Below are 57,671 nucleotides of genomic sequence, written 5' to 3'. Positions count from 1 at the left end.
AGGGTTGCCCAGCAATTGCAGCTTCCTTCGTTCTTCCTTGCAGCACAAGCTGATCATAGGCAAGCCGATCTTCGGTTTCGAGCCCCCCTCGTCTGCGCAACAGTGCACGGACTCTTGCGAGTAATTCCGGTACTCCGAATGGCTTCGTCATATAATCGTCCGCACCTGAATCCAGTCCCTTTACCATATCTTCCACGCTATCTCTTGCCGTGAGGAACAAGATGGGCGTCAGAACCTGCTTAGCCCGCAAGCTATGCACAATCTTGACACCATCCATCCTAGGCAGCATCCGATCAAGCACGACCAAATCGTAGATGCCTTGCTCCGCCAAATAGCAGCCCTCTTCACCGCAGTCTGTCGCATCTACTTGGTAGCCTTCTTCCTCCAGCAAGGTTCGAATCGTTTGCAGTAAAGGCAACTCGTCTTCTACAACGAGTATTTTCATCGATTTTCCTCCCCATTGTTGCACCGCAACCACTCTATTGGCTTCAGTATAAAGGGATGAGATGAACGCTAGCTTAAAATAAGCTTAGGCTAGTCTGTAAATATGAACCAATCCAGTTCTTTGGTTGCGATTAATTTTTTCTGCCCATTTTGAAACTGGTGGTAGACATTCAATTGATACGTCTTCATATCACTGATTTGATAAATTTTATCTTTGTTCGTGTACGTGATCGTGGCATCATGGAAGCCCACTTGAAGTGATTTGATTGGATCGCTCCCATCAAGCTCATACGTTTGGCTCATGATGAGTTCTTTGCCACTCTGGTTCAAGTCATCTTTCAGCTCAACAATGAGCGAATGATCCTTCATATTGGTTTCCACCAGTGTGTTTCTTTTCAATTCATAATCGAAATCAAGCAAGACCGTTCCTTGTGCAAAATTAATCTGTGTCCCGATATGACTTAACGTAACCGTATACGGATACACGTCCAGTTCGGAAAAGCCACTCTCCGGCTCTTCGATTTCGACTGGTAGTTGGAAGGAAGCGGCGTTGACGTAGCCCTCCTCTGACGAGCTCCCTCCTTTATCCGAAGCTGCACCTGAGAAGGTTACCGCATCGCCAAGAATAAGCTGCAAATCTGCTGTCTTATACCCCTTTGGAACGGTTGCATACACATAAATAAGTGCCTTGCCACCCGGAATGACCTTATTGTTGAGCGATGTCATATGAGCAGGGAAAACCGTCCCGTCTTCCGCCTTAAATTGTGCAACCTGCTTTCGGAGATCCGTGAATCGCTTTTCTAGGTTTTCGACACTCAACTGAACCGCAAATAAATCAGCACCTTCGCCTTGGAACGTTTGGGTGGATCGCACAGAATATGCAGCGCTTTGCCCAATATCAGCAAGCTTTCTTGTCTCATTGGCGGGAATCACCTTCATCCCCATGAGCTCTTTATTATGATGAAACGTGAGCAGATCACTCACCTGGTTATCCGAAGCTTTCTCTTGCAAAACGAGATTCAAGTCCTTGAAATCGCTCGTATACGGTATTTTCCCCGCTAGCTGCAGATTGATCTCTTTGCCCGGCTGAAGGCTAATAACACGGTCTGTCTGAATTAAGCTAGCCTCGACAGTAACCGCATCATCAAGCTCAAAATAACCTTTCAGATCCGGAATAGGCAGCGCCTGACTCCCCTTATTCGTTAACGTGATGTTCGCTGCCAAGATGTCTTGATCCTCCCACGGCAATCGCTGCAAGGATGTCAAACGTGCGGTATAGGTACCTGACTTGTTGGAGAATTCGTAGTCGTTACCCAGCGAAACCTCAACTTCCACAGCTTCCGGCACTTCGAAAAAAACGACCGGCAGCTTCAAGCTGCTTTTGCCGTCGCTTCCAGTCATCGTTTCCGTGATAACAAGCTGCCAACCCTCTGCTCCCGCTTCCCTAGGGATGGACCCGGTGAGCAACCCTTCTTTTTCAGTCAAAGGTTGCAGCTCTGTACTTTTAACCAATTTAGTCGCTTGCAGCGGATACATGTGCCCTTGGGCGGTGCGAATGAAATAGCTCAGATCTGGCAGTTTGATGCTGCCTGTCCCCTTATTTTCCATTTCAAAATAGATCGACGGCAAATAGTTATCATCATTTCTACTAATGGACGTACGTTGGATGTTCGCGTAGATTGGCGTACCGTCGATACGAACCGAACGTTTCGCTCCCACTGGCGTCAGCACACTGTAATCATCAGAAGGAGACACCTGGCCCACCGCGCGCTCAAAGCCAGCGACTGAAAAATCCAGCTGAACTAGCTTAATGACGATGTCCTGAAGCTCGGTTGTTGCGTTCACTTTTGCATAAAAGCTATATGATTCACTTGTACCTGGTGCGATCCGATTCGTATCGCTGCTCTGCGCTAACTGGTTGACTGTAAAGGTACTGCCAGCCTCGGACTGCAGACGTACCCAATAATTCTTAAAAGACAGCTCGCTCACACCGCCGTTATACACACTTACCGTGAAAGTGACCATCCCGTCCTGATCGCCAGGCAGCAGCATGACATCTTTGACTTCCATGTAGCTAGCTTCGCCGATAGTGGCTTTCCCTAGCGATGTAGAGCCTATTACCCGCTCCTCGGCAGGCTCTGCAGCAGCAGACGAAGCAACCCCAGCATCGGCTGAAGCCGAAACGGGGGAAGCCACGCTGCTTAGGAGGAGGAACAGAAGCAAAAACAACATTTTATGGTGACGAATCGTCATGATGCATACATCCTCCTTGGATGAAGAGCAATTTTGTTACTACATTAGTTACTCTTGTAAATACGTGCTGACCTTATTTTGAATCACTTTCACAACTTCCTCAGCGGACTTCTGCCCTTGGAAAAATGGCGCCGATTCTTCTGCAACGATGTTGGTAATTTTCAGATCGCTTTCCCCGTACACGCTAATATTGTTTAGCACTTTCTCCATAGCGGCAACATCCTGCTCCGTGGCAGGCTGAACAGTCGTTGCTTTGCCATTGATGTTAAGCTTCATTGTTTTGCCGCCGCCTTCGCCGCCTGTTCCCAACGTTTTCAAGAAGTCGATTTGCGCTTTAGCTCCAGTCTTGTTAACCGCAATTCCCGTCAACTCTCTAGCCGATTGCATCTCATCAGACAGCAAGTACTTCACGAATTCCCAAGCTGCCTTCTTGTTGGCTGATTTGCTATTGATCGCAAGTGGCAACGATGAGGTGAACTGGGTTCCTTTGGCTTCGCTATCGGAAGGCAGGTTGTAGTACCCTCCCTTACCTTCGAAATTCATCTTCGGCATTGTATACATATCCATGTACATCAGTACGTTCCCTCTAGGTTGGAAAACAACATTGTTAGGGTCCGAGTTGTCCGCGAGAATCAATTTGTCGTCATACATGGATTTCGCCAGCTTAAGCAGGTTAATGAAATCCGGGGAATCGAACTTCGCTTTCTTCGCGCCCACATCGACGAATTTAGAGAAGCTGCTGTTGAGCATCGAGGTGATCAGCTCGGCAGGCTCTATTTTGCCCATTGGATACGTGTCTGGCTTACCGTCATTATTTTTATCCGCGACCAAAGCGCTGGCTTTTTTCTTAAAATCTGCCCAAGTCCACTTGCTGTCGTCGATCTGCTGACTACTCAATACAGCTTGATTGCCGAGCCACATATTCAACCCCACTTTAATAGGGACCGCATATAAGGAACCGTTATATTTCATAGCATCGAAAATACCTGCGTAATAGTTATCCTTTTTGAACGAAGCATCTTTACTCATCAGGTCACTGATATTCTCTAGCAGCTTCTTGTCCGCATATTTCTGATAAGGCAGCCCGCTCGTCACGATGATATCCGAAGCTTTACCACTCATGAGCTCAGCCCCCACTGAACTGGCATATTTCTCCGTGTTTTTCGGATCCGGCTTCTGCATGATCATCATCTGCTGCCCTTGCCCTTGTCCTTGCCCAGTCGCCGTTTGAGGTGCCGCTGCATACTCCTTGATGTTAATTTTGGTATCGGGATGAGCTGCTTCATACTTCTGTTTGGCTAACTCCAAGAAGCGATCGGATGTCATGACGGACAGTGTGACCGTTTTGTTTCCTGTAGCAGGTGTTGTCGTACTTCCAGCGTCACCTGTCGTAGTCGTATTAGTACTCGATGAACAAGCCGTAAGAGATAACATAGAAACGAGCGAACAAGCAATAACCGATTGTTTAACTGTGATTTTGCGCATAAGAAAATTCCACTCCTTCAGATGGTTTAAAATGAATAATTGCAACGGTGCATAGCGCACCTACTACCGCATAATCCAGCGGCTCGATCTGGTAAGACAATCCCGCCCACTCCGCTATGGCAAAAGTGATAACAGCTGCAACTGGCACATAGGTGAACACGCGCTGCAGTTGGGCATACACGGGTACTCCTTCCAGTACCCATAACCGAATGCCAAGCAGAATTAGCGGCAAGCCGAACAGCATGCCTGCGAAGAATAACCTGGCTGAAAGCCGATTGGCGGCATCCATCAATAACTCCTGCGGCGATGGGACGTATCCAATTTGTGCCGCTTCCTGTTGCCATAGGCTGCGCAGCTTTTCCATATAAAATGAAACATCAATAATTTGCTCCGGAACCCATTCCAGCGGAATGTAGAGGTGAAACCGGATGCCCATCCATAGGGCAATGATGCAGGCCGTCATACCGAGCACAGCGAGTGTGTTTATTAGCAGCGGTGATCGCTCGTGAATCAGCGCATCGGTCCAGTTATCTCTAGCTAATCTTCTTGTTAGTACACCTTGAATGACTGAGCTTTGTCGCATCACTAACCGCACGAGCATGTAGATCGCGAGCATACCGAATATAAACAATTGAATGAATCGCCACTGCGCCATTCGCGTATGAGCAAGCTCGTGGTTGACGATTTTGAATTGCGATGGATTGTGACCGATTGCTCTGAGGGCTTCCTTTACTTGACTTTCTCCACCAGCAACTGCGCTAGGTTTACCTGCCATTTGAATAGTATTGATACTCACATCTGGCTGGACATCGAACAGGGTCGTGACGGGAATCAGCACCTTCGGTATGCCATCGTCGGCCATCTGCCGCAGCAATGAGCCCTCATCCTCGCTAACCCCGATGACGGTAAAATTCACACCGAACAGCTCAATCGTTTTTCCTACGACTTGATTGGCGTGGAATAGCTGCTGAGCAACCGTCGCGCTAACTACAGCGACTCGGCTGTGCTCATCCACCGAGCTTTGTGCGAACGAAGTACCCGCCTTCAGCTTGATTTCGTTAAAATCTGAATAGGCATCGTTCACACCGAACACATCGGTATTCAGCTTTGCAGCACCATAGACCGCTCGCGTTTCCTCTCGCGCTGCATAAGCGATCGGCAGTGCCCACTTTTTCGTCAACAGTTCTGCATCTTTTAAGGACAAGCCTGCTGGGCTTGCCCGCGCTGCCGATGGATCCACGTTCACCGTTAACTGCTGCATCCCATAGGCGCCGTTCGTCTCCTTCCACTCGCTTACAACGGAAGCGACTAATCCACTGCTGGCCAGCAGCAACAGCACACCAGCAAATACCATCCACGCGGCCAATCGGGAACGCTGCATAACCTGCCCTCCTCTCTTTTATTGATTCGCTCGGACGCGGTCCCCGTCCGCAGTCGATTTCGAGCTAGAAACGATTACTTTATCGAGCGGCGTAATGCCATTCTCGATGGATGTTTTCGTATCATCCGCATCTCCGAGCTGGACATTTGCCCGTTGTGCCACGTATTCCGTGCCTAGCGGACCTTTCTTTTCTTTAAGGAGCAGCACATACGTCCCTTGATCATCCTCCCGCACAGCATCGTTAGGCAGGAGTGAGCGGAACGAGGCTGTTTTTTTAACAATATCGAATTCCCCAGTTTCTCCGCCTTTTAATCGATCATCCTTCAGCGTGAAGGTGATTTCCTTGCCCTTTTGACTGGACTGATTGGACTGACCAGAACCGGAAGAGCTCACCGCATCCCGAATATCGGTGATTTGCGCAGGAATCCTAGCATTGTTAAGCGTGGCAAAAATGAGCTCCGTCTTATCTCCCACGGCGACATATGGAGCTTTCGCATCGTCAATGGTAGCCTTCATCTGCTGACCCTTAGACAAATCCGCAATGCTCACGGCAGCTTTCCCACTCTGAACCGGTGCCCCCTTCACGGCATTCACAGCCGTTACAATCCCGCTAACAGGTGCAGTCAATCGAGAGGATTCCGCAAGCTGGCGCTGTTGGTTTGCCATTTGCCGCTCCAAGATTTGCATGTCAAGCTGCGTACTCTCGATATCACGGGCCATGCTGCGCATTTGCTTCTCATCATTGCTGCGGAAGGTTTCCTGATAGTTTTCCTGGAGCTTTTCCAAGCTCAACTGCTTCTGGGCATATCGCGCCTGATTGTCTTTCAGCGAATCTTCTGTCTCTCTTGTTTTAAAAACCACCAGCTCTTGGCCAGCCTTCACCTTATCCCCGACCTTCACCTCGACCTCGCTTGCGACCCAATTAGTCTCCACATAGACATCTGCGGTTTCGGCAGACTCCACGGTTCCAGAGCCTGTCACCTCATGTGACAAGGTCCCTGCCGAGGCCTTCTCCACGGTAACTTCTGCAAGCGATATCCCTAGCAAGGTATTGGAGAAAAACGTCAAAGCGACCATGGCGAGAATAAAAGCAACGATGGCCTTTCTAATTCCTTTCTTCTTGGCGCGTTCGCCGCCTTCCGCAGCCATTAATGCATCCATACAACGTTCCTCCTATGTAAAATCCATTCATCCTCACCCTTTAATTCCAGACAGCTGGATGCCCTCGACCAAATACTTCTCTGCATACAGTGCCACCAGGAGAGGCGGCAGCATATACACCACCGAAGCGGCGAAAGCAATGCCTCGCTCCTCGTCACCAATGACGGCTAAGTACACAGATAACGGCTGTTTGATCGCATCATTCAGAAAGATCAGCGGCTGCTCCACCATATTCCAGTTATCTATGAAAACTAGGATCGATAGTGCCGCTATGCCTGTGCCGCACATCGGCAGAACAATTCTTGTCCATATGTAAAAGTGACTCGCGCCATCCACACGTGCCGCTTCGATATAACTGGCAGGCACGACCATCATGAACTGCCGCAGCAAGAACACACCAAAGGCGCTGAAGATGCCAGGGTAAATAATCGACCCATACGAACCTAGCAGCCCAAGCTTATCTGCGACAATGAAGTTTGGCACCAGCGTGACCTGAAAGGGCATCAGCATCGTGACAATGTACAGGAAGAAGAGCGGCTCGCGAAAGCGAAAACGCAAGTGGGCAAAGGCATACGCCGCGAGCGAAGCCACAACAAGTTGACCCGCGATGATCGGCACTGTCATTTTCACCGAATTCCAGAACATGAATAGAAACTGCGGTCTGCCAACCAATACGGCGTAGAATTGGGATAAGGTTACACGATCAGGTATCCATTTCATGTTGATGAATTGGCCATCATCCGTATCTCCCGAAAGGGCAGCATAGTTGCTCGAAATCTCTGTTTCCGCCATGAACGAGTTCGCAATGGTCAGCGCCATCGGGAACAGAAATCCTGCCATCAGCACGATGAGCACGGTAATCAGCACGAATCGCGATGTCTTGCGTCCCATACGAACGACAAGCGGCTTTAAGCGGCTTTCTTGCATGAATGGTTCTCCTTTCCAGCACCAATCCTCCGTTATCCGATTGATTTGCTGATGCGCCTTTCTACCACGAATAGCGTCAAGACGAGTACTACGATCACCAGAGCCATTAGAAAAGCGGCAGAGGTTAGCTTCTGATAATCCAGTGATTTGAACATGTTGTTCATATAATGCTGAAGCATATAAATGTTTTCATCCGGGTAATTTCCGGCAATTAAGTATGTCTCTCGGAACATTTTGAAAGAGTTAATAATGGACATGATGAAAACGAAGAAAGCCGTCGGCGTCAAATAGACTAACGTTATGGTTCGCCACTGCCGAAACTTGCCCGCTCCGTCCATCGACGCTGCCTCGTAATAATCGTTTGGAATATTCTGAAGTCCCGCTAGGAAGAGGATCATATTGTAGCCAATGTTTTTCCACAGGTAGACAATAATCAGCACATACAAGGAAGCTTCGCTTTCCATCCAGTCGTGCGGACGTATCCCCCAGCTCGCAAGCCATGCATTGATCGTCCCATGCAGGTCGAATAAGGCATTCCACACCAGCACCACGGAAGCCACCGGTACAACAAGAGGGCTCAAGAACGAAATCCGGAACGTTTGGCGCATCGGCAGCTTTCGATTAAGAAGCATAGCCAGCCCCAACGCAACTAGCATGTTCAGCGGCACACATATGGCCATAAAAAGACTTGTATTCACGGATGCCCGCCGAAAAATGGGGTTTCCCAGCAGCTCGCGATAATTTGCTATCCCCACAAATGAGCCATCCACAGGGCTGTCCATGAGTGAATAATAAAACCCCATCCCAAAAGGTATCAAGAAAAACACTGCAAATCCTGCCAGGCTCGGCAATAGAAATAGAAGTGCTGTAAGACCCTCGTTGTTGCGTAACCACCTCAGCACAAATGCGTTCCTCCTTCCCTCAGAACACATTCTCTCATTCGTAAATTAGAAATGGATTAGAAGGAGATGCAGATCGAGTTCAAGGGATTACGCACGACAAAAAAGCCCATGACGGATGTCATGGACTTACTTACTTTCTCTCTACATCGTTGGTCCGCTGCTCCCGCTCGCGGGATTTCTTCCCCCGCGTTAAGTTGCGCAACCTGGTTCCGTTAGAACGCTGAAATACCCACTAAAGAGCCACTTTTGCGCTCTGACGTGAATTTAGTGATGTTTTTCATCACTACAGTATAACTTTCGGCGGATTCGTCTCGTTCCACCACCTGTAAGCTTGTTTTTCATCACTAAAGAGCCACTTTTGCGCTATAACTCGAATTTAGTGATGTTTTTCATCACTATTAAATGACTTTCGGCGGATTCATCTCGTCGGTGGAGGGAAGTCAGCTTGAAAATGAGGAGCGTAACCAAACTTCCCCAGAGTCAGAGCGTCAGGACGTATTTCGAGGCTCAATCACTCCTTTCCAAGCTGGAGTTACACCTGCTAAACCATCAGTCGCTCACGGAACCATATTCCGTTTCCCTTTCTTGATCTAACTCTACCCGCCCTGACGAATCGTAAATCGCATCCGATCCGCCTCGCCCGGCACATACAAATAAACAAGCTCCAAATACCCCTCGCGCGTGACGATCGTCGGCTCCGGCGCTTCCGCTTCTACGGAGAGCACAATCCCCGGCTGCTTCCATAAAGTTGGTGCCAAGCCTGCGGCATCCAGCCCTGATCCCCTGAACTCGAATAGCAATTCAATCGGCTGCTCCGCCGTAAAATGCACATCAATTCGCAGTCCATCCTGGTCTGCCTGAGCATTGTATCTGATCCCTCTCATATGCTTACTCCAGTGACCGCCCACCTCACGCCGTACAAGCCGTACCGAGTAGACTTGGCCGTCTCCTCCATGCCAATGAATGGTAGCTGGATGCAACTGACCACTTGTGTTCTCACTTCCCGACAGTCCACCCATCATGTAGTTCTCAGCAATCCAAGCCGTAGCCGTACAAAGCGGCGTATTCTCTCCAGGCTTGTTTCGCTCACACAACTCGCGGAATTGCTTCGTCACTTGTCTAGGTTCGCGGTGCTGAACGAGCAGCGGCTTCACACCATCTGGCACTCGCCCACCTACATAAATGAGCAGCGGATCAAGCTCCTCATCATCACCATGTTCAACCATGTGCTCATAACCCGCTCCCAGCGCAAGATACAGATGCGCACCCAACGAGCTGTGATGCAGCATTTCCATTTCATAGGCGCGTGTATATGGACCAGATAGATTTGCGAGATTTGGGTTATAAAACAACGCAATATTTTCCCATAACCCTTGCAGCACTTGGTTACCCACTTCATGAATAGCAGCCGATTTGCCGAAGGCAAGCCACAAGCCCAACGCCGTCAAATCCACCGCATAATAGGTCGCTGAATTAAACTCCGCAAAGGAGCCGAACTCACTAAAATGCGCCTGAAATTTAAGGACTTCCTTTTGCGCATGCTGGGTCCAAACTGCATTCCCGAATCGATGCCCAAAGAAATCAACGATGAATATATGCATCAGCTCAATATTCGTATTCATCGGAATAGCATCAGACAGACGCCGAGCGATCGAAGCACTTACCGTTTTGCCCATCGCCTCATCCATCGTTGCTACAAGCTCAGGAGACAGCTTCTCCTCGAACAGCGCCAGAATCGCCGCAAACGAACATGCAATGAACTCACGCCAGTTCGGATCATAGCTTGCCCAGACCCGAGGGAGCACGCGATCCACCGCATTCCGAAATTGCTCTTGTACGCCATCCTGGCCCATTGTCTTCTCCAGCTCAGCACCAATACGCGTCAACGTCTCTTCCAGGTAAAATGCAAAGCCCGGCGTGTCCATCTGTTGCCAAGGATAATTCCCCTTCGGTGGATCCAAGTCTTTATCTGTGCGACGGAAGGTGCCATGGTAAATTTCCTCTGGCGCATCTAATTGCAGGCGAATGATGCTGCGAATGAGGTCACTTGCTCGCTCCACATCGCCTAGTTCATCCCGCAGCAGAAGTCCAAACGCATAATGCGAGCTTGCGCGAGTGTCATATCTATGACTTAAATTGCGAAGCAATTTCGTTTCCCCGTCATAGCGAGCGTCACACCCTTTTAGATAATGCCGCAGTGCGAACTTCTGTTTCTCATTCAATTGGATCTGTTCCATCCTTCCTCCAACTCCTTCTATGTACGACTATCCTTTGTTGTCGATTATACCTTGTATGTACACATTGTTGGAGTACGAAAATACGCCAAATGCAAAAAGCCCTCAACCGCCAGCATCATGCCAGCATTAAGGACTTCCTGCTATTTTCACGATCTAATATCGTACGGCGTCTTGCCGACTTAAGCATCATTCCTGTATACTTTGGCTGTATCGAGCGCCTATTATCCCATGCCTTGGAGAGGAAGTGACTCTGATGTCCTATGTTCAAAACATCGGCTTGAACGTTATCCCGCTCTATTTTACCTATCAGCGACAAACCATCGGAACCGAACAGTATCAGGGCACATTCCACGCCCATCAAGGCATTGAAATCTTAATCGTTCACGAAGGACATGGCACACTCATTGTCGATCAGAAGAGCTATGAAGTGACCTCCGGTATGCTCTGTGTCTTCCAGCCCTATCAGTTGCACCATATTCAAATGGACCCAGAGAAGCCATTCGTGCGCTCTATTGTTCACTTTGAGCCATCCTTATATGAAGCCTACTTCGAGCATTGGCCGAGATTATTGGCTTTTTTTAAGCATATTCATACAAGCAACCTGCAAGCTCCTTGCCTTTACGAGCTAGAAAAGGCGGACCAGTTTCATCCGCTTTTCGAAAGCTTGCATAGGAAACTGCCTTCCTTAGGCAAACAAGATGAGCTAGAAGAGTATTCCCTCTTTCTAATCGCTTTCTTCCGCAGCTTCATGCCTTTGTGGGAGCAGCGCGAAGGCCAGATCCATTCCGGCACAACACGCAAATCTCATCAAGCCGAGCGTATTCTCAGCTGGTTGGAGGAGCATTACACCGAACCGCTGCGCTTGGAGACGATGTCTGCTGAGCTGCATCTCTCTCCTTACCACTTGTCCCATCTGTTCTCCGAGTGCACCGGCACCAGTATTTCCGACTATGTGACCGCACGGCGGCTGCAGCAAGCTGTGAAGCTGCTAACGTCGACAGATCAGACGGTGGCTCGCATTGGCGAGGCGATTGGTGTGACGAATTGCTCTTACTTTTGCAAAATGTTCAAAAGCCAAATCGGCGTGACGCCGCATCAATATCGCAAGCAACGGCAAAAGGGGCATAACATAGCCATTACTCGGCTGTCGTAATCATCATCGCATCGCGCTGTGCGATCAGGCACAGCTCCGCTGCTTTAAAGGTATGCTCCTGTGTCATCGCGACTTCCGTACGATTCAAGCAATCTAAGATCAACTGGCCAAAGTAAGGGTAACCGACTTGACCGCTGACGGCGAAATGCTGTTCCCCATCCTTGTTCACGAGGTACACATGATTACTCGTCTGTTCTCTGGCGATATCGACATATTTGCGAAGCTCAATATACCCATCACTCCCCAGAATCGTCATGCGGCCGTCGCCCCATGTACTTAAGCCGTCCGGCGTCATCCAATCCACGCGGAAATAGCCGGTTGCGCCATTATCTCCGACCAAAGTAGCATCTCCAAAATCCTCAAAACTTGGATACTGCGGATAATTGTAGTTCGCTACTTTACTATGTACAACCTTCGCATCTTTTGCCCCCGTAAAATATAGGAACTGCTCAATCTGATGACTTCCAATATCGCACAGAATGCCACCGAATTTCTCCTTCTCAAAAAACCATTCCGGTCTACTCGACAAATTAATTCGATGCGGCCCTAATCCAATCACTTGATGAACGCGACCGATAGCACCTTGTTCGATTAATTGGCCCGCATAAATTGCGCTTTCCACGTGCAGACGCTCGCTGTAATAGACCGCGTACTTCTGCCCTGTCTCTGCTACCTTCGCACGAGCTGCTTCCAATTGGTCTAGCGTTGTGAAAGGAGCCTTGTCTGTGAAATAATCCTTCCCGCTGTCCATCACTCGCAGTCCGAGAGGACCACGATCGCAAGGGATCGCCGCAGCCGCAACGAGCTTCACTTCTGCATCCTCCAAAATCTGCTCCAACGAACTTGCCACACGTACCTCAGGGTATTTGGTCAGGAATTTATCCACTTTGGCTGGATCCGGATCATACACCCATTTCAATTCCCCGCCAGCTTCCCGCAGCCCATTGCACATCCCATAAATATGCCCATGATCCAATGCAGCCGCTGCGAAAATAAACTCCCCTGGCTGACATACCGTTTGAAAGTTCCCTTGTGGAGCGTAATTCATGCCATCACTTTTTTGCATCATCGTCAGTCTCCTCTATATGTTATTTAAATGAACTTCCCGTTGTAATCGTCTGTGGCGCGAAATTTTCGATGGATGTGTTCTTCTCATAAAAATGGGTCGCATTCGCCTGCACGCCGCTTCTCGTATAGAACGCATCTTCTGCGCCAAGTGGGAATTTCACAAGCTCGCCTGTGCTCGCTGATTTGTAAATCCCCGTGATGAGCTCCAACGTTTGACGGCCGCTAATCCCATCGATTAGCACGGAAGCGCCAGTTTCAATCGCGGTTAACACATTATCGACTTGACCGATATGTCCCTCATACTTCACTTCCGGCAAGCTGTTGTACAACGTCTCTAGCTGTTCCTCCAGCTCCTTGTTCGGCTCTGGAAAGCCATTCGACGTCGAGTTCGACGCCTTCACCTTCCATGGCGCAGACACACGTGCTTTCGCACCTTGGAAAATCAACTGCTGCTCCTCGCCATGATGAACAACCGAGCTCGTTATTTGCCCTAGGGAGCCGTTGGCGAAGCGTAGCATTCCGATCGAGAGATCCTCAACCTCTGCGTTATCATGCGACACATTGCTCATAAATGCTTGCACTTCCGTCGGGCTGCCCATCATCCAGAGCAAGGCATCGATATGATGCACCGCATGGTTCAGCGTCGGGCCTCCGCCTTCTTTTTCCCACGTTCCGCGCCACCAGAGATCATAGTAGCAATGACCGCGCCACCAGAAGGAATCGACTTGGACGTGAACAACTTTGCCCATGAGGCCGCTTTCCAGCACAGATTTCATTTTCATCATTGGCGTCTTAAAACGGTTCTGCGCCACAACGGACAGGAGCTTACCCGTCCTCTCAGCAGCTGCGTTCATCAAATCGCATTCTTCGAGCGAGGACGCCATCGGCTTCTCCACCATGACATGCGCGCCGGCTTCCAGAAACTCAACCGTAAGTGAAGCATGTGTATACGGCGGCGTGCAGATCGAAACAAGATCGATATCTTCTTGCAGCAGTTCCTTATAGTCCTTCACCGCTCTCGCATCATTCAGCTGAAAATGATCAATACGTTCCTGCGCTTTATCCTCATAAATGTCACTAATCGCTACGATTGTACAACGCTCCGGAAATTGTAAATACGCTTCAATATGCGCCTTTGAGATCGCGCCAGCACCAATAATTGCTACCTTCAGCATCCATGTCATCTCCCTGCAATTTGTTGCTCCAAGCATACCAAGAATGCGGTTACAAATGTGACGTTATCTTGTGCAAAAATACCGTTACTTTGCGGTTTAAGTTATTGAAGTAAAATCCACCACCCCCACCTCCATCTAAGCAAATACGAACACCACTACCGGCGATCCCCGAGCTATTAAGCAAATTTAACTGGATTTCATGTAGCTAATTTTGCTGTTTATCCCTCGAAAGCAAAAATAACTGGATTTCCTACTGGTAATTTCCGCAAAAATCCTCCGTATCGCTAATATGGCTCATATTAACTGTACCTTTTCCATCTATTCACTCGATTCCCTCAAAAACGGCAAAATTAGCTGTAGCTTTTCCATTTAGTTAAAGGCCAGCTACTCAACTGAACGCGACTTCTACTATAGCTGCTCCTGATTCATCCCCTCTATCCTTACTCCTACTCTCACTCTTACTCTCCCCCACTCCTGCTCCTAACTCCCGCTCCTTCTTCGCTTCTGATATTCGGTATATCTACTCCCTAACATAAAAAACCAGCTCAGGGGAGCTGGTTTACCTTTCTATTTGACAAACCCCTTTACTTCAGGCTATTCTACGAATCCATCAGTCCATATTTCCGTTTAATCCGCTCCAGCTTCTCAATCATCGGACCCGAGATCACGAACAAAAAAAACACCGTCGCAATCGCATGCACAAGATCGAACCAGAAGCCAGAGATGTATACCGCAAGCAAAGCCCCCCAAGAAAAACTGGGGGTAGACATCAGCAAAGAACCTAAATTAATAATGCCACCGTAGATCAGCAGCGTCGCTACTCCTCCATACACACACAGGGAAAGTTTGCTCTTCTTCAGCAGCCCCTTCTTAAATAAAAGTCCTGCCACGAAGCCAATCAGGCCAAAACAAAACATTTGCCACGGTGTCCATGGCCCCTGACCAAAGAAGAAATTGGAGACGAAGCCTGCGGTCGCTCCAACGAGGAATCCCGCTTCTGCCCCAAAGCAGACGCCGGCTATAATCACAATCGCAACGACTGGCTTGAACTGCGGCAGCATGAAGAAGGCTCCACGCCCAGCCACAGCTATGGCGGCCAAAACAGCAATTACAATGAGCTCCCGCGCTTGTGGCTTGCGATTTTCGAACACCATAGCAAATGGGATCATCGTATAGAGCACGATCAGCAGACTGATGAAATAATATTTGCGATCATCAAGCAAGTAAATCCCCAGCATGATCGTCGCAGGAATAACGATGAGAATGAATACGGCGGCTATGATCGTTCGTCGACTTAAACGTTTACTAGCTGCGGGCTTCTCAGGCAACAATCGATCACATCCTCTATCGTTACTGCGTCAGGCCAAATATGACGCGCCATGCGGTTCGCTGCCGTTGTATAGAAGCTATTCCCTGCGAAGAACTGGTGTGCGGAGTTACTCGTTATGATGCTGCCATCGAAAAACATCGCACAGATCTCACCATACACAGCGCAAAATTCAATATCATGCGACACCATGATAATCGTGACACCCTCGCTTTGAAGCTTCTTAAGGAATAAGCCGAGCTTTTCTTTAAAAAAGCCATCCAATCCCTTCGTCGGCTCATCGAGCAGAAGGATTTTCGGCTCCAATAGCAGCACTTTAGCAAGCGCTGCCCGCTGCTGTTCCCCTCCGCTGAGGTCATAGGGATGCATATGCCGTAAGCCTTCTAACTCCGCGAAGTGAACAACTGCTTCCACTTTCAACTTTTTTTCTTCCAGCGTCAGCTTGGTATCTGACAGCATTTCATACAAATCCAACTCAACCGTTTTCGCCACAAATAGCGATGATGGATTTTGCGGGAGGACGCCTAATTGATGGACGAAGAGTTGTTTGTCTTTCATTTTAGAAGGAGAATGACCATGGACCTGGACCTTTCCCCGATACGGCTGCATAATCCCATTCATAAGCGATAAGGTGGTCGTTTTCCCTGTCCCGTTGCCTCCAACCAGGCAGTAAAACTGCCCCTCATGCACTTCAAAAGAAAGATCCTTGATGATATCTGTCCCCTGCCGTTCATGGCTGAACCAGACATCTTTAAACGAAACAACAACCGGATGCTGGTGAGCTGCAGCACTTTTTTTTTCAGGAACGACCGACGCAACTTCTCTTCCCACCAGAAACGAATTGAGCCACTGCCGTCCTTCTTTGACGGTCACAGGAGAGACCTCCCCCTCTCCAACACCAGCATAAATCTGCATCGGCGATGGCATGGCGGCAAACATCGGGTGCTTCATCGCACGTAACGCTTCCCCGACCTTGGCGGGATGATCATCGGCGATCACAGATCCTTGATCCAGCACGATGAGCCGATCCGAAAGCGGCAACACCTCCTCCAATCGATGCTCCGTCATGATGATCGTCGTGCCTAGCTCGCGATTGATTTTGCTCACGGTTTCCAAGAAGTCCGCTGCTGCGATCGGATCGAGCTGGGAAGTCGGCTCATCCAGAATGAGCACAGAGGGATGCATCGCCATAATCGAAGCCAGATTCAGCAGCTGCTTTTGCCCGCCTGAGAGCTTCGTCACACTTTGGTGAAACCAAGTCTGAATTCCAAAAAAGCTCGCCATCTCCGCCACACGCAACCGAATCGTGGATTGATCATAGCCCAAGCTCTCTAATCCAAAAGCCAGCTCATGCCACACCTTATCCGTTACAATTTGATTATCAGGACTTTGCAGCACGAATCCGATCTCTGAGGCTTGCGTCCGCTGATCCACTTCTCCTAGTACGGAGCCACGAAAATGAACAACCCCACTGCGCTCGCCATGAGGCGCCAGCACGGTCTTAAGGTGCCTAAGCAGCGTGCTCTTCCCACAGCCGGATTTGCCGCATATCGTTATGAATTCTCCACTTTGTATCGTCAAATTTATCCCAGAGAGCGCCTCTTTCTCCTGTAGCGGAAAAGCAAAACTCAGATTCTTGATGTCATATATCGCCATTTGATCTCCTCCACGATCTGAATGAACACAGGCAGCAAGCATAGCGAGCCATAGGCGATGTACACAATCACACTAAGTGGCGATATGTCTTGTACGTGAATCGAGGGGAAGAAATCCATCGTATTATGCCCCCTCCAGGCGCCTGCGCCGACAATGACGATGAGCCCCGCCATGATCAAACTCGTCCTTCCATCCCGCCCATCGAATCGATAGAGGGAGAAGCTCGTACGCCCCTGCAACCCGTATCCTCTCGATTTCATCGAGTCTGCGGTTTCAATTGCATTTTCCAATGCCCATGTCGTCATGATCGAAAGAATTCGAATCCCATTCCGCGCCCTATTCACAATGTTACCTTGTGTCACATCTCGCCCGATGCATTTCTGAGCATTTGAGATCACTTTCAGCTGCGCCAAATATCTAGGAACAAAACGAAGAGCCATAGAGAGAACCAGCGACAAGGCCGGTATCATTTTGCCAAAAATATAAATAAATTTATCCGATGTCATTACTGCGTTATAGCAGGAAAACCACAAAATAACTGTTACATACATACACGCGGCGGCAATCCCGTATAGGATCGATTCCAAAGTGATCGGGTTCCCATTGTGTAAATAAAACAGAATCGTCACGCCCGCATGACTAAAAAGGGGATTCACAACCGCCATAATGACAAGCAGCGGAATCAGATACAGCAGATTGAACTTGGCTGCTCGCTTCCCTTTTAACATAACGGAATAGAGCGCACTACTCACTAGGGCAATAGCTTGGAAAACCGGATGCATGAAAACCATACTACACACGAAAACTGCGACGAAGTAAGCAAAATTGACCCAAGGGTGAAATGTGGAGAAGGAATCTCGCATCATTTTTTCCCTCCCGCTGCCTTCGCATCTCCACCTACATCGCGCCCTAAATCACAGGTATACACCCAATCGATGACATCGCCATCTTTGAGCATATAGCGACTTGCCCCATAATTCGGGAACCAGCCATTCACCTTATACATCCAGCCGCTTAGCTCCCCGCAATCAAATTCATAGAGATTATGAATGCCTTCAATATAGTTGCTGTTATAAATCGGGGTCATCGAAAACTCCATATGAATCTTATTCTTCTTCATCTCTCTCAGCAGGACGTCAAACACCGATTCTCCCTCATAAAAAGTGACCGTCTGCGCCTTATAAATTTCACCATCGGCTGGCAGCACCTCGAGCTTATCTTTATTAAAGCTGCCCATATGGTTCAAAATCGTCTTGCACGTCACGGATAAAGTAGCCGTTAACGTTTTTTTCTTGTTGATCGTGACATCCTGCCACTCAACAGGCTTCGGTTTCCCCTCAGGTACAGGCTCGGTTTGAAATTTGTCCTTTGTCGGTTCTAACGCTGGTGTTGGCGTTGCTGGTTGAACAGATGGTTCAGGACTAGCCGTTTCCACCACGGGTTTTTTGGTGACTTCTGTAGGTGTAGGCTCAGCTGGGGCAGACTTTGTATCTGCAACTACATTAGGCTTGTCGGCTTTTGCAGTGGTGGCTTCTGAATCCTTAACATCATTAACCGCTTCTTGTAGCGGTTGCGAAGATGCCGTTGCCTGTGGGGCAACCGTCGGCACTGCAAGTGGCGTAGCCTGAGCTTCGGTACTGCTTAACTCGGGCTCAATTGAGCTTTTCGAGCTGTTCCCGCCCCAGAAGAACGCGATGGCTAGCACGCCAACAATTCCCAAGACGACAAGCCATTTCTTCATCGACATGCGTTTATTCACATCCTTAACTAACAAAGCAAGGGCATCGATATGCCCCTGCTCGTCACTTCCTATTTCCGTCTATTTTACATCCGTCATATCGTATAAACGGGTTTGCCCTTTGAGAAGTCGGTCATACGCGACCAATGCATACATCGCCTGATCGGTGGCCATCGGATCCACTTCTCCTGGCTTGCCGCCGCCGTTATCGACACCGTCCGATTTCACATGGTAGAATCCGCCGTTGGTAGCTGAAAAGCTTAACAAAGCATCCAACGTTGATTTGCCGTTTTTAACAAAACGTGCATCCGTATGCGGATTTATTCCAAGGCCAGTCAGCGCCACGATCACTTGAGCGTTGCTTTCTGAGTTAGTAGACTCATAGCTCGCGAAGCCACCATCCGCTGTTTGAGCTTTGGATAACCAAATCAGTGCGCGATCTACGGCCGCTTGAACTTGCTGATTCGTTTTCACATAGGGAGCCAAGCTTTGGATGGCCATAGCCGTGATGTCCACGTCCGGTTCGGATGATTTCTCGCCCAATGCCCAGCCGCCGCCTGTGATCTCCCTTTTCAAAATAAAATCAATTAACAACTCTCTCGTTGTCTGTTTCTTAACCCCATTAACAATCGGGATGGCATAGGCTTTGCTATCTAGTGCAATGAGGGCGAAGATCGGGCCATTGATTCCCTGTTTAATCAGTGTATCGTAATCGGCGAGCCATTCTTTCAAATTGTAACCAGATACTTGATCAACACTGCGGCCAATCGAAGTTAATCCCAAAATAACTCGGTCATACTCCGTATACTTTATTGCATGCAGCTTGCCTGACTTTTCCTTCAAAATCTTTTCCACATTCGCATAATATTTGGCGTAATAGGCATCAGGAACTGGAACGCCGGAGCGCGCCAGTCCTACAATCGTCCAATCCCCACCAATCGAATCAACCGTCGGATCCGTAATCGTGTGCTGCAAGAACGCCGCTGTTTGATTGATTTGCTTCTCAACCACAGCTTTTTTAACTACATCAGGCTGTTGCGTTTCCGGTTTATTTTCAAGCTTATACTGGTAAGCTCTCATCGCAACAACCGTTGCCATTTCTCTCGTTACTTGATCCGCCGGTTGGAAACGGTTATTCCAACCTGACATCAGTTCTTGGGAAATAATCGTTTGCACAGCCGCTTTGGCCCAAGCCGATACCTGCCCTAAATCTTCGATAGCTGGCGTCTGTTCAGCAGTTGAAAGGTTAAGTGCATGAACAATAATGACCGCCATTTGCTCTCGCGTCAGCTTCTCGTTTGGACTAAACTGGTCATCGCTCGTTCCTGTAATGAACCCAGCTTTATACGCAGCGTTCACGTAAGGATAGAACCAGTCCCCTTGAGCAACGTCCTTAAAGTTAATGGTCTTATCTGTTTGCACATCTAACCCAAGAACGCCTACTAGCATTTTGGTGAATTCAGCTCGTGTCACCGTCGTTTGAGGACTAAATTTACCAGAGCTGCCCTCGACAAAATCATTCTGAGTAGCCTTGCTGATTGCGTCAACAGCCCAAGGGGAGATCGTGCCCGCGTCTGTGTACAGCTTATTTAAATCAAAAGCCACTGCTGTTTCTTCGCTACTTGCATACGAAACAAAGCTCGTGAAATGATTCGTTTTAATGATCAAATCATTGTCTTTCACAAACGCGTACGTGATTTTTTCCTTACCCTTTGTAGCCTCAGTTCCTTCCGCCTCTGTCGCATAAATCTCGATCGGCGTAAACGTATTGCCTTCGATAAATCCAACTTGCTGCCCTTTCGCACCTGTAAGCACGATGGTTACTGGTCTATCGAATAGAACCGATTCGTTCGGGTTCCCCATAGTAAAAGCTTGATTCAGCTTGAGTTGCTTCGCAGTCTCTTCACTTAAACCACTCTTCACCAAATCCTGAAGTGTTGTATCCTTCGTATCTAATGCCGTGAGTAGCTCGACACTTGCATTCCCCGATTTCAGAATCGTTCCCTTATCGATGGAAAGTGAAGTGTCGCCTTTCACAGCGGTAATCATAGGAATGCTGTCTTTCACTTCTGCTAGGTTGAGGATAACTTTGGAGGTCACCTTAGGAATGTTGATGGTAATTAATTCTTTGTCTTTCATGTCTTTCGTGATGTTTACTGGGTAATCTTCTTTACTGTCTGCAGGAACATCGATGATTGACTTTTTATCGTTAGGATTGATGTTTGTGCCTGGTTTTGTTCCCCCAGGTGGTATTTTTTCCCCTAAGTCTTCTCCATAGTCTGTTGTATAACGCCATTGGATAGAGTCGCCATTCTTAGGGAAGTATGTATCCGCTCCATGGTCAGGATAGGTGCCATTTACGTTGTACATCCAGCCGCTTCCAACACCATATCCATCAGTATCTATTTCTTTATATCCTGCAATGGCTTGTACATAAACACTGTTCCATTTGGTACTCCACATGTATAAATAATTAACTCCACGATCATCTAGTACTCTCTTGAGTATACTCCATACCGTATCCCCACTTTGAAGCTCAACACTTACTTCTGGAACGATATATCCTTTATTTACGGTTAGCACATCTACAGATAATGTTACACGATTGGAAGCTGGAGGCGTACCACCACCACCACCTGGAGTTTGTACCACACTAGACGTGTAAGCAATAAAGTCCGTAAAATGCTTGGTTTTAACAATAAGATCATTACCGCTATCGTAGGCATACTCATTTAAACCGCTAGCTATGCCTGCTGGATCATCGGAAAATCTCTGTATCGTACTCGGCGATCCATTCTGGATATAGGCCGCTTCTTTCCCTTTCATGCCAGCAAAGGTTAACGTAATAAACTGATTAAACTCAACTCGAGTACTGCCGCCAAGCGTAATGGCTTGGTTCACCATATCAAGCTTTTTACCGCTTTGAACAAGTGTATTCACTTTATCTTTTAAACCAGAATCATCTGGATTATTAGATGTAATTAGCTCAAGTGCCGATGTATCATCGCTAGTTACTTGTGCACCCTTTGGAATAACAACAGAAATATTCCCTTTTTTCGCTTCAATTTTCGGAAGGATAGTTCTGGAAGGCAAATTAACACGAATCTTTGAGTTGTTCTCACTTGGAATGACGACAGTTATCTCTTTGTTTTCATCCGCATTCGTGATAGGAATGATGTAGTCCAAATTATCCGATGGGATATCAATAGTAGGCTGATTCCCGCTTGGCAACTGAATTTCAGTCTCACCTGTTGCAGGTGTATCTCCAATTACATCCGTCATATCATAAAGTCGTTTACTGCCATTGATGAATCGGTCGTAAGCCACAAGCGCGTAAGTGCCTTGATCGGTCGCTAGCGCATTTACGCCGCCCGTCCTAAGATGCTTAAATCCACCATCTGCTCCTGCAAAAGAAAGCAACCCATCTATGGCTGATTTGCCTCTCTTGATAAATCTGGAATCGGTACTCGGATCGATGCCTAGTGCTGTTAATGCCGTAACGACTTGTGCGACGCTTTCGCTGCTTGATCCAAAGCCGCCTTCATTGTCTTGTTTGCTAGACAACCAAGCAACTGCCCGATCACCGGCGCTTTTCACGTCAGGTTTCGTCTGATAATAGGGAGCAAGAGCTTGAAGTGCCATCGAGGTTAGATCGTAATCGACAGTACTCCCGAACCCCCATCCTCCTGCGTTAACTGTATCCTTTTTTATTTCTTTGCTTAACAGATATTCAACTAAGTTAGCTCTGGTTGCTTGTTTTTTCCCTGCCTCAACAGTAGGAATTTGATAATTCCTGGCATCAAGGGCTAATAGCGCAAAGGTGGGACCATTTATCCCTTGTTTAATGACATAATCGTAATCGGAGAGCGCAGACGTAAGGTCATAGCCCTCCACTTTTGTTGGATCTTTGCCAATAGAAGCAAGTCCTAGTATCGCTCTGGAATGCTCAGTACCCTTTGTTTTATCCAGTACACCACTATTTAATGTCATTAAGCGAGTAACTTCGGTGACTACGTTATTGTAATACGATTGGTAATACCCTTCAGGTACCGTGTAGTTACCTCTTGCCAAGGAAAGGACAGACCATTCTCCACCCAACGTGCCAAAAGCAGGTTTGTCTACCGTTCGTAATAGATAAGCTAGGCTTTTATTCAGGTGATCTTTTGCTGCTTTTTTAATGTCGATTTTATAAGTAATGACAAATGTTTGCTCATTGGTATTGCCGGATGAGTCCGTTGCTTTCACAACTACCGTGTTGGCTCCCAAATTAAGTACAAGGGCATAGAGTCCGTCTGTTTTAGAAATAACTGTTCCGTTCAACTTTACTTCCGATGTAATACCCTCAGGGGTATTATCCGTCACAACTACACCAAAACTTAAATTCGCCTCAGATACTTCTTGGTTATTCGATATACCTGATACCGTAACGCTTGGCTTCTCCGTATCTTTTTCAAATGACTTATTCAGACTGGCGAGCGCGCTGTCAACACTTGCTTGCGTACTCTCTAGCTTTGAAAGCACCGTATACGCTTGCTCATAGGCGGATCGAACAGCTGTATCCGCTAAAATAGTTACTTTATTCGGATCGCTATTAATTCCTGCTACTCTAGTAAGCAAAGCATCTTTATCCGCTGGGTTGGGCAGATAGCGCCATTCGTTGGCTCCAAGATCAGCTCCCCACCCATAAAGAGAAAACTCAATTCGAAAGACATCTCCATCATGGGGGATATACTGAGATGCACCCACATCAGGCATTATATTATTTACAACATACATCCAACCTGACATGGACGTATAGTCAAATTGACTGAGCCAATGCTCGTCCAGCTTCAAACCAATATGATCGCTATTTAAGTTGATTTGATCTTGAATAAAAGTAGGTACCTGTATAGCCTTCGTACTATCCTTTACTTTAGATAAATAGAAGGAATCTTCAATACTGCCATAGTTTTGATAGTTACCTTCACCCAATACACGAGCGATTACAGCTGCGCCATTATCACCTTCGTATAAGGGAACATGGATAGGTTCCTGATAAAAACCCTGTCCTATCGTAAATTTCTCAACAGAAGCCGTTACATGGCCGATGGGGGTTGGCTCTGGCTTAGCTTCCACGATGAATGGCTGCGTACCTCTGACTACGCCAGGGGCTCCATCGGAACGATAATTGGTAACTTCCACGGTATAATTTCCAGCGGCTACACCTTGGTCAAACACAGCTACACCACTAGCATTCGTAAACTTTTCGGCAGCACCGACTTTTACCTTCAACCCCTCAGCTGCAGAGTCTATAAACCCTGTGTTACTCCAATCATAGGTTGTTTTCGTAACCGTTACGGAAAAGGGGGCGTTCGCACTAACGGGGGTTGACGAAATGGTGATCGACTTCAATAGTTGTGTACTGAGATCACCGTAATAGACAATTACTTGATCATTGCTTTCCAAGGCATACTGGTCTATACCTACATCAGGAATGATCCACTGACCTTGGCGTTTAATGGCATAGTTCCATCCATCATTAACACTGTATGATGCAGCTTGTATCCCATTAATCGCGGTCACATAGGAACCGAAGGATTTATTCGCGACAGTAGTGTTAATATCAGTTTGAGCTACTAAAGCCTCTAAAGCAGTTGAGCCCTCGGCTATTCCCTCTTTGATAGGACCCTGCGGCCCCTCCACTCGAAGTGAAACGGATACTGGATTTTCACTCGCGGCGAAAACTTGATTAGCTGGTGCTATGGCAGTAAATAAGACAGATAGTACCATTAGCGTAGCTAAGATAGACGACATCATTTTGCGTTGTAACTTCGTAAACATACTCTCCACTTCTCTCCCTTACTTCGCTAAGATTTATCGCACGCCAAAACAAAAAAAGACCAACCCTCAGGCGGGGTGGCCTTCTTAATTCATGAGTAAACAAACATACGTGCGCCATACTGGCTACAGAACGCTAACTGGATTCCCACCCCCCGGAGAATCAGAGCAACAACGAAATAAGGCAGGTATCCTGGCTCATGCATCATCGTAAACTTTTCGCCTTCCCATCCCCGAAGGGGACAGTGGCCTGATAGAAAAGTAACTCCGCATTTACAGTGGCGGGACCGCGCAGGTTTTACACCTGACTTCCCTTTTAAGCACCTTCGACAGAAACATCAAAGCGTGCACCTTACTCGCAATTTATGTAGTTATATGGCTTCATACTAGCGGGTAATCCTATATTTGTCTAGTAGTTTAATAGGATCGTACTTTGCCGCAAACAAAAAAGGCAACCCCACCAAGACCCTAGGCCCCGTGGGATTACCTTCCTTTTTACCCGTGACATCCGTAAATTAATATTTACAAATACTACGAGTAATGATTACTAACAAAATGAAAAGTACAAGGATACTTGCGGCCGAATTGTTTTTCGGAGGACAAGCAACCGCTTGCGTGTGAACTGGTTTCGGGAAAACAAATTCGGTTTGTTGGTAGGACGCGTGCAGGTGGATATTATTGTGCATCGGTTGCTGCATGATTGGCGCAGGAGCTGGTAGCGGTGTAGGCATTGGCATTGGCATCGGGGTTGGCATAGGCATTGGTTGCATTGGGTAATTCGGAACTTTTACATATTCCATGAGAGAGCACCTCCTTGGTATTTTCCCTACCGGGAACTTTCACGTACATAAACGGGCTAAACAGGATTGTTATTGTTGAAGTTGGGTGAATAGCTTACAACATCAGTCTATGGGGAACCACCTACGTTGCACACGGTAAATACCCAGTTTATAAATAAATTGGGTGGGTGTCATGGGCGAACGAGCATATGTGCGACTTAATAGCAAAATTCATTTCAATGCTCAACCAGTTAGTCGATTTCATCGACTAACTCCCTGCCGCTCAACCCAGTTCTCCACCTGTTAGTCGTTTTTATCGACTAACTCTCTGCTGCTCACCCCAATTCTCCACCTGTTAGTCGTTTTTATCGACTAACTCCCTGCTGCTCACCCCAGTTCTCAACCAGTTAGTCGATTTCATCGACTAACTCCCTGCTGCTCACCACAATTCTCCACCAGTTAGTCGATTTTATCGACTAACTCCCTGCTGCTCACCCCAGTTCTCCACCTGTTAGTCGATTTCATCGACTAACTCCCTGCTACTTACCACAATTCTCAACCAGTTAGTCGATTTCATCGACTAACTCCCTGCTGCTCACCCCAGTTCTTCACCAGTAGGTCGATTTTATCGACTAACTCCTCCCCCCGCCACAGATCAGCCCCCATCCCCATACAAAAAGGACCGCCCCCTCATCAGAGGGAGCAGTCCTAATCTTCTTACACGTATGGATTATTCTCACGTTCGAAGCCGATCGTTGTTTTCGCGCCGTGCCCCGAATAGACGATGACATCGTCATCCAACAGGAACAGTTTATCCTGAATGGAATCCAGCAGGGTATTGTTGTCTCCACCAAATAGGTCGGTTCGGCCGACCGATAGTTTAAACAACACATCACCGCTGAACAAGTGGTTATCATACAGGAAGCTCACGCTGCCTGGCGAGTGGCCAGGGGTATGGAATACCTTGAGCTTAATGCCCAGGAACTCCAGTATTTGTCCCTCATCCAGCGCGAATTCCGCTGGATCCGTCACAATCGGAGCGCCTAGATCAGGCCAGCGTGCAGAGCCGTTTTTCTTCGGATTCGTCAGCCAATCGGCTTCCAAGTCATGAATATACACCGGACAGCCTTTGAGCTTACGAATCTCGTCAACGCCACCCATGTGATCGAAATGTGCATGTGTCAGCAAAATCGCAACGATATCCATATCGGCAATTTTTTTGATCAGCGACTTCGGATTCATACCGGGATCGATAATAATACCTTGATTCGTCTCTGGATTCGACAGTAAGTACGCGTTCGTCTGAACCGGACCCAAGACGAAAGATTGAATGTTGATCATCGTGATGCCACCCTCACCTTTTAGAACGACTCGATCAATGAACGAAGTTCCTTCACAATAACAGCATGATATCCGTTACCTTCGCCATATTGACGGCCCATTTCGGCTCTGGCTACTTGAATTTTTTCGTTATAATCTGCCGCATCGCGATCTGGATTTTCTTTCTTGAACTGTGTCATAACCGCTTGTACGTTCTTCGGACGAGGTCCCCAGTGTCCAAGCGAGAAGCCACCAGTATCCGTGAATACGACAATTGGAATCCCACGTCCGCCGCCTGTCAGGAACTGATCAATCACATCATAGTTTTGTTCAATGATAAGAACTTCCGTTGGAATGCCGCTATCTTCCAAAGCCTTGAAAACCACAGGCACATTGCGAACAACATCGCCACACCAGTCAGCAGCAATAATCAAGCAACGAAGATCATCGCGATTATTTAACGATTCAAAATATTCTTTGTCCTCTTCATTATCCCATGCAAAACCATCGTAATACGCCAAAAACTGCTCTTTATTTTTCTCCATACTCTCGATAAACTGTTTCGGCTTCAGGCCTGTACCTAACTTACTAGCAAGATTCGCACCCATCGTTTTCATCCTCCCAGGATCGTCCATTTTCTCATTCATTGTATCAAAAGCAAGGCGAAACCGCCAAATCCACTTTACTAGACTTTCGTTTTTCTTTTGAGATAAAATTGATAGCCCGCATACAGAATCGTCAGCACGACCGCAGCGATAATCAATGGTTTAATATAAGGCCCTGCGTACTCGCCAATCGTCTCCCAGTTGTCCTTCAATTTCATGCCCAAATAAATATACAAAAACGAGTAAGGAACTAAGGCTAAAGCCGTGTACAGGGAGAATTTCCCTAGAGGCATTTTGGCCATACCACCTGGCAGCGATATCGCATGACGCACAATTGGAATAAATCTCGCTGTAAAAATCATCCCCGTGCCGTACCGATTAAACCAGCTCTCCGCTACATCGATATGATGCTTGCTGATCAGCAGGTATTTCCCATACCTCTCCAGAAAAGGCCTGCCACCATAGCGTCCGATCCAATATAGCACGATTTGGGCCAAAGTCCCCCCGATGACCGCGCAAACCATAGCGCCCACGAAGTTAATTTGACCTTTGGATACGAGATACCCTGCGTAGGCTAAAAGCAATTCGTTCGGAATGACCTCTAGCATGAGTCCAAGGAAAATCCCCCAGTACCCCAATCCTTCCAAATACACCAAAACACTATGAATTAACTCACTCATCCATAACCCTCTCTTCGCTTCACTTTCCCTTACATTCGCTACTTACTTAGCTGGAAAAAGTACATCTCATTTTGCCCATAGGATCAAAAGAAAGAGAATAACTGGATTTTATCCATGTAAATTCGCCCATTCCTCTCAACATCACCTATAATCCACAAAATAGCTGGATATTTTCCGTTTATTCTAAATCTTCAGTGGAATCCCTCATAATTAGCTGTAGTTTTTCCTGTTAAATGCCTAATACTTCCCCGATGAGGTCTAACTTGTACGTGTTGCCTATTCTAAAACCTAAATTTTCTAATCCCATTCACATTCTATCATAGACAGGCTCTTATCCTCTACTTGTATGCAACTCATCGTTGAAATACGCCAAAATATGCGATTTGCAGGCTTCCACAGGAGCACTGAGTTCTTTGCCAGCGCGATGAATCAGTCCGTGTTCCAACGGGATCGCTGCCTCCGACTCAACGCGAAGCAGCTTGCCCGCTTCAAGCTCTTTTTGAACGGAAGTGACAGGTAGCAACGATAAGCCCATGCCGCACATCATCGTCTGTTTGAGCATTTCCGTGCTGTCGAAGGCCATTTCTGTAAAAGTAGCAAGCCCTTTGTCCACCAACACTTGGGAGGCCATCGACTGATAAATGCAGCGGCTGCCGAAGCCGATGACCTGCGTTTGTGCGATTGCTTCCCAGCCTTCTAGCTCGATGCGCTTCACTAATACCGGAGCCCCTACCCACACCAATTCATCCACTAACAGTGGGATAAAAGTGAGATTTCGTACCTTGGGATCACGCGGCACAATACCTAAATCCACACGATACGCGGATACCTCCTGAATAATGTCGCGTTGAAAGCCCGTTTCCAGCTGCAGCTGAATGTGTGGAAACCGCTCGAACAACGTTGGCAGCATCATCGGTAGATGCGGCACACAGAACGATTCCAGCGCACGCAGGCGCACCACGCCTTTGGGCTCCTGCAAGCCCGTTAATTTCTCCTGCAGGGATTCTCCCAACTGCAAGAAGCGATATGCAAATGGCGCCACCTCGCGGCCCGCCGCTGTCAATTCAACCCCGCGCGGCAACCGTGTAAAGAGAGATTGTCCTAAGGTTTGCTCCAGCTGCAGAATATGCATCGTGACAGTGGATTGTACATAACCAAGCTTAAGCGCGGCTTTGCTGAAGCTCTTCTCCTCCATCACCGTAACGAAGGTTTTCATGCTTCGACCATCCAGCTGTTCCAACATAGGAATCACCCACCTATCGTATTATCAAATACCATATATCGAAATCATTCGTTATTCAAATACATAGTCCCATGATAACATCAGAGATATCCCAATGAAAAGAGGCACACCCCATGTTCACTCGTCTTCGACCGCAACTCTCTCCCCTGTTCATCAAGCTCATCCCCGGCATCGGCGGCTTCATCGCCATCCTGCTGTGCAGCTTGCTCGGCGACCTCGTCAGCACCTCGCTGCTGATGGCTCCCTTCGGCGCCTCCTGCGTCATCGCCTTCGCGCTCCCGCAGAGCCCGCTCGCACAGCCCCGCAGCCTCATCGGCGGCCACGTGCTGAGCACGCTCGTCGGGCTTTGCGCCCTCACCGCGTTCGGCGTGCACGCGTGGAGCCTCGCCCTTGCGGTCGGCGCCGCCATCACGCTCATGCAGCTGACGCGCACGCTGCATCCGCCCGCAGGCGCCGACCCGCTGCTAGTGATGCTCACCGGCGCCAGCTGGAGCTTCCTGCTCACGCCGGTGCTGCTCGGCGCAGCGCTGATCGTGCTCGTTGCCTGCGGGTATCACCGGGCAACCAAAACCCAGTACCCCACGAAGTGGTGGTGACCCCGCCTTTGCAATTTCCAATTCATGCGCTGACAAGCCCCCGCATAAGATGTACAAGACCCTTGTACAGGAGGCGGACCCTATGTCCCGAGTATGGATTGTCAAACGCAAGCATGTCGTTCAGCTAGCAGCCGCACTTCTACTCATTCTTATCGGTTGGCTGTATCTAAATCGAGCAACTATCTTGCCAACCTTAGGCGAACCCACGACAGAACGCACCATTCATATGGTTGTTGGAGAGTTCAAATCTACTACCGCTGATGGCAAAACCATCGAAGCCTATCGATGGGACCCCGGATCAATTCCCGTAAAAAAGGGTGAGCACATCAAGCTCAGCATCCTTGGTATCAATGGCGAGAGCCACCCCTTTCTTATCGAAGGACTTAATATCAGCGGTGAAATCAAAAAGGGTAAAGAAACCATCGTTCATTTTACCGCCAATCAAGCCGGTACGTATCGACTCATCTGTATGACGCATACCGATATGGCCCATAATGGTCCGATGATCGGCTATATCGAGGTCTATTAATGCCTCTCCAGCGAAACCTTAAGTCATCCTTCTACTACCTCGAATCGTCATCATCAGGCGGCTCGATACCAGAAGTGGCATTAAGGTTTTTTTTCGTTTACACTGAGGCCAAGCTCAATTGATTCCCAATGAAGAAGGTGCTTCCCCAGTGAAAACACATATACTCGTCGCCGATGACGATGCCCATATTCGCGAACTGATGCGCTTCCTCTTTTCCAAAGAAGGTTATGCTGTCTTTGAAGCAAGTGACGGTGAACAAGCTTCCCGACTGCTGGAAACGGAACAAATCCATCTCGCTGTTGTTGATGTCATGATGCCGCTGCGTGACGGCTTGGAGCTATGCGCGGAAATCCGCGAACACTACGATATTCCTGTTCTTCTTGTGACAGCCAAAGGAGAAATCGAAGATAAAGAGCGAGGCTTTGCCTCAGGCACCGATGATTACGTCGTAAAACCATTCGAGCCGAAAGAATTACTCTTCCGAACGCGCGCGTTATTACGACGATACCAGCTGGTTTCATCGGAGATGATTACGCTTGGCCACACTGTCATCAATCGCAAAAGCTATGAAGTCACGATCGCAGGTGAAACGCTGCTGCTGCCGCTCAAAGAATTTCAGCTGCTCGCCCAATTGGCGAGTCATCCAGGGCGCATTTTCACGCGTGAGCAACTGATCCAAATGCTGTGGGGCACGGATTATGAGGGTGACAGCCGCACCATCGATGTTCATATCAAGCGACTGCGGGAGCGTTTTTATGAGAAAACGAATGACTTTATGATTACGACAGTGAGAGGACTTGGTTACAAGCTTGAGGTGACGGAAGGGTGAAAACATTATACTTTCGCATCGTTGTTACGTTTATTCTCATCGCGATGGTCAGCTCTGTGCTCGCACTCTTTCTTTCGAATTGGTATTATCTAACGAAATTAAGAGATCAGAACGAGGAACAAATCTGGAAGATCACGACGGAAATCCGATCTCTTTATGAAGAAATGCCGGCAGTCGATCCTGCCACGTATTTCACCCATATTGCCAATATGGGGTTCCAGCTTTATGTCGTGAATGAGCAGATGGCGGGAACCTTCTATGGAACGCCGTATAAACATACGCAGTTGGATCCGGAGCAAATTCATCGTGTTTTAGCGGGAGAAACGTACCGTGGGATGCTGCAGGAGCGTCATGTTCTGATGGTGATCGGTTATTTTGAAAATAGCCTGCGCAACAGTATCGGTGTTCCTGTTCAGGTGCAGGGGAAAACGTATGCCTTGTTTGTTCGGCCTAATCTGGAACAGCAAATCGGCGGCGTGCGCGTCCTGATGGCTTTTCTGCTCGGACTTACCTTCCTATTCAGCATCGTCCTTATCATTATTTTCTCCCAATTCATCGTGAAGCCCGTCAAAAGATTACGAGAAGCTACGCGACGGATCGTTGGCGGCAGCTACGAAATGACGATGGACGTTTCCCGTCAAGATGAAATCGGGGAGCTTGCGCGAGATTTCACCTACATGGCGCAATCGCTCAAACAAGTAGAAGATATGCGGCAGGAATTCGTGGGCAATGTCTCCCATGAAATCCAATCTCCGTTAACCTCGATTCAGGGCTTCGCCCAATCCATACTAGATCAGACGACCTCTGAGGAGGAGAAGGAGCGCTATCTTCATATCATTTTAGACGAAAGCAAAAGGTTGTCCTCTCTCAGCAAACAGCTTCTAACGCTAGCCTCATTAGACAAAGAGAGTCATGTAATAAGGCGTACTGTGTACCGGCTGGATGAACAAATCCGTCAGATTCTCATTCACACAGAGTGGCAATGGTCGGAGAAGGCGCTCGACATCGAACTGGATCTTCCAGAAACGGACGTCTCGGCTGACCACCAATTGATGCATCAGGTTTGGCTTAACCTCATTACGAACGGTATCAAATATACTCGTCCTCATGATTCGTTACACATTACGATACAGTCATCAGAGACAGGGGTCACCGTCGTGATGCGCGACACAGGGATTGGCATGTCTGAGGCGGAGCTGCCTCAAATTTTTACCCGCTTCTATAAAGCGGATCGGTCCAGAAACCGCGCCAGTGCTGGCACCGGACTTGGTTTGTCGATTGTTCAGAAAATCATAGAGCTGCACGGAGGCAGCATTCATGTCCAGAGTGAGCTCGGCAAAGGGACGACCTTCACTGCTCACCTGCCCCGAATGTAATCTTGCATTCATCATCCGTTCATATTCCTCTCCTACTATTTGAAGTAGATTTAGGAGAGGAGAATGAACCTGCCATGAAACATACTTTAACACGTCTTGCCCAGTTCGTTAGCAGCGCCAAAGGTGTCAAAATCGTACTCATTAGCTGGCTAGCAGCCATCCTTTTATTAAGCGCATTTGCGCCATCTTCCAAAGATGTCGCTCAAAGCGGTGGTGAAGGCAGCCTAACTGGCTATACACTGTCTGAAGAAGCTAAACAGTTATTACAAGAGGCCTACCCTTCCCAAGACGGCTTAACCGCCATCCTCGTGTTCCATTCCGAGCAACCCATCACGGATGATGAACGTGGATCCATAACTAGCATCAGTGCGTGGCTAGCTTCTGATCAGAGACCGCCATACGTCACGCATTCTGTGCCCTTCCATCAAATGCCTGCCGCGCAGCAAGAGCTCTTATTTTCCGCAGATCGTACAACGCTCTTGTTAACACTATCCCTCCAGAAGGATCTGGCATCAGGTCCTGTCTACGATACGCTTGAACAGATTCGTCATACGTCGGAGCAGCAAGGCTTGGGGGCGATGAAGCTTGAAATCACAGGTCCTGCGGGCATCTCATCCGATACCATTATGCTCTTCAAGAAGGCCGATTTTGTGTTAATGCTCGCCACACTGGGTATCATTCTCATCATTTTAATCGTCATTTATCGCTCCCCGCTGCTGGCCTTGTTACCTTTGATTATCGCAGGCATGGTGTATGCAGTCGTCGATAGAGTCTTAGGCTTAGCTGGCAAAATGGGCTGGATTTTCGTCGAGAAGCAATCCCTCTCCATCATGATGATCTTGCTTTTTGCTGTGTTGACGGATTACTGCTTATTTATCATTGCGCGCTACCGTTCCGCCCTGCGGACAACGGATTCCAAGTACGAAGCGATGTCGAAGGCCTTCTCCAACGTGGCTGAACCCATTTTCTTCAGCGGCGGCACCGTGCTAATTGCCATGCTCACCTTATTTACTGCTGTGTTCAAGCCCTATCATAACTTTGCGCCTGTTTTTTCCATCGCGATGTTGGTTATTTTACTCGGTGGAATGACGTTAATTCCTGCTATGTTTGCCTTGATTGGGCGGAGAGCTTTCTGGCCGTTTATTCCACGTACTGATGATGCGGTACTTGTGAATGAAGAGCCTCGCGGATTCTGGGCGTGGGTAAGTACTCGCGTTACCACAAAGCCACGGATAACCGCTCTTGTACTAATAATCGTTCTAGTAGCACCTGCTTTATCTACACTAGGCATGCGCTACTCGTTTAATCTCATGAAATCCTTCCCTAGCGATATTTCTTCCAGACAAGGCTTTGAAATTCTGGAAGCACAATTCCCGCAGGGGGAATTGGCGCCAGTCACTGTTCTTTTGGAGTCGGAGAAAGAAATTGTACAGGATACGGCCTTCATTGCCAAAATGAACACATTGACCAGTCTCATTAAGGGGCATGAGGGGGTCAGCTCTCTTACACCGGTGTTCGTTGAAGCTCAGTTAAGTCCAGAGAATGCCGATTTACCTAATCATACGATGAAGCTTCAACTGATTCTAAACATGAATCCCTATGAACAAGCTGCGCTTGAGGTGATCTCCGGCTTACGCAAGGATAGTGATGCCATGCTTAGGCAGAGTGGCTTCGAGCCTGGCCAGTTCACCCTGCATTATGCAGGCCAAACTGCGGAGCAGCTTGATGTCCGTACGATGAATAAGCGTGATACGTTCGTTATTTTCTCACTCATTACACTATTGATTACCGTTATGCTGATCTGGCAGGCCCGCTCCCTTCGATTGGCGCTTACCATGATGGCCACCATGCTGCTGTCTTACGCAGCTACGATGGGAATTGTTTGGAGTGTGTTTCATTTCGGATTAGGACACGATGCCTTTAGCTACCGTCTGCCTGTGTACACCTTTATCTTTCTTATCTCTTTAGGCGTGGACTATAACATCATTTTGGTCTCTCGGGTGCAAGAGGAAGCGCGGCGCTATCCATGGCGAGTAGCCGTGCAGCGTGGCGCCGCGTTAACTGGCGGCGTCATCTCTTCAGCTGGCATCGTGCTGGCGGCGACCTTCTGTGTCTTAATGACACAGCCTTTGCAGGAACTGCTGCTGTTTGGGTTCGCAATGGCGGCAGGCATCCTCATCGATACCTTTCTCGTTCGAGGCATGCTGCTTCCGGCGCTGATGACCTATATGGGGCCGCGGGAGGCTAAAGCGAAGCATTCTCCACGAACTTGGGCGCAATAGGTTCTTGTCCCTAGTCGCTCTCCGCCCTCTCTGTGCATACACATAACAGAGAGAGGAGCGTCGATCCCTGTATGGTGTATCAGAAACAAAGTGAACGGCATAAACAGCAACTCCCCAACGCTCGTGCCATTCGGAGAGCATGCAACAAGGAGCTATATCGGACCATTAAGCGGTTAAAAATATGGCTCACCCCCGAGCAAATCAAGTCTGCCGAGACCATTTACGTGAAAAAAGTGATGCTGAATCTCCCTTTTATCGTCGACAATGGCAGCAACCGTCGCTTGCTTGCCGACTGGTTCGGCGAAAATGTTGCACCCGAGGTCGCTCCTATATGGAACGTGGAGCTGGAAAGCTTGAATGAGGCGTTTCGCGATGCGTTTGGCGGGTAAAGTGCCCGTACAGAACAATCACAACTAACTGGAAAAACGCCATCTATTTTTTCACTTATAGCCGAATATCTGAGAATAGATGGAAAAGGTACAGCTAATCCTTCGCAATCTGCCAATTCCGACGCGAAACCTTGAAAATAACTGTATTTTTTACATTTATTTCTTATCAACCTGGAGATTCGATCGAATTAGCTTCATTTTTTCCAGTTATTTCGTTCAAAGTACCTTCCAACTAGTTACTGTCGATGGCCAGGAGTCCTCGGAAATCTACACCAAAAAAGGCCGTGAGGACAACCATCCCCACGGCCTTTTTCTTAGTGATACTCTGGCAGCCACTTGCCATGTGCCTCAATCAACTCATCGCACATCGCGATGATATCGTCCATCGACAGCTCCGCTGAAGTATGCGGATCTAGCATCGCTGCGTGATAAATGTGCTCCCGCTTACGTGTAATTGCGGCTTCAATCGTCAACAAATGCGTGTTGATATTCGTGCGGTTCAGCGCCGCCAACTGCGGAGGCAGATCTCCTACGTACGTAGGAGTAACGCCGTTGCGATCAACCAAGCAAGTCACTTCTACACACGCTTCGCGCGGTAAGTTCGTGATCAAGCCGGTATTCATGACGTTACCGCCTATTTTGAACGGAACATCGGTCTCGATCGCCTCAAAAATGTATGAAGCATACTCATGCGAACGCACATGTGTTAGATTCGCATCGTTCACGAGATCCTCGCGCATTTGCTTCCATCTACTAATTTGACCGATACAACGGCGTGGGTACTCATCGAGTGGAATGTTGAAACGATCCACGAGTTCTGGGTAATTCCGCTTGATGAAATACGGATGATACTCAGCATTATGCTCAGAGGACTCCGTAATATAATGGCCGAATTTCAGCATCATTTCGTAACGAACCATATCATTATGCTTTTCTTTTTGTTTCTCAGCAGCACGGCGCTTAATCTCAGGATACAGATCCACACCGTCTTTGGACACTTCGAGCAGCCAGGCCATATGATTAATGCCCGCGATTTTCGCTTTGACCCCCGTTTTATCCATCCCCAAATGCTTAAACAGATCAGGAATACAAGCTTGCACACTGTGACATAAACCAACTGTACGCACACCGCCATACGTGTTCATTACATTTGTCAGAACCGCCATCGGATTCGTGTAGTTAAGGAATAGTGCATCAGGACATACCTCGCGCACATCCGCAGCAAAATCCAGCATAACAGGGATCGTTCTCAAGTTTCTGAAAATACCGCCAATCCCCACCGTATCTGCTATCGTTTGACGCAAACCGTACTTCTTGGGAATTTCAAAATCCGTAATCGTACATGGATCATAACCACCTACTTGAATCGCATTTACCACATATTTGGCACCGCTTAGCGCTTCTTTACGGTCTGTATACGCTTTAATTATGGATGTACTTCCACTTGTTTTCTTGATGTTATTCAGCATATTGGCTGAATCTTGCAGTCGTTCATGATCAATATCAAAGAGAGCGATTTCAAAGCCTTGCAGCGCGGGTGTAAGCAAGCAATCACCGAGTACATTTTTCGCAAAAACTGTGCTTCCTGCACCTAAAAAAGTAATTTTGGACATGTGAGATTCTCCTCCAATAATTCATCTATTATCATATCCTTACTATAGCGCAAGCCTACCCTGAAAAATATGGATTGAAACAACTCCAATATGGACATTTGTAGTTTAATAGGGTACGCTCAAACTAAAAACAGAACGAGGCTCCTATGCATCCGGATCACAGCTACTTCGCAATAAGTATTAACCCGCTTCACAGTAATCTTGATTTATCTGTGCTTTTTAGCGGTGAAGGTAAACCTATTCCCCTACATAAAACTGGTCCCGGTGTTCATGACTACTTCCTCGTGCACACCGTTCTATCGGGAACAGGCACTTTTGAAACGGGAGGACAGATCTATACCTGCCTAGCTGGTGATACCTTCATCATTTTCCCAGGCGAGCTCTTCACCTATACGGCTGATGCGGTCAACCCTTGGCATTATGTGTGGGTCGCATTCACTGGACGCGGCGCTAGTGCCGCCTTAGCCCAAATCGGTGTATCCCCGCAACAAGCCGTGGTATCCGGGGGTAATCCGCGTACGATTCGGCATTTCTATCGACATATTCGTTCGAGCTTTCAACAGTCGGACTTCCCGCAGCTCGAAGAGTTGGAATCCGAAGGCTGGCTTAAGCTGCTCCTCCGTGAGTTTGGACGTACGAACACGCACCATATTTCTACCAAGCCAGTGGCTGAGACCGATATCAAACGCCAAATCGGACAAGCCATCCGCTATTTAGAGCTGCAGTACACGCAAGCGGTCTCTATCGAGCACCTCGCTCGCAGCTTGGGCTATCACCGTACCTATTTGTGCAAAATGTTCAAACAATCCACCGGCTTATCGCCGATGCAGTATCTTTTCAACATCCGCATGGAACGGGCTAAGCAGCTGCTCCAAACCGCCATGACCATCGATCAGGTCGCTTCTTCCGTGGGCTTTAATGATGCGCTCTATTTCTCGAAGCAGTTCCACAAATGGAGCGGTTCTGCACCGTCTGTGTATCGGAAGGAACTACGGACTGTGTAGCAACTATGGCTCGTTATCCAGCTATGCAAATGACAAATAAGTTTCTTTTAAGCGGTAGATGTGCGCGAATATATACAAGAAGAACATGTGGATCATGAGCGTATAAGAAGAGTAACAGAAGGTTAATTGAAGGGTAGCAGAAGAGCAGAAAAAGAGTAGAAGTTGACTATCAGAGCAGTGATTGCGGTTAGAGTAGAGAGGAGTAAGAGGGATAAGGACGGGTACAAGAGTAACAAGTAGAACAAGAATAAGTAAAGATGTTCGCCAACGAAATAGCTGGAAAAAATCCAGCTATTTCTGCCCCATTTCATCGAAATAGGAAGATAACTGGATTTTCTCCATCAATATTTGGGTCTTTCCACTGGAACGCCAATAATTGAGTAAATTAGATGTACCTTTTCCATTTATTTCACATATCTGGCCAAATCGCATGAAATTAAATGTAGTTTTTCCCGTTATTCTCCAATCGAGCGGGTCTACTCACCACATCGCAATCATACCGAATTTGCCCATAACCTCTAAATCTCGATATCCACGACTATGCTGTCTACACGACCAACTTCACGAATCAATGCAGCTACTGCTTGATGCTCAGGGTTTGGACCGTAAGCTTCCAATGCGGCTTTATCTTCAAAGCGAACGGAAAGTACGACTTGGAAACCTTGATTTTTCTCTGAAAAATTAAGACCCGCTTGGATATCAACGATACCTGTCAGATGAGGACGAAGCGCTTTGAAACGATTAACAACCTCTTGCAGCTGCTCCTGTGTTGTTGTTTCAGCAAATTTTACAAGGACAATATGATCAATCATGGTGTAAACCTTCTTTCTATAATCATTTAGGACATGAATAATGAACGACATTAATCTTAACAAAAACGTAGGCAGAGCACCACTACCGTTTATACGTTAATCGGATCATCTACCAGCGATGGCTGCAATCCGATCGGAGGTCAGCACCTGAACACCTGTTTTGCCCGACTTCGCGGCTCGAATAAGGCCCGTTGCAATCGTTCGTGCATGAATCGGACGATACTTGCGAAGGCCACCCGTCATCAGCGGCGCGATGGCACGCGAAACGATGCCTCCCAATTTCTCACCTAATCGGAATTCCCCGCGGTCACCAAGAATGAGAGAAGGCCGAAGCAAGTGAAGCGCACGAAGCCGCATCCCCCGCAGCTTATCTTCCACTTCACCCTTCACCTGATTGTAGAAAAAGGAGGATGTGCGATCTGCACCCATCGCTGTCACTATGGCGAACGCATCTGCTTGTCCCTTGCTCGCCACTTCAGCTAACATAAGGGGATAATCTCGATCCACTCTGCGGAATTGCGGTTTCGAGCCTGCTTTTTTAATCGTCGTTCCTAAGGTGCAGAAGACATGCGCATGCGCAAACTCCGAGGACTTCAGACTCTCACTCAGTTTAGCGAAATCAATCACTCGCTGCTCTAGTTTCCCTTGTCCACCAGACTGCTCTAAGTCCATCTTCTTACGAACTAGAGCTATAATCTTGTCATAGTCCGGATCGTTCAATAACTGTTTGATCAATTCCTTGCCGACTAAGCCAGTTCCTCCCGCAACAATCGCCGTTCTCCCTTTCATAGCACGCCTCCAGCGTCATATTTATACATGATCATCTTCATCATACAACCTTTTGGTATCAACTACGACACGATTTCTTCCGCCTGACTTTGCACGATACAGCGCATGGTCTGCCCTAGAAACCATATCTTCCAGCACCATCGTTCCATATTCCAATGTCGGTGAGTATTCTGCGACTCCGATGCTTGCTGTTATTTTGACCGTTAACGACTCTTTCCTAAAAGGCTCATTAATGAAAAGCGCTCGCAATTCCTCAGCTAATGCTGCACTCTCGTGCGCGTCCTTCCGCAGCAATAAGAGTACGAACTCTTCTCCGCCATACCTCGCCACAATCGCATCCTCTCCCGCAAACCGTCTCAAGATACTCGCGACATGATGGAGAACGCCATCGCCAACCAAGTGACCATAAGTATCGTTAATTTTCTTAAAATGATCAATATCCATCATCATGACGGAACAGGTCTGTCCGGAGTAAATGCACGATTGCAATTGCTTGTTGCCTTCTAGCATCATGTAACGTCGATTATGAACCTCAGTCAATTGATCCATCCATGCGGAATGCTCCAATAACGAAATGTTCGATTTCAAACGATCGGACATGAGATTAAACGTAACCACTAATTGACGCAGCTCCACGGGGGCTTTTCTTATTTTATCCGCATTGATCTGGTAATCGTAATTCCCCTTCTGAATGATCTTCGTAGCACGAAGCAAATATCGAATCGGCCTCTCGATCTTGGAGGCAATCATCACCGCAGCCGCAACACTGAGAAGAAGTGCAATCAACGAAATGAAAATAATCGTCATGCTTAATTCATTTAACTTTTGAAAAATTTCCTTCTGAGTAATTTCCCCGACAACCAGCCAATTTTTCTCTTGAGACCATCTGTATTGACCATACACGCTCTCACCTCGGAAGCCAATATACGCACTATGATCAGTACTATTCGTCACAGCACGTTGATAAATTTCCGATGCTACACGTTGTGTAATCGTATGATTCTCCGCACGGTTGGAGGCTGTTACAATATTGCCTTGTCCATCAAGCACATAGACTTCACCCGTATCCCCGAAGCTAAGCTGAGCCATCAATTTATTCAACATTTCAAGTGTGATAATACCAAGTACAATCCCTTTGAATTCACCATGATCACCTAGTACGGGGGATGAGAAGGTAATCACAGGTGCTCCATTTTCTTTGGACATCACGACACCCGAAACGAAGCTCTTCTTATCCTTGCCATGCGTGTAATATTGACGATCACCCACATAAAATTGATTCGAATCACCTCGAATATAGCCATCCGGCTCAACAAAGGTAATCGAATAAAATTCCGAGTTCACCTTCGCATAGTCTTGAAATTCCCGTTTCAAATCGCCGATGCGATGGAACTTGGCATTATCTGAAAGTGCAAACCGTTTAATTGCATCCAGTTTTTCCTGATTCCAACGTTCAATATATAAACTCTGCAAAGCAATCACTTGCTTGAGTTGAACCCCAGCCTCCTCTAACCGATTTCCCTTCTCTATAAAGTAAAAAGGAACAATGATCGAAAAAGCCAGCACCACAATGATTGCGCTTATCCAGAGTTGCAGTCTTGTTTTAATGGTATGATTGGAAAAAAGAGAAAACATGTGACCCATCGAGGTTTCCCCCCTTTTAGACTATATATCTCCATTATACCTTATATTAGGACGAAAACAGACAAATTTCGCTGATTTCTAGCATAAAAGTACGAATATTTCGAAAATTCATCCGTTTGAAAAGTAGATCCCTTTCGCTTATGCTATTTTGTATGTAGAAAAGAGGTAATTAGCCCAATGAAAATTCTAGTTCTTACCGAAAAACCAAGTGTAGCCAAAGAAATTGCTCGTGTGCTGGGCTGTAATCAGAAGCAGAAACACCATTTTGAGGGCTCCAAATATGTCGTCACCTGGGCGCTCGGTCATCTTGTTACGCTCGCTGAACCTGATGATTACGATCCCAAGTACAAGACATGGAACCTTGAAGATCTGCCCATTATCCCTGGCAAAATGAAGCTCAAAGTAATGAAAGAAACCTCGCAGCAGTTTCGTGCTATCGAACACCTCAGCCGCCGGGGTGACCTCTCGGAGCTGGTCATCGCAACCGATGCGGGGCGCGAAGGCGAGCTCGTCGCGCGCTGGATTATGGAGCTGATCCGCTGGAAGAAGCCGTTCAAACGGCTTTGGATCTCGTCGCAGACGGATCAGGCGATTCGCGAAGGCTTTGCGCAGCTGAAGCCTGGCACTGACTACAACCGGCTGTATCAAGCAGCCGTCTGCCGTTCCGAGGCCGATTGGCTCATCGGCCTCAACGTAACCCGCGCGCTGACCAGTAAGTTCGGCGCGTCGTTATCCGCTGGGCGAGTGCAGACGCCCACGCTGGCTATGATGATCAACCGTGAGGCGGAAATCCGGGATTTCCGGTCCGTCGACTACTGGTTGATCGAAGCCGAGCTCGGGTCCTTCCGCGCCCAGTGGCGGGACCCGAAAACCGGCGACTCGCGCATATTTGACAGCGAGCGCGCTGATGCCTTGAAAGCAAAGCTGCAAGGCCAGAGCGGCCGCATCGTGCAGGTAAGTAAGACCGAGAAGCAGATTCCGCATCCGCTCGCTTATGATTTAACGGAGCTGCAGCGCGACGCGAACCGCAAATTCGGCTTCTCTGCCAAACAGACGTCGAATGTTCTGCAACGGCTTTATGAGCAATATAAGCTAGTCACCTATCCGCGAACCGATTCGCGCTATCTGACTTCAGATATGGTACCGACCTTGCTCGGCCGTTTGAAAGGGGCTGCTATCGGCCCTTATGCGGCGCTTGCGGCACCTTTTATCCGTAAACCACTGACGATCACAAAACGAATCGTCGACGATACGAAAGTCAGCGACCATCATGCGATTATTCCGACGGGTGAGGCGATCTCACTAGCTACATTAAGCGCAGATGAACGAAGACTCTACGATCTGATTCTTCGCCGATTCTTAGCCCTATTCAGCGGACCTTGCCGCTACGATGAAACGAAGTTAACGATCGAAATCGCTGGGGAGAAGCTCTATGCTTCAGGCAAAGTCGTGAAACAAGCGGGCTGGAAAGATGTGTATGGTGCCACCGATTTCACCGATCCTGATCGGGAAGACAATGAATCCGAGGAAGATACAGGGCAGCTGCTTCCACAAGCATCTGAGAAAGACGCCGTTACCGCTCGCAATGTTCGCCAAGTTAGCCGCCAAACGAAGCCGCCTTCTCGCCATAACGAGGCTTCCTTGCTATCGCAGATGGAGAGGTTCGGTCTTGGCACACCTGCGACTCGCGCAGATATCATCGAGAAGCTTGTGTCCTCCGACACGATTGAGCGCCAAGGCTCCTTGCTCATCCCTACCGGCAAGGGTACACAGCTCATTGAGCTCGCTTCCGAGGAGCTGCGTTCTCCCGAGCTTACAGCACGCTGGGAGCAGGAACTTGAACGCATCTCCAAAGGCAAAGGAAGCATGGAAGCTTTTCTCAGCGGCATTCGCAAGAAAGCTGCCGAACTGGTTGACGAGGTGAAACGCAGCTCCGCAGCGTATAAACCGCATAATTTGACCGGCAGCAAATGCCCCGATTGCGGCGAGTTCCTTCAGGAAGTCAAAGGCAAACGAGGACGTTATCTGGTATGCTCCAGTCGGGAATGCTCCTACAAACGTGAAGCTGATGGGCAATTAACGAACCACCGATGCCCTCAGTGCCATAAGAAGATGGAAATACACACGGGTAAAGCAGGCAAATATTTTCAATGCCGTCCCTGCAATGTAGTTGAGAAAATCGACGGCGATTCTAAAGGTGGTGGACGCAAGGCTACAGCCAAAGCCAACCGCCAGCTGATCGAGCAGTTCTCCGATTCTGCCGGAGTTGGGAACTCACTCGCAGACAAGCTGCTCGCAGCCCTTCAGCAGAAGAAGGACTAATATCAAGAATAAAGCCCAAGCGACTTGCTTCTTCGCTTGGGCTTTTTTTTACACTATGAGAACAACTTCTCTATACCGACATCTGCATGATTGCACTTATTCATGACTACTCATTATGCTTTGGTTAATATCCTGCCTTTAACCGCTAATTCGAGATCTTCTAACGTCGTGATCCCCAAGCTAACCAGTGCTTCTCCCGCTTCCATATGAACATTGGCTAAGATATGCATGCTTGTATTAGGCACTAGTGATTTGCGAAACTCGTGAAACAGCACCGCATTATACGCTTTGAGAACCGTCATAAACTCCACAGTTGGCGGGACAAATCCACGAATTTCAGAGGATCGCCAGAAAAATTCCCTCACATGCATAATATCGGATCCCGTGCGGTTCAACTTTCGAATCATCACAAAAAACTCATCAACAAGTATTTGTCGGTCCGCTTTCATGTGACCATCCCTCCAATGACGTATTCCTATTTGAAGGATACCACAAATAGTTCTTTAGATCTATACACGCTCTAATTTTAGTGAGCTTAAATACCTACGAAATTTGCGGATTATTCCCATTTCTCTTCCATTTGCTTCTCTGCGAAACAAGCATGTCCACTACATACAGCACAACACCCAAATTAATCGCAATATCCGCAAGATTCATTATCCCATTTCCGGAGTGAATGACGATGAAATCCGTGACCTTCCCGAATAGCAGTCGTTCAATTCCGTTTCCAATTGCCCCACCAACAAGGAGTGCAGCTGCGCTTTGTTTTAACGTCCCTGGGAGCCCACCATGTCTACGATACCACCAAATTCCTCCGACAATTAGAAAGGCAAGAACGCCGAGTATAGGGGCCCATCCCTGCAGCGAACTGCCTGCTGCCCCGCTATTTTGATAATACGTAAATGAGATTATATCTTTATAAAAGGGCATGGATTCACCCACCGTCATTACGGAGCGTATCCAAAACTTAGACAGTTGATCGACCGCTGTAATCACAAGAATTATTGAATAAAATAGCATGCTATCCCTCCATTCCCTTCCTTTAGCCTTGCTCTCTTATTTTACTTGAAAAGAAAGGATAACTGCTAATTCTGCGTATTAACCCTTTTGACCAACATAAAAAGCCCCCCCAGTCCTCCTGTGGCGGCTCCTGCCTATCTAATCTCGCTGACCCTCAACTTAGGCTCATTAGCGTTCGGTATAGCTCCCCAGGTGTGTTGGCCATATAGTCCGGATTTCCACTGTGCAGCAGTTGCGGAGAATCATATCCCCATGTCACAGCTACGATAGGCACACCTAATTTCTTGCAGGATTCAATATCCCGTAATTCATCGCCAACATAAATCATGCGCGTAGGCGTGGTTCCCCACTGCTTCATCACTTTACGAATCGAGTGATGCTTGCCAAAAATATGCTTCGCTGAAATGATCTCCTTAAATGCACCCTCCAGCTTATTTTTTCGCAGAAATAGCCGAATATTCGCTTCTGAATTGGAAGAAAGAATCGAACTCTTGACGCCTTGTGTGGAAAGCTTCGCAATAACCTCTTTCATACCGGGTACGATCTGCAGTGATCGAATATTCTCGTGGTACAGCTGCCGCCCTGCCACCATCAGTTTAGGAATTTGGAGCACAGGTACTCCTAAGCGATCCACACGTTCAGAAATTGACATCGAGCGTAATGGCCCCAAGTCCTGTTCGCGGATGGGACGGAAACGATGTTGTATGGCCATTTCATTGTAAAGCTTAACTAGCAGCGCCCTGGAATCGACAAGTGTCCCGTCAAAATCAAATAGGATATGTTTTACCATCTGGGTGTATATACAAATAAGGCCGGACCCTCGGGCGGCACTTGGCGAATTTGATTATCTTTAAACTCTTGGGCTGGATCTAGGACCACATGCGGATTACTGACGGTTCGCATGTCCTCCCACACACAGGAAACGCCTAGTTCGTAACCCACTGCACCACCTGCGAACATTTTACAGCCTTTGCAAAATTGCTCCTTTTGCTGCGCATCCAGTTTCACGATTTTATTACGAAGACAACAGTAAATTTCATTAACTGTGTTACATACATTAACATGAGTGATCATAGCCATTTACCGTCAACTCCTTGCGGCACTTAGAGTGTGTAATAGTAAGTTTATCGAACTACTATTAAGTGTATGACATAATTTTGTAAACGGAATAACATTTCTCACGATGGGCCGTCCAAATTTGCTACAATTAGGAAATACAATGACAGGTTTGGAGGTGCTCCCCCTTGCAGGACACATTACATTATGTGATTCCTTTTCTTATCTTTGGCTTCTTTATTTATCGACGGGCGAAGCGCACCATTGGCTTTCAAAAGCTTTCCCGTGGCAGACTCACCTTTCGTCTGTCCTTGTTCAGCCTCTTCGGGGTCATCATTTTCCTCCTGGGCTTCGTTCATCCCATCCATTTCATCGGCTATCTGATCGGACTTGCCGGTGGCGCCTTACTTGGGCGAACTGCGATTCGCCATACCCGCTTCGAGCATCGGAGCGATGGCTGGTACTATCGCACACATCTCTGGGTTGAAGTCACAGTCCTTGTTCTCTTCCTTGGTCGCATCGCGTACCGCTACGCGGCTGTTGCCATTTCCACAGGTTCAACGACTACCTTCACGCCTGCTGATTTCTCTCAATTTACAAAAGATCCCGTCACCGCTGGCGTTTTCTTCATCATCGTGTCGTATTATGTTTTGTTTTTCGGCTACTTACTGCGCGAGGGAACCAAACTGGATCCGACAGCGTTGGCGGATAGCGATGATGGCGTGATCGGGAGCCCTGTAGGTCCCACCGCAGGAGCTCCTGCTCCCCAGGCGAATGTTCGGGTGGAGTAACTTTCTCCTCTCCCCTTCCAAGCTTAACAAGAAAGGGATATTCCCCTTAGTCAATTGACTTGGGGGAATATCCCTTTCTAATCGTCAGCAGGCAAGCAATCTGCCTGCGATGCCGATTCAGTGGGCAATACTCGCTTTTAACGCCCTTTTGGCGCGTTATTTGCTGCGCCGAGGACGTTCCGCTCTGCAATAAGACCCTTTTCGGGCCTTATTGCCTGCGATTCCGCCCATTCGGTGGGCGATACTCCCTTTTAGCGCCCTTTTCGGGCGCTATTTGCTGCGCCGAGGACGTTCCGCTCTGCAATAAGACCCTTTTCGGGCCTTATTGCCTGCGATTCCGCCCATTCAGTGGGCAATACTCCCTTTTAGCGCCCTTTTCGGGCGCTATTTGCTGCGCCGAGGACGTTCCGCTCTGGCGGCTACTCTCAGCTGCCCTTCGCTGCCTCCTCGGCAGCCTTCGCGAACTGCGTACTGTACAGCCGCGCGTACAGCCCTTCCAGTGCGAGCAGCTCGCTGTGCGTGCCCCGCTCCACGACGCTGCCCGCTTCGATCACCAGAATGTGATCGGCGGCCAGCACCGTGGAGAGCCGGTGCGCGATCACGAGCGTCGTGCGCCCTTGCATCAGCTCCTCGAGCGCCGCCTGCACATAGGACTCGGACTCCGAGTCCAAGTGCGACGTCGCCTCATCGAGGATGAGGATGCGCGGGCGCTTCAGGATCGCGCGAGCAATCGCGATCCGCTGGCGCTCGCCACCGGAGAGCCGGTGGCCGCGCTCTCCGACCATCGTGTCGTACCCTTCGGGAAGCGACACGATGAAATCGTGGATGTAGGCCTGCCGACAAGCGGCCTCCATCTCCTCACGCGTAGCATCCTCCCGCGCAAAGCGCAGGTTGTCGCCAATCGTCGCGTGGAACAGAAAAGACTCCTGCGTCACATACGCGATCTGCGCCCGCAGCGACGCTAACGCCACGTCGCGGACGTTGACGCCGTCGACCTCGACAACGCCGGCAGTCGGGTCGTACAGCCGCGCGATCATCCCAATCAGCGTCGACTTCCCGGCGCCGCTAGGTCCAACAAGCGCGACCATCTCACCCGGCTGCGCTTCGAAGGTGACGTCGCGCAGCGCATACTGCACCGTCCTCCCCTTCTGCCCTGCTTCCTCTGGTTCCACCAGCTTCCCTATCTGCCCTAGCTCCACCGGTTTCGCCTTTTGTTGCCCAACTCCATCTGAATCCTCCAACTTCGCCTTCTGCCCCACTCTACCCGATTCCCCTGCCTTATAAGCAAAAGAAACCTGCTTATAGCTCACACGCCCGGCCACCGATCCTAACTGGCGTGCACCCTCGGCATCCTTGACATCAGGCACCATGTCTTGATATTCAAAAATCCGCTGAAATACCCCCAGCGCCGTCGCGACCTCTACTTGCAGATTCAGCAGTGTCCCTACAGGCATATACAACCTTCCCAAATACGCCGTAAACGCGACGATTGAGCCTAAGGTCATATCCCCCTGAATGACAGAGTAGCCGCCATAGATATAAATAATGGCCGTGCCTAACGGCCCTAACGTGCTCGTTGCCATCCCGAACCAACGGCCGACTAAATTGAGGCGCAGCTCGAGATCCATGACCTTTTGATTCATCTTCGTGAATTCAAGCTCTTGCTGTTTCTCTCTGCCAAAAATCCGCGTTAACAACGCACCCGAGATACCAAAGTTCTCATTCAGCTGCGAGGTGATCTCCGAGCGTACCTTTTGCGTTTCGAGCCGCAGGGCCTTCCGTACCTGGGATACCTTTTTCACAGGCAGCACAAAGAGCGGGAGAATCAGTACCGAGATGATCGCCAGCTTCCAATCTAGCGCAAACAATATGCCTATCGTCGTAAAGACGATGACGATCTGCGTGATGGAGGAGACAACAATAGACGTAACCACACTCTGTACTGATTGCACATCGCCTGTGATCCGCTGCACAATTTCCCCTGAGCGCGCGTCCGTGAAGAACGACATCGATTGTCGCTGCAAATTGATAAACAAGGACTGCCCTAAATCCCGAATAACCCCTTGGGTTACTTTGGTATTGAGGTGGTTTTGCCACACGCCAAGCACTCCGCTCAAAACAGGCAGCACGATTAGCAGCAACGCCATCACGGACAATAGCTGCACACGACCCTGAGGGATAGCTGTATCAATAATTTCCTTCATGACTAAGGGCGGGATCAACCCCATCAATGCCGCAAGCAGCGCTAGGCCGATAATGGCCAAAAGCTGTCCCCAATATCTTTTGAACAATAGCAAAATCCTTCGGATCGACACATCCTTCAACTTAGCCTTGGGACGATTCCTGTCGGAAAGCCGCCCCATTCCCCCTGGCCCTCCTGGGCCACCTGGTCCTATCACTCACATATCACTCCGATCTTTCTCCTCTTTGCTGCCCTCAACTACAAAGGAATTGCATAGGCAATTGCACTAACTACCTCATCTGCCATCTGAAGCACATGATATAACGAAGTCGTTTGCAGGACATTATACTGTCTAGGTCCATCGACATTCACGATCGCAGCAATCGTGTAGTCACCAATAGGCGGCAACACCTTGCCAACTGATTTTCCTGGAGCCAACGGCTGGTTCGACAACTGGTACAAACCGACACTCAATTTTTGTCCTAAACAAGCATCTATCGCAATCACCACGACATTCGGTGGAATTTCCTGCAAGCGGATCGCCAAGTTACTGGCATCACACGGTGCCGCTAGCGTACCAATGACATGTGGATAGCCTAGCTCTACAAGCTTACTTCCTACAAGGGGACCTAGTGAATCGCCCGTTGAACGATCTGTCCCTATACATACAAAAGCCAACTGGCTAGGCTTCAGCTCCGTGCTCAAGGCAATCTTTTGCAGAAGCTGCCCTAACTGCTCACCATTCACCTTTTTCCAAAACTGCGCTTGCAGCTCCAACGGTTCTTTCTCCATCTTTGCCTCCCTTCCAAGCATGTAACATATAACCCTCACCTAATGAATGATAATTCTATTCTTTCATAAGGAGGTGCGCCCTGTCCACTTACCTACTTCTATCGGCACGCACACCAAATAAGCGTTACTCGACAGAGCAAAGCCTATTCATGCCGCTTGTTGTCCTGACAGTTTAATTTTCTTAATGTACGCGATTCATCCGAACAATTCGATAATAGAGCTGACCGCTTACCTCTTGCTCCACTTCCAGATAGCCTTCCGTATGAACATAATCTCCCAACATATACGTGGAAGCATCCGCCGAATCTGCATGTGTTAGAAAGAGCAGCGCAACCTTATCATCCCCAACCACAAATCCAACCTGTTCCTTCACCTGGAACTTCTCAATAATTTTCCCATGATGAGATCTCACGATATGATGAAACCGCCAAGCGCCTTCTTCCTGTACGATAAAATAAAGCACACGATTGCGATGCGCATTACTAAACTCCCGTGTCACACCAATCATACAGACCTTTTCACCAATACGTAAATATTCATCAACCACATACGATTTCAGTCGTAACCGATTGACATTCTTGATCTGAATATAATTTTCCATCTCATCTATGGAGCGGTGATCCTTCGGATCTTGCTTCGTCGCGTAGAATACTTCTTTAATAAAGGTATCTGTTTGGAATTGCCTTGCCCCTTTGAAATGGTTATACGTATGAAAAAATTGCTTAATCACTACCCGAATGTCTTCCGGTATGGCAGGACCTGTTTCCACGTTATACATGCGATCTGTTCGACCCGACATTTTAATTTTATGAAACCAGCTTTTCCAGACACTAACTTGCATGTCGCACGCGTCACCTACTTTCTTCCAACCATTTTCTCATTATAGGCTATAATCCTCAAAAATTCGATAAAAATCGCAGATTTTCGCGCAAAAAAAAGAGCATCTGCCGCTTTGCTTTCATTTACGAAAGACATAGCGAACATACGCTCTTAATCACCTAGCATATACCTAATTGAGTAACCGTCTTATAGCACGCGTTTCGCGCCTACGTATCTTGCGCTCCAATAGGAGCTAGCGAGGCTATCGACTGTTACACCACTGGACGTTGTCGCGGAAATGAATTGATTATTTCCCATATAAATGCCCACATGATTGACGATATTGGAAGCAAAGAACACTAGATCTCCGGCTTTCAAATCGGTTACTCTCGCACCGGCTTGATCATACATTTGTACAGAGGTGCGTGGCAGCTCGATTCCTTTGGCTTCGAATACATAACGAACGAATCCAGAGCAATCGAAGCCCTTGGGTGTAGTTCCTCCCCATCGGTAAGGTGTTCCTCGAAAAGTCGTTGCAGCTTGAATAATTTGAGCTGAAACGGATGTCTGAACGACCTTTGCTACTGCTGGGGCGGCAGGTGGCGGTGCAATCCAAGCTGGCTTGTGGGACTTACCGTCCTCTTCCACGATGGCGATTTTATTCGCATCGTTCCACGCAATCGCAGAGCCAAACGTCTCTGTTATGAAACGTAGAGGAACGTATGTATTTCCCTTAAGCAACGTCGGACTGCTTTCTAATTCAACTAACTTATTGTTCACGACAGCTTGCTCTTCGTCCGTTGTTAGTTGAATCGCCTGCTCCTTGTTCATTAGTGTGACGACGACTTCATCGCCTTGCTTCGCCCAACCTACTTGATAGCCTAATTTCTCTGACAGCACGCGTAGTGGCACCTGAAGTGTACCTTCCGTATCAATAAACGGCTGTACTTCAGGGAATTTCACTAATTCATCATTGACCTGTACCTTCACAGAAGAGGTATCTGGCGCAGAGGCGTACGCGGATGGAGCGGCGAACAGGGGAATGGCTGCGCCTATAAGAGCGCATGAACAAATAAAGCTTTTTGTAAAAAGTTTCAAAACGTTGTTCCTCCTTGAAGCCTCCGAGGTTAGTTGACGGGTTCGGGAAGAGGTTTCCCTAGTGCGCCCCATTAGCCATAGACTAACTGAGCATTCATTCACCCCAAGTAAAGAAGTCCCCCGTACCAGAGCTTTTGATGCTCCGAGATTCGGCATTTTTTGTCTATGTTAGACTAGCATAGTTCGTTTTAGCCTGACAACTTTTGCACAGTGGTAATTGTTTCCTTTTTAGTGAAATCACGCAAAAACAGCTACTCAAGTAGAGTAGCTGTCTTACCATCATTGCTTCAAACCAAGCCTACAGACTGCTTATAAACCTCTGTGAACAGAATGTTCTTGAAGGGGTTAAACTCTTTTTCAGTCAATGGACCTGGATAACTCATGATGTTGAGAGTTAGCTTCAATTGCCCTTCTCGGAGGGAAGGCTGCGCATAGGGAAATAGGTTCAAATGGAATCCGCAACGCTTATAGAATTCAATTCTCCGCGTAGCATCTGAGGTATTCGGAGGCTCGACTTCAAGTACGATAGGCGTTGTAGCACTGCTCATATACGTCATCAACATCTTTTTGCCAATCCCGCCACCTCTTATGGCAGCGTTGACGGCGATATGTTCCACAAATCGAAACGTGCTAAAGTTCCAGCTCGCTAAAAAGCCAAGCATTTGTCCCTGCTCATCTCTTTCTACATCTATTCTGTAATTGGGATGAGCTAGTAGCGCTCGTTGACCTTCATAGTTTCTAATCTCCGTAATTGGAAAAGCCGTTTCCATCAGTTCGAATACGTCATCAAACGAAGACTCTTGCTCCATCTGTTGGCACCTCCTTCAATTATAGGGTGTCCAACCGTGCCTACTGAACATGCAGCTCCCTACCACTTCGAGAAGAACGTATGCGCTGCAGTATGAGTGCCAGGAGGTAGCTCGTGGCCCATGAATGGGTAAACCGCAATAGATTTATTGGTAGATGCGATACGATTATAGGCGGCAAAAATAGTTTCCGGTAAGCAGGTCATATCCTTTAAGCCTACCGTCACGTGAACAGGCTGTTCGATACGCTCCCCTAAATTTACGATATCGAAATAGGATAGCGTCTTCAGCACGTCTGGTAAGTGCTCTGGGAATCTAGTAACGAATCCGGCTGCCTCACTAAGGGAACTCACGGATTGCAGAATGCCAAGATCCATGTGACATAGATTCGGCACATGGGCTATGGCTGCTCGAATGCGCTTCTCGAGTGCGGTGACTAGCAGAGTAAGTCCCCCTCCTTGGCTCCCCCCGAATACGAATACCCGTTCCTTGTCGACTTCTGGTTGCTCCAGGGCACAGCTCACAGCGCGTAAGGAATCGATGGCAACTGCGCGATAATAACTCTTCTCTGCATCAAGGATCCCCTGCGTGATCCAACCTTTCGTCATCCCGTAATCCTGTGACAGTGTATTACCTGTTTCGCCACCTTGCCCGCGAACATCAACTGCAAGTACCGCATACCCCATAAGCAGCCAGGCTGCATGATCCTCGGGTTTCCCCTTGGAGCCAGAGTAGCCGGGGAATGTTACGACACATGGAACCTTCTTAGGACTGGATGCATCAACGGTTGGCAGCATCAACCAAGCATGGATAGGTGTGCCTTCAGCTCCCTCCAATACTATTTTATTGACTTCCGCATAGACGAAAGGAGCTTCAATCCGCTCCTTCGTATAAGATATCGTTCGATTGGCCTCTTCGTAAGTTCTCACCCAGAATGCGGCCAAATCAGATGGCGCCGTTAACTCTGAGCGAAACTGGTGTAACCCCTGAATACGACTTTCAATAGCGTTCATGACGGCAAGTCTCCTTATCCTGTTTTTCCCATTTTAGCCCAAGTACTTGGATGCGTCTATTGTAAATCCTTAAGTTGATATGCGAAGTTCCCACGCACCTTAACTCCACGTTTCCTGCAGATATAACGAAAAAAACCACCCGAAGGTGGTTTCTTTACTTAAATAAAAAAGATCACCCGGAGGTGATCCTTTTTATTTAAGCGGGCGGCGGGAATCGAACCCGCGCGATCAGCTTGGAAGGCTGAAGTTCTACCATTAAACTACGCCCGCATATTAAAAATAACTAAGTGGTCGGGACGACACGATTTGAACATGCGACCCCCTGCTCCCAAAGCAGGTGCTCTACCAAGCTGAGCTACGTCCCGTAGTGAAGATAAAGTGTAAATGGCGCGCCCTGAGAGATTCGAACTCCCGACCTTTTGATTCGTAGTCAAATACTCTATCCAGCTGAGCTAAGGGCGCAAATATTGGAGCGGAAGACGGGGATCGAACCCGCGACCCTCGCCTTGGCAAGGCGATGCTCTACCGCTGAGCCACTTCCGCATACGGTTATTTCTCTTTCGCTCAGCAAGTGTTTCTCTGAGGCGACAAGGAATAATATATCAGGTATTCAAGACAAATGCAACTATTTTTTAAGTTTTTTTATTATTTTATGAAAACGCCGCCAAAGGGCAGCACTTCCCTCGCTATTCGGCGTAGCAAGCTATCCGATTTCATATGTTCGTCCAATTTGGGATCAGGCTTACATGGCTGCATCAGCACCTGGCCATGCCCTGTGATTTCCCAGTGATAATTCATATGCTGACTAGCCAGTGTGTTGCCGTATACACAAAGTCGTAGCTTAGCCTGCCGCGGGTATGCAACAAGACAATTAACATCTACGTACAGCGGTTCCTCTGGATCCAAAGCGATGTGATGTATAGGGCCCGCTGTTAGCAAACCTAAATTACCGGGACCGTGAAACTGCATTTTGACTAAATCTTGCGTGATCAACGTGTTCTTCACACTCTGTAGATGCGTTGTAAACGTCACACCTTCCGTATAGAACAGCACATGACGAAATTCAAACAATAGATCATCTTCGGCTTCCACAGGCACTACAGCCAAACTATACGCTTCTGGCAAACCCATTAGCACGCGTCCTGGACCAAGTATTCGTGACTGGATCAAACGCTTCTTCCTATACATACTCGGAAGCTTCATCAGTGCATCTTCACGTTGCTCTGGTCTCCCTTGAAACGCAACAATTTGGTTGGGATGCAGCACATGCACAGCCTCTCCCTTTAGAAGCTTCAGTGTAGCCATCCTGGCTTGTGAGCTTGCATTTTCATAGATGATCTCCAAAAACAGAACCTCCTCGCACCCTTCCTGCTAGCGCATCCCACGCTTCCTTCTCTGCCATACGAAGAGACGAAACACGCGTCCAAGCAAGAAATAGCCTACTACTAATGCCGCGGCCGTAATGACCATGTAGGTGATTTTCCGATTACGTTTATCTTTGTCTAGCGCAACTTGTTCCATGGCCTTCAAGCGTTCCTGCAATTGCTCGTTGTCCTTCTTAAGTGCTTCATTCTGACTCAAAAGTCGCTCTTCTATTTCTTGAGACTGTCTGACGGCTTCAGATAACTTGTCCTTCTGTTCTTCTAATTGCTGCTTTGTAGCTTCATAATCCTTCTGGATCTGCTCTACATTGCTTGGCAATTGATAAATATCTTTGACCCGATCTAACCAAGAAGCGTGGGCGGCAGGTGCGGGATACAACAAACCCATCAAGATCACGAGGACAACCACAGCTTGTCCAATTGCAGCCATTTTGTGTATGCGCATCCGCCATCACTCCCACCATTCTCGACATTATCTTCTATTTTACAGCAAAAATCACCCCTTCACCACTTCTATCGCTTGAACCGGATATCGCAAAATCGTTCTCAATTTCGCAGGCTCTGTCTTCCTCGGGTCGGATAAGTAAATCTCATGATGAAGTCCACAATAGCTGAGCTGATTTTGTTTTATAAAATGCTCCATCTGAGCCAATGTTTCTGGCTCGGTCGCATACGGACCCACGTGCAGCATCTGGACACAACGTCCCTCATGCAAAGACTCATACTCAACATTGGAGATCACTTTAAGCTCTTTTTTCTTGGCAGCGGCAGCTCTACGTGCTTCCTCCACGTCCTCAGCAGTGACATACGTTGGCATACGAATCAACAGCTTCCAGTGCCACTCCTCTCTAGGCACCTCTAGTGCAGTTCTAGGATCGCCGTCCACCCACCACTGTCCCTCCAGCTTGGCTACTGTGAAGTCTTGCTCCATCTTCTTACGAAGGCCCTTAACACCATAGGCGACCGTATATAGCGCTTCTGTAGCGTTTGCGAAGGTCGTACCATTGGGATCTCCCTTTCCTACGATTGTCACGTAAGAAATAGGTTCAAATTCAACAAGCTGAGGCTTGGTTGGAGCTGTGTAGTAGGCTTTATAGGTTTTAGCTAAGTCTAATTTTTCCATGAAGGGCTTCCTTTCTTTCCTTTTTCTCTACTATACGTAATTAACCCTGACAACCGTATGTCAGCAAACAGAAAAAACTTACCTCTCGCAACAATATGCGAAACAAGTAAGTTTTTGTCTCATGAAAAGGATATGTAATTATTCCGCAGCTGGTGGGGTAAACGTGCGTTGTGCAAACTCAGCATCCAACATATAGAAAGCATTGCTATCTTTATCAATGCGTTTCAATTTATTAATAATACTGTCGAACATCGCTTCTTCCTCTACCTGCTCATCAATGAACCATTTCAAGAACTGCATCGTCGCATGCTCTCGATCGTTCAACGCTAAGTCGGACAAGTGATAAATCCGTTTAGTTACTTCCTGTTCATGCAGATATGCATGCTCAAATGCATCCAAAATTGATTCGTACTGATTCACCGGTGTATTCATGCCAGCAAAGCTGACCTTTTTTCCACGGTCATTAATAAATTTGAAAATTTTCATTGCATGAAACTTCTCTTCTTCGGCTTGTACTTTAAAAAAGTTTGAGAACCCGTCCAAGCTTTCCGCAGCGCAATAACCAGCAATAGCCAAGTAGACATGCGCGGAGTAAAACTCATAATTCATCTGTTCATTGAGCGCTTCGGTTAGTGTATCGTTTAACATCTGTGCACACACCTTTCTGTATGGTTATCTCTTGCGTATTCCCCATACATACAAGATTACCAGAATTGTGCATAGAAATACAAACGGAAGTAATAATTTTAGTAGATCTAGGTTCAAGCCATCACGCTTTTGGCCTTAGATGCCGAGATTATTTCTTTAATTTGAGCATACAAATGGTCTGGTGACTCCGCGCAGAGCAGCTTCTTCTTCCCGATCATCGCAATACATTCTTTCTTACAATGTCTGCAATTGCCGAGGCAGTCTTTCTTCTTCTGCTTCAAATCAGGAAATTCATTCTTAATGGATTTATATATTTGTTTCGATCCGAATTTCTCATTTCTGCAGCAGTATTTAATCGTTTTCAAATGCGATCTCCTCCCGCTATGTCACGTAAATCACTACTTCTGATATTAGTGATAATAATAATCAATGTCAACCAAAAATTAGATGGGCTTGTACGCAAAAAGAGCTTTCTTCAATCCCCATTCGAGGATGAAAGAAAGCTCTTTCTGTTTGTTTGGATGCGCGTAGAGGGACTTGAACCCCCACGGTCGCCCGCTAGATCCTAAGTCTAGTGCGTCTGCCAATTCCGCCATACGCGCATGCTGTAAATAAGGCAAATGGTGAGTCATGTAGGATTCGAACCTACGACACCCTGATTAAAAGTCAGGTGCTCTACCAACTGAGCTAATGACTCATGTCTTGTAATAAAAAATGGCGGAGCTGACGGGATTCGAACCCGCGATCTCCTGCGTGACAGGCAGGCATGTTAGGCCACTACACCACAGCTCCACACTATGTAAATCTCCTCTTAGTAAGAGGTTGGTTGCGGGGGCAGGATTTGAACCTGCGGCCTTCGGGTTATGAGCCCGACGAGCTACCGGGCTGCTCCACCCCGCGACGTTATTAGCATGATATTTTATTATTCCCAGATGAAAAGCAAGACATCCGAATTTCTTCTGAAAAGATAAAATGGTGGAGGCTGACGGGATCGAACCGCCGACCCTCTGCTTGTAAGGCAGATGCTCTCCCAGCTGAGCTAAGCCTCCATGGGATAAAGAATAAATGGTGACCCGTAGGGGACTCGAACCCCTGTTACCTCCGTGAAAGGGAGGTGTCTTAACCACTTGACCAACGGGCCTCGTAAACAGGCTCTTCTAATATGAAAGCTCTTATGGCGGAGAGAGAGGGATTCGAACCCTCGAGACGCTTGTGACGCCTACACGATTTCCAATCGTGCTCCTTCGGCCAGCTCGGACACCTCTCCATAAAAAGGCCTGGTTTTTGAAAAATAAATGGCTCCCCGAACAGGACTCGAACCTGTGACAACTCGATTAACAGTCGAGTGCTCTACCAACTGAGCTATCAGGGAACAATGCTTGGCAACGTTCTACTCTCCCAGAAC

Annotated in this window: 49 protein-coding genes, 12 tRNA genes and 2 riboswitches (1 of these 63 running past the window's edge); of the genes, 10 read left to right on the top strand and 51 right to left on the bottom strand. The window is 47.9% G+C overall.

Annotated features, from left to right (window positions below):
- From AC58QG_RS18125 to AC58QG_RS18090, 8 genes are all read right to left on the bottom strand, one after another.
- On the bottom strand, window positions 1–445 hold the 5' portion of the coding sequence (locus AC58QG_RS18125; protein ID WP_497363528.1) for a response regulator transcription factor. 260 nt of this gene lie to the left of the window's left edge; only the first 445 of its 705 coding nucleotides appear in the window; it begins with the start codon at window positions 443–445; its stop codon lies beyond the left edge, outside the window.
- 89 nt (window positions 446–534) lie between these two features.
- Entirely contained in the window at window positions 535–2,697 is a 2,163-nt protein-coding gene (locus tag AC58QG_RS18120; protein ID WP_497363527.1) for a hypothetical protein, read from the bottom strand.
- Window positions 2,698–2,745: 48 nt separating this feature from the next.
- Entirely contained in the window at window positions 2,746–4,182 is a 1,437-nt protein-coding gene (locus tag AC58QG_RS18115) for an ABC transporter substrate-binding protein (RefSeq protein ID WP_497363526.1), read from the bottom strand.
- Window positions 4,163–5,563, bottom strand: a complete 1,401-nt coding sequence (locus AC58QG_RS18110; RefSeq protein ID WP_497363525.1) for an ABC transporter permease — start codon at window positions 5,561–5,563, stop codon at window positions 4,163–4,165. Before AC58QG_RS18110 ends, AC58QG_RS18115 begins: the two co-directional genes overlap by 20 nt.
- Window positions 5,564–5,581: 18 nt before the next feature.
- Window positions 5,582–6,724, bottom strand: coding sequence for an efflux RND transporter periplasmic adaptor subunit (locus tag AC58QG_RS18105; protein ID WP_497363524.1), 1,143 nt, complete (start codon window positions 6,722–6,724; stop codon window positions 5,582–5,584).
- A 33-nt stretch (window positions 6,725–6,757) separates the two neighbouring features.
- Window positions 6,758–7,651 (bottom strand): carbohydrate ABC transporter permease, encoded by an 894-nt coding sequence (locus tag AC58QG_RS18100; protein WP_497363523.1) that lies wholly within the window; start codon window positions 7,649–7,651, stop codon window positions 6,758–6,760.
- 32 nt (window positions 7,652–7,683) lie between these two features.
- Window positions 7,684–8,553: a carbohydrate ABC transporter permease gene (locus AC58QG_RS18095; protein WP_497363522.1), complete on the bottom strand. Its 870-nt coding sequence runs from the start codon at window positions 8,551–8,553 to the stop codon at window positions 7,684–7,686.
- 596 nt (window positions 8,554–9,149) lie between these two features.
- Window positions 9,150–10,790: a DUF8769 domain-containing protein gene (locus tag AC58QG_RS18090; RefSeq protein WP_497363521.1), complete on the bottom strand. Its 1,641-nt coding sequence runs from the start codon at window positions 10,788–10,790 to the stop codon at window positions 9,150–9,152.
- A 253-nt stretch (window positions 10,791–11,043) separates the two neighbouring features.
- On the opposite strand from AC58QG_RS18090, the gene AC58QG_RS18085 reads away from it, so the two are divergent.
- Window positions 11,044–11,943 (top strand): AraC family transcriptional regulator, encoded by a 900-nt coding sequence (locus AC58QG_RS18085; RefSeq protein WP_497363520.1) that lies wholly within the window; start codon window positions 11,044–11,046, stop codon window positions 11,941–11,943.
- Here AC58QG_RS18085 and AC58QG_RS18080 read toward each other — a convergent pair.
- The 12 genes from AC58QG_RS18080 to AC58QG_RS18025 form a co-directional block, all read right to left on the bottom strand.
- Window positions 11,927–13,009 carry a Gfo/Idh/MocA family protein gene (locus tag AC58QG_RS18080; protein WP_497363920.1) on the bottom strand — a complete coding sequence of 361 codons (1,083 nt, stop codon included), beginning with the start codon at window positions 13,007–13,009 and terminating at the stop codon, window positions 11,927–11,929. The two genes, AC58QG_RS18085 and AC58QG_RS18080, sit on opposite strands and share 17 nt — an antisense overlap.
- Window positions 13,010–13,031: 22 nt before the next feature.
- The gene (locus tag AC58QG_RS18075; protein ID WP_497363519.1) at window positions 13,032–14,186 is read right to left on the bottom strand and encodes a Gfo/Idh/MocA family protein; all 1,155 of its coding nucleotides are present in this window, start codon (window positions 14,184–14,186) and stop codon (window positions 13,032–13,034) included.
- Between the two features lie 599 nt (window positions 14,187–14,785).
- Window positions 14,786–15,517, bottom strand: coding sequence for an ECF transporter S component (locus tag AC58QG_RS18070; protein ID WP_497363518.1), 732 nt, complete (start codon window positions 15,515–15,517; stop codon window positions 14,786–14,788).
- The gene (locus AC58QG_RS18065; RefSeq protein ID WP_497363517.1) at window positions 15,481–17,169 is read right to left on the bottom strand and encodes an ABC transporter ATP-binding protein; all 1,689 of its coding nucleotides are present in this window, start codon (window positions 17,167–17,169) and stop codon (window positions 15,481–15,483) included. The genes AC58QG_RS18070 and AC58QG_RS18065 overlap by 37 nt, the downstream gene beginning before the upstream one ends.
- Entirely contained in the window at window positions 17,142–18,035 is an 894-nt protein-coding gene (locus tag AC58QG_RS18060; RefSeq protein WP_497363516.1) for an energy-coupling factor transporter transmembrane component T, read from the bottom strand. Before AC58QG_RS18060 ends, AC58QG_RS18065 begins: the two co-directional genes overlap by 28 nt.
- The gene (locus tag AC58QG_RS18055) at window positions 18,032–18,916 is read right to left on the bottom strand and encodes a DUF4430 domain-containing protein (RefSeq protein ID WP_497363515.1); all 885 of its coding nucleotides are present in this window, start codon (window positions 18,914–18,916) and stop codon (window positions 18,032–18,034) included. The genes AC58QG_RS18060 and AC58QG_RS18055 overlap by 4 nt, the downstream gene beginning before the upstream one ends.
- Window positions 18,917–18,988: 72 nt before the next feature.
- Window positions 18,989–24,727, bottom strand: a complete 5,739-nt coding sequence (locus AC58QG_RS18050) for an S-layer homology domain-containing protein (protein ID WP_497363514.1) — start codon at window positions 24,725–24,727, stop codon at window positions 18,989–18,991.
- A gap of 163 nt (window positions 24,728–24,890) precedes the next feature.
- A riboswitch (cobalamin riboswitch) is annotated at window positions 24,891–25,094 on the bottom strand.
- A 145-nt stretch (window positions 25,095–25,239) separates the two neighbouring features.
- Entirely contained in the window at window positions 25,240–25,524 is a 285-nt protein-coding gene (locus tag AC58QG_RS18045) for a hypothetical protein (protein ID WP_057315917.1), read from the bottom strand.
- Between the two features lie 696 nt (window positions 25,525–26,220).
- Window positions 26,221–26,844: an MBL fold metallo-hydrolase gene (locus tag AC58QG_RS18040; protein ID WP_497363513.1), complete on the bottom strand. Its 624-nt coding sequence runs from the start codon at window positions 26,842–26,844 to the stop codon at window positions 26,221–26,223.
- A gap of 20 nt (window positions 26,845–26,864) precedes the next feature.
- Complete coding sequence (locus tag AC58QG_RS18035) at window positions 26,865–27,431, bottom strand: thioredoxin family protein (RefSeq protein WP_056618420.1); 567 nt, start codon at window positions 27,429–27,431, stop codon at window positions 26,865–26,867.
- A 77-nt stretch (window positions 27,432–27,508) separates the two neighbouring features.
- Window positions 27,509–28,108 carry an undecaprenyl phosphate transporter UptA gene (gene uptA, locus AC58QG_RS18030; protein ID WP_497363512.1) on the bottom strand — a complete coding sequence of 200 codons (600 nt, stop codon included), beginning with the start codon at window positions 28,106–28,108 and terminating at the stop codon, window positions 27,509–27,511.
- A gap of 331 nt (window positions 28,109–28,439) precedes the next feature.
- Window positions 28,440–29,351: a LysR family transcriptional regulator gene (locus tag AC58QG_RS18025; protein ID WP_497363511.1), complete on the bottom strand. Its 912-nt coding sequence runs from the start codon at window positions 29,349–29,351 to the stop codon at window positions 28,440–28,442.
- Window positions 29,352–29,464: 113 nt separating this feature from the next.
- Between AC58QG_RS18025 and AC58QG_RS18020 the strand changes: the two genes are divergently transcribed.
- The 6 genes from AC58QG_RS18020 to AC58QG_RS17995 all read left to right on the top strand — a co-directional run bounded on the left by AC58QG_RS18020 (window position 29,465) and on the right by AC58QG_RS17995 (window position 35,352).
- The gene (locus tag AC58QG_RS18020; RefSeq protein ID WP_497363510.1) at window positions 29,465–29,947 is read left to right on the top strand and encodes an HPP family protein; all 483 of its coding nucleotides are present in this window, start codon (window positions 29,465–29,467) and stop codon (window positions 29,945–29,947) included.
- Between the two features lie 82 nt (window positions 29,948–30,029).
- Window positions 30,030–30,476 (top strand): cupredoxin domain-containing protein, encoded by a 447-nt coding sequence (locus AC58QG_RS18015; protein ID WP_497363509.1) that lies wholly within the window; start codon window positions 30,030–30,032, stop codon window positions 30,474–30,476.
- A 148-nt stretch (window positions 30,477–30,624) separates the two neighbouring features.
- The gene (locus AC58QG_RS18010; RefSeq protein WP_497245619.1) at window positions 30,625–31,305 is read left to right on the top strand and encodes a response regulator transcription factor; all 681 of its coding nucleotides are present in this window, start codon (window positions 30,625–30,627) and stop codon (window positions 31,303–31,305) included.
- The gene (locus AC58QG_RS18005; protein WP_497363508.1) at window positions 31,302–32,681 is read left to right on the top strand and encodes a sensor histidine kinase; all 1,380 of its coding nucleotides are present in this window, start codon (window positions 31,302–31,304) and stop codon (window positions 32,679–32,681) included. Before AC58QG_RS18010 ends, AC58QG_RS18005 begins: the two co-directional genes overlap by 4 nt.
- A gap of 74 nt (window positions 32,682–32,755) precedes the next feature.
- Window positions 32,756–34,963 (top strand): MMPL family transporter, encoded by a 2,208-nt coding sequence (locus tag AC58QG_RS18000; protein ID WP_497363507.1) that lies wholly within the window; start codon window positions 32,756–32,758, stop codon window positions 34,961–34,963.
- Between the two features lie 71 nt (window positions 34,964–35,034).
- Entirely contained in the window at window positions 35,035–35,352 is a 318-nt protein-coding gene (locus tag AC58QG_RS17995) for a dehydrogenase (RefSeq protein WP_497363506.1), read from the top strand.
- A 314-nt stretch (window positions 35,353–35,666) separates the two neighbouring features.
- On the opposite strand, the gene AC58QG_RS17990 is transcribed toward AC58QG_RS17995, so the two are convergent.
- Window positions 35,667–36,965 carry an alpha-glucosidase/alpha-galactosidase gene (locus AC58QG_RS17990; protein WP_497363505.1) on the bottom strand — a complete coding sequence of 433 codons (1,299 nt, stop codon included), beginning with the start codon at window positions 36,963–36,965 and terminating at the stop codon, window positions 35,667–35,669.
- Between the two features lie 146 nt (window positions 36,966–37,111).
- Here AC58QG_RS17990 and AC58QG_RS17985 point away from each other — a divergent pair, with 146 nt between their 5' ends.
- Window positions 37,112–37,969: an AraC family transcriptional regulator gene (locus AC58QG_RS17985; RefSeq protein WP_497363504.1), complete on the top strand. Its 858-nt coding sequence runs from the start codon at window positions 37,112–37,114 to the stop codon at window positions 37,967–37,969.
- A 518-nt stretch (window positions 37,970–38,487) separates the two neighbouring features.
- Here AC58QG_RS17985 and AC58QG_RS17980 read toward each other — a convergent pair.
- From AC58QG_RS17980 to AC58QG_RS17970, 3 genes are all read right to left on the bottom strand, one after another.
- Entirely contained in the window at window positions 38,488–38,781 is a 294-nt protein-coding gene (locus AC58QG_RS17980) for a Dabb family protein (RefSeq protein ID WP_497363503.1), read from the bottom strand.
- 105 nt (window positions 38,782–38,886) lie between these two features.
- Window positions 38,887–39,570: an NAD(P)H-binding protein gene (locus AC58QG_RS17975; RefSeq protein ID WP_497363502.1), complete on the bottom strand. Its 684-nt coding sequence runs from the start codon at window positions 39,568–39,570 to the stop codon at window positions 38,887–38,889.
- Between the two features lie 21 nt (window positions 39,571–39,591).
- Window positions 39,592–41,214, bottom strand: a complete 1,623-nt coding sequence (locus tag AC58QG_RS17970; RefSeq protein WP_497363501.1) for a sensor domain-containing diguanylate cyclase — start codon at window positions 41,212–41,214, stop codon at window positions 39,592–39,594.
- Between the two features lie 177 nt (window positions 41,215–41,391).
- On the opposite strand from AC58QG_RS17970, the gene AC58QG_RS17965 reads away from it, so the two are divergent.
- Window positions 41,392–43,536 carry a DNA topoisomerase III gene (locus AC58QG_RS17965; RefSeq protein WP_497363500.1) on the top strand — a complete coding sequence of 715 codons (2,145 nt, stop codon included), beginning with the start codon at window positions 41,392–41,394 and terminating at the stop codon, window positions 43,534–43,536.
- A gap of 113 nt (window positions 43,537–43,649) precedes the next feature.
- On the opposite strand, the gene AC58QG_RS17960 is transcribed toward AC58QG_RS17965, so the two are convergent.
- The 4 genes from AC58QG_RS17960 to AC58QG_RS17945 form a co-directional block, all read right to left on the bottom strand.
- Window positions 43,650–43,985, bottom strand: coding sequence for a hypothetical protein (locus AC58QG_RS17960; RefSeq protein WP_497363499.1), 336 nt, complete (start codon window positions 43,983–43,985; stop codon window positions 43,650–43,652).
- Window positions 43,986–44,079: 94 nt separating this feature from the next.
- Window positions 44,080–44,556, bottom strand: coding sequence for a signal peptidase II (lspA, locus tag AC58QG_RS17955; RefSeq protein ID WP_497363498.1), 477 nt, complete (start codon window positions 44,554–44,556; stop codon window positions 44,080–44,082).
- Window positions 44,557–44,710: 154 nt separating this feature from the next.
- Window positions 44,711–45,346, bottom strand: a complete 636-nt coding sequence (locus AC58QG_RS17950) for an HAD-IA family hydrolase (protein WP_497363497.1) — start codon at window positions 45,344–45,346, stop codon at window positions 44,711–44,713.
- A complete protein-coding gene (locus tag AC58QG_RS17945; RefSeq protein ID WP_497363496.1) occupies window positions 45,340–45,636 on the bottom strand; it encodes a hypothetical protein in 297 nt (98 codons plus the stop codon). Before AC58QG_RS17945 ends, AC58QG_RS17950 begins: the two co-directional genes overlap by 7 nt.
- A gap of 164 nt (window positions 45,637–45,800) precedes the next feature.
- On the opposite strand from AC58QG_RS17945, the gene AC58QG_RS17940 reads away from it, so the two are divergent.
- Window positions 45,801–46,403 (top strand): CcdC protein domain-containing protein, encoded by a 603-nt coding sequence (locus AC58QG_RS17940; protein ID WP_497363495.1) that lies wholly within the window; start codon window positions 45,801–45,803, stop codon window positions 46,401–46,403.
- 425 nt (window positions 46,404–46,828) lie between these two features.
- Here AC58QG_RS17940 and AC58QG_RS17935 read toward each other — a convergent pair whose 3' ends face one another.
- The 23 genes from AC58QG_RS17935 to AC58QG_RS17825 all read right to left on the bottom strand — a co-directional run bounded on the left by AC58QG_RS17935 (window position 46,829) and on the right by AC58QG_RS17825 (window position 57,638).
- Window positions 46,829–48,766 carry an ABC transporter ATP-binding protein gene (locus AC58QG_RS17935; RefSeq protein WP_497363494.1) on the bottom strand — a complete coding sequence of 646 codons (1,938 nt, stop codon included), beginning with the start codon at window positions 48,764–48,766 and terminating at the stop codon, window positions 46,829–46,831.
- Between the two features lie 77 nt (window positions 48,767–48,843).
- Window positions 48,844–49,377 (bottom strand): spore protease YyaC, encoded by a 534-nt coding sequence (gene yyaC, locus AC58QG_RS17930; protein WP_497363493.1) that lies wholly within the window; start codon window positions 49,375–49,377, stop codon window positions 48,844–48,846.
- A 181-nt stretch (window positions 49,378–49,558) separates the two neighbouring features.
- Window positions 49,559–50,218, bottom strand: a complete 660-nt coding sequence (locus AC58QG_RS17925; RefSeq protein ID WP_497363492.1) for a hypothetical protein — start codon at window positions 50,216–50,218, stop codon at window positions 49,559–49,561.
- A 185-nt stretch (window positions 50,219–50,403) separates the two neighbouring features.
- On the bottom strand, window positions 50,404–51,294 hold the full coding sequence (locus AC58QG_RS17920) for a C40 family peptidase (RefSeq protein WP_497363491.1): 891 nt from the start codon (window positions 51,292–51,294) through the stop codon (window positions 50,404–50,406).
- 3 nt (window positions 51,295–51,297) lie between these two features.
- Window positions 51,298–51,459, bottom strand: a riboswitch (cyclic di-AMP (ydaO/yuaA leader).
- A 122-nt stretch (window positions 51,460–51,581) separates the two neighbouring features.
- Window positions 51,582–52,103 carry a GNAT family N-acetyltransferase gene (locus tag AC58QG_RS17915; protein WP_497363490.1) on the bottom strand — a complete coding sequence of 174 codons (522 nt, stop codon included), beginning with the start codon at window positions 52,101–52,103 and terminating at the stop codon, window positions 51,582–51,584.
- A 59-nt stretch (window positions 52,104–52,162) separates the two neighbouring features.
- Complete coding sequence (locus tag AC58QG_RS17910) at window positions 52,163–53,113, bottom strand: acetylxylan esterase (RefSeq protein ID WP_497363489.1); 951 nt, start codon at window positions 53,111–53,113, stop codon at window positions 52,163–52,165.
- A gap of 199 nt (window positions 53,114–53,312) precedes the next feature.
- Window positions 53,313–53,383 (bottom strand) — tRNA-Gly (locus AC58QG_RS17905).
- 18 nt (window positions 53,384–53,401) lie between these two features.
- Window positions 53,402–53,478: transfer RNA gene (locus AC58QG_RS17900), tRNA-Pro, on the bottom strand.
- Between the two features lie 20 nt (window positions 53,479–53,498).
- A tRNA-Arg gene (locus AC58QG_RS17895) sits at window positions 53,499–53,575 on the bottom strand.
- A 6-nt stretch (window positions 53,576–53,581) separates the two neighbouring features.
- Window positions 53,582–53,656, bottom strand: a tRNA-Gly gene (locus AC58QG_RS17890).
- Window positions 53,657–53,758: 102 nt separating this feature from the next.
- A complete protein-coding gene (locus tag AC58QG_RS17885) occupies window positions 53,759–54,457 on the bottom strand; it encodes an AIM24 family protein (protein ID WP_497363488.1) in 699 nt (232 codons plus the stop codon).
- A 27-nt stretch (window positions 54,458–54,484) separates the two neighbouring features.
- The gene (locus tag AC58QG_RS17880; protein WP_497363487.1) at window positions 54,485–54,940 is read right to left on the bottom strand and encodes an SH3 domain-containing protein; all 456 of its coding nucleotides are present in this window, start codon (window positions 54,938–54,940) and stop codon (window positions 54,485–54,487) included.
- A gap of 51 nt (window positions 54,941–54,991) precedes the next feature.
- Window positions 54,992–55,618 (bottom strand): GyrI-like domain-containing protein, encoded by a 627-nt coding sequence (locus tag AC58QG_RS17875; RefSeq protein WP_497363486.1) that lies wholly within the window; start codon window positions 55,616–55,618, stop codon window positions 54,992–54,994.
- A gap of 138 nt (window positions 55,619–55,756) precedes the next feature.
- On the bottom strand, window positions 55,757–56,266 hold the full coding sequence (locus AC58QG_RS17870; RefSeq protein WP_497363485.1) for a ferritin: 510 nt from the start codon (window positions 56,264–56,266) through the stop codon (window positions 55,757–55,759).
- Window positions 56,267–56,379: 113 nt separating this feature from the next.
- Entirely contained in the window at window positions 56,380–56,631 is a 252-nt protein-coding gene (locus AC58QG_RS17865; RefSeq protein WP_497363484.1) for a DUF1450 domain-containing protein, read from the bottom strand.
- A 157-nt stretch (window positions 56,632–56,788) separates the two neighbouring features.
- Window positions 56,789–56,868, bottom strand: a tRNA-Leu gene (locus AC58QG_RS17860).
- 19 nt (window positions 56,869–56,887) lie between these two features.
- Window positions 56,888–56,963 (bottom strand) — tRNA-Lys (locus tag AC58QG_RS17855).
- An 18-nt stretch (window positions 56,964–56,981) separates the two neighbouring features.
- Window positions 56,982–57,058 (bottom strand) — tRNA-Asp (locus AC58QG_RS17850).
- 31 nt (window positions 57,059–57,089) lie between these two features.
- Window positions 57,090–57,166, bottom strand: a tRNA-Met gene (locus AC58QG_RS17845).
- A 73-nt stretch (window positions 57,167–57,239) separates the two neighbouring features.
- Window positions 57,240–57,315, bottom strand: a tRNA-Val gene (locus AC58QG_RS17840).
- 17 nt (window positions 57,316–57,332) lie between these two features.
- Window positions 57,333–57,407 (bottom strand) — tRNA-Glu (locus tag AC58QG_RS17835).
- A 34-nt stretch (window positions 57,408–57,441) separates the two neighbouring features.
- Window positions 57,442–57,533, bottom strand: a tRNA-Ser gene (locus tag AC58QG_RS17830).
- Between the two features lie 29 nt (window positions 57,534–57,562).
- Window positions 57,563–57,638 (bottom strand) — tRNA-Asn (locus tag AC58QG_RS17825).
- Between the last annotated feature and the right edge of the window lie 33 nt (window positions 57,639–57,671).

It is taken from the genome of Paenibacillus sp. J22P169, from assembly GCF_059691995.1.
The sequence above is the reverse complement of the archived record's forward strand: the minus strand, read 5'-3'. Positions and strand labels throughout refer to the sequence as shown.

What these genes read in the sequence shown, in the direction of transcription:
- AC58QG_RS18120 (WP_497363527.1), bottom strand. Translation starts at nt 2,697, where the DNA reads ATGACGATTCGTCACCATAAAATGTTGTTTTTGCTTCTGTTCCTCCTC.
- AC58QG_RS18115 (WP_497363526.1), bottom strand. Translation starts at nt 4,182, where the DNA reads ATGCGCAAAATCACAGTTAAACAATCGGTTATTGCTTGTTCGCTCGTT.
- AC58QG_RS18110 (WP_497363525.1), bottom strand. Translation starts at nt 5,563, where the DNA reads ATGCAGCGTTCCCGATTGGCCGCGTGGATGGTATTTGCTGGTGTGCTG.
- AC58QG_RS18105 (WP_497363524.1), bottom strand. Translation starts at nt 6,724, where the DNA reads ATGGATGCATTAATGGCTGCGGAAGGCGGCGAACGCGCCAAGAAGAAA.
- AC58QG_RS18100 (WP_497363523.1), bottom strand. Translation starts at nt 7,651, where the DNA reads ATGCAAGAAAGCCGCTTAAAGCCGCTTGTCGTTCGTATGGGACGCAAG.
- AC58QG_RS18090 (WP_497363521.1), bottom strand. Translation starts at nt 10,790, where the DNA reads ATGGAACAGATCCAATTGAATGAGAAACAGAAGTTCGCACTGCGGCAT.
- AC58QG_RS18085 (WP_497363520.1), top strand. Translation starts at nt 11,044, where the DNA reads ATGTCCTATGTTCAAAACATCGGCTTGAACGTTATCCCGCTCTATTTT.
- AC58QG_RS18080 (WP_497363920.1), bottom strand. Translation starts at nt 13,009, where the DNA reads ATGCAAAAAAGTGATGGCATGAATTACGCTCCACAAGGGAACTTTCAA.
- AC58QG_RS18075 (WP_497363519.1), bottom strand. Translation starts at nt 14,186, where the DNA reads ATGCTGAAGGTAGCAATTATTGGTGCTGGCGCGATCTCAAAGGCGCAT.
- AC58QG_RS18065 (WP_497363517.1), bottom strand. Translation starts at nt 17,169, where the DNA reads ATGGCGATATATGACATCAAGAATCTGAGTTTTGCTTTTCCGCTACAG.
- AC58QG_RS18060 (WP_497363516.1), bottom strand. Translation starts at nt 18,035, where the DNA reads ATGATGCGAGATTCCTTCTCCACATTTCACCCTTGGGTCAATTTTGCT.
- AC58QG_RS18055 (WP_497363515.1), bottom strand. Translation starts at nt 18,916, where the DNA reads ATGTCGATGAAGAAATGGCTTGTCGTCTTGGGAATTGTTGGCGTGCTA.
- AC58QG_RS18050 (WP_497363514.1), bottom strand. Translation starts at nt 24,727, where the DNA reads ATGTTTACGAAGTTACAACGCAAAATGATGTCGTCTATCTTAGCTACG.
- AC58QG_RS18045 (WP_057315917.1), bottom strand. Translation starts at nt 25,524, where the DNA reads ATGGAATATGTAAAAGTTCCGAATTACCCAATGCAACCAATGCCTATG.
- AC58QG_RS18040 (WP_497363513.1), bottom strand. Translation starts at nt 26,844, where the DNA reads ATGATCAACATTCAATCTTTCGTCTTGGGTCCGGTTCAGACGAACGCG.
- AC58QG_RS18035 (WP_056618420.1), bottom strand. Translation starts at nt 27,431, where the DNA reads ATGGGTGCGAATCTTGCTAGTAAGTTAGGTACAGGCCTGAAGCCGAAA.
- uptA (WP_497363512.1), bottom strand. Translation starts at nt 28,108, where the DNA reads ATGAGTGAGTTAATTCATAGTGTTTTGGTGTATTTGGAAGGATTGGGG.
- AC58QG_RS18025 (WP_497363511.1), bottom strand. Translation starts at nt 29,351, where the DNA reads ATGTTGGAACAGCTGGATGGTCGAAGCATGAAAACCTTCGTTACGGTG.
- AC58QG_RS18020 (WP_497363510.1), top strand. Translation starts at nt 29,465, where the DNA reads ATGTTCACTCGTCTTCGACCGCAACTCTCTCCCCTGTTCATCAAGCTC.
- AC58QG_RS18015 (WP_497363509.1), top strand. Translation starts at nt 30,030, where the DNA reads ATGTCCCGAGTATGGATTGTCAAACGCAAGCATGTCGTTCAGCTAGCA.
- AC58QG_RS18000 (WP_497363507.1), top strand. Translation starts at nt 32,756, where the DNA reads ATGAAACATACTTTAACACGTCTTGCCCAGTTCGTTAGCAGCGCCAAA.
- AC58QG_RS17995 (WP_497363506.1), top strand. Translation starts at nt 35,035, where the DNA reads ATGGTGTATCAGAAACAAAGTGAACGGCATAAACAGCAACTCCCCAAC.
- AC58QG_RS17990 (WP_497363505.1), bottom strand. Translation starts at nt 36,965, where the DNA reads ATGTCCAAAATTACTTTTTTAGGTGCAGGAAGCACAGTTTTTGCGAAA.
- AC58QG_RS17985 (WP_497363504.1), top strand. Translation starts at nt 37,112, where the DNA reads ATGCATCCGGATCACAGCTACTTCGCAATAAGTATTAACCCGCTTCAC.
- AC58QG_RS17980 (WP_497363503.1), bottom strand. Translation starts at nt 38,781, where the DNA reads ATGATTGATCATATTGTCCTTGTAAAATTTGCTGAAACAACAACACAG.
- AC58QG_RS17975 (WP_497363502.1), bottom strand. Translation starts at nt 39,570, where the DNA reads ATGAAAGGGAGAACGGCGATTGTTGCGGGAGGAACTGGCTTAGTCGGC.
- AC58QG_RS17970 (WP_497363501.1), bottom strand. Translation starts at nt 41,214, where the DNA reads ATGGGTCACATGTTTTCTCTTTTTTCCAATCATACCATTAAAACAAGA.
- AC58QG_RS17965 (WP_497363500.1), top strand. Translation starts at nt 41,392, where the DNA reads ATGAAAATTCTAGTTCTTACCGAAAAACCAAGTGTAGCCAAAGAAATT.
- AC58QG_RS17960 (WP_497363499.1), bottom strand. Translation starts at nt 43,985, where the DNA reads ATGAAAGCGGACCGACAAATACTTGTTGATGAGTTTTTTGTGATGATT.
- lspA (WP_497363498.1), bottom strand. Translation starts at nt 44,556, where the DNA reads ATGCTATTTTATTCAATAATTCTTGTGATTACAGCGGTCGATCAACTG.
- AC58QG_RS17950 (WP_497363497.1), bottom strand. Translation starts at nt 45,346, where the DNA reads ATGGTAAAACATATCCTATTTGATTTTGACGGGACACTTGTCGATTCC.
- AC58QG_RS17945 (WP_497363496.1), bottom strand. Translation starts at nt 45,636, where the DNA reads ATGGCTATGATCACTCATGTTAATGTATGTAACACAGTTAATGAAATT.
- AC58QG_RS17935 (WP_497363494.1), bottom strand. Translation starts at nt 48,766, where the DNA reads ATGGGGCGGCTTTCCGACAGGAATCGTCCCAAGGCTAAGTTGAAGGAT.
- yyaC (WP_497363493.1), bottom strand. Translation starts at nt 49,377, where the DNA reads ATGGAGAAAGAACCGTTGGAGCTGCAAGCGCAGTTTTGGAAAAAGGTG.
- AC58QG_RS17925 (WP_497363492.1), bottom strand. Translation starts at nt 50,218, where the DNA reads ATGCAAGTTAGTGTCTGGAAAAGCTGGTTTCATAAAATTAAAATGTCG.
- AC58QG_RS17915 (WP_497363490.1), bottom strand. Translation starts at nt 52,103, where the DNA reads ATGGAGCAAGAGTCTTCGTTTGATGACGTATTCGAACTGATGGAAACG.
- AC58QG_RS17910 (WP_497363489.1), bottom strand. Translation starts at nt 53,113, where the DNA reads ATGAACGCTATTGAAAGTCGTATTCAGGGGTTACACCAGTTTCGCTCA.
- AC58QG_RS17880 (WP_497363487.1), bottom strand. Translation starts at nt 54,940, where the DNA reads ATGCGCATACACAAAATGGCTGCAATTGGACAAGCTGTGGTTGTCCTC.
- AC58QG_RS17875 (WP_497363486.1), bottom strand. Translation starts at nt 55,618, where the DNA reads ATGGAAAAATTAGACTTAGCTAAAACCTATAAAGCCTACTACACAGCT.
- AC58QG_RS17870 (WP_497363485.1), bottom strand. Translation starts at nt 56,266, where the DNA reads ATGTTAAACGATACACTAACCGAAGCGCTCAATGAACAGATGAATTAT.